Source organism: Sphingomonas sp. RS6 (assembly GCF_054489705.1).
The window spans coordinates 219,165-274,756 of sequence record NZ_JBTMWM010000004.1; the positions used below are offsets into that span (position 1 = coordinate 219,165).

Genomic DNA, 55,592 nt, shown 5'->3' on the forward strand with positions numbered 1-55,592 from the left:
CCCGAACCGTTATCTTCCTTGATCGGCTTCGGCATGAAGGTCGCGGTCTTGCCATACGCCTGGGCGACCTGATGCACGACGTACTTGTAGATCTGCATGCGATCGGCGGTGGTCACCAGCGTGCCGAAGGTCAGGCCCAGCTCGTGCTGCGCGGCGGCGACTTCGTGGTGGTGCTTGTCGCAGGGCAGGCCCATTTCGAGCATGGTCGACACCATCTCGCCGCGGATGTCGACGGCGCTGTCGACCGGCGCGACGGGGAAGTAACCGCCCTTGGCGCGCGGACGGTGGCCAAGGTTGCCGGCTTCATATTCCTTGCCCGAATTGCCGGGCAGCTCGACATCGTCGATCGCGTAATAGCTGGTCGAGTAGCTGTTCTCGAACCGCACGTCGTCGAACATGAAGAATTCGGCTTCGGGGCCGACATAGACGGTGTCGCCGATGCCCAGCGACTTGAGATAGGCTTCCGAACGCTTGGCGGTCGAGCGCGGGTCACGGCTGTAGAGCTCACCGGTCGACGGCTCGACGATGTCGCACACCAGGATCAGCATCGGGGTTGCCGAGAACGGATCGATCCACACCGCGTCCAGATCCGGCTTCAGGATCATGTCGGACTCGTTGATCGCCTTCCAGCCCTCGATCGAGGAGCCGTCGAACATCAGACCGTCGGTCAGCTCGTCTTCACCGACGACGCTGGCCACCATCGTCAGGTGCTGCCACTTGCCCTTGGGATCGGTGAAACGCAGGTCGATCCACTCGATCTCCTGGTCCTTCACCATCTTCAGGATGTCACTGGCCGTATTCGCCATCGTATATGCCCTTTCGCTCTTGTTCGTATGCCCGACGAATCGGGTAATAAAATTGCGCTTGCATCCGCACCATCGGGTGCGCGCTGCGCTGCGTCAAATGGCGCTTTCGTTGCGCTCGCCCGTGCGAATGCGCAGGGCGGTTTCGACGGGAATGACAAAGATCTTGCCGTCGCCGATGCGGCCCGTCTGCGCGGCCGCCGCAATAGCCTCGACGACGCGCTCGGCCAGATCGTCCTCGACGACGACTTCCAGTTTCACCTTGGGCAGAAAATCGACGACATATTCCGCACCGCGATACAGCTCGGTATGTCCTTTCTGTCGACCGAAACCTTTGGCTTCGGTGACGGTGATTCCCGATACGCCGACTTCGTGCAGCGCTTCTTTGACTTCATCGAGCTTGAAGGGCTTGATGATCGCTTCGATCTTTTTCACGTCTTCCCCCAGGGTAAGCGGGTGATCAGCCGCCGCGCGTCCGATTCTCCTCCGTTTAGCAACCAGCGTGCCAGAACGGGAGTGCCGAGGGAACAAGGCGTTTTGCCCATGCCAAATCGTTAAGAATTGCCTATCAAATGGGCAGAGGCGCGGGCGTTGCCCGTTCGCGCGGCACGTTACGCCGCTCGAACCTCCATCAGAAAGCGCTCGACGCCATCCAGCAGCGTGGCGGCGCCCTTGTGCAGCCCATCGGCCATGCCGGCGATCGCCTTGGCGCTCGACGACGCGGTTTCCGACGTCATTCCAATCGCTTCGATATCGTGCCGAACGCTCAGCGTGCCCCCCACGCTTTCGGCAACGTTGCGGGCGATGGCTTGCGTGGCCGATTGCTGCGCCCGCACCGCTTCCTCGATGTCCGACGAAAGCCCGGCGATCGAGACGATCGCGTCCGCGACCTTTTCATGGTTGGCGGTAACCCGGTCCACCGCGCCGCGAATGTCCGCCACCTGCGTGCCGACGCTGTCGGCGGCAAGGCTCACCTGACCGGCAAGCGCCTTCACCTCATTGGCCACCACGGTGAACCCGCGTCCGGCATCGCCTGCGCGGGCAGCCTCGATCGCAGCATTGAGCGCGAGCAGATTCACCTGCGCGGCGATTTCGCCGATCATCGTCGTGACCTTGCCCACCGTGCGCGCGAAGGCGCCGAGGTCGGCCGTGTGGCGGCGGCTGTCTTCCACCAGCGCAACCGCGTTCGCCGCCGTTGTGCGCGCCGTTGCTGTGCTGCGGCCGATGCCTTCGAGCGTCGCCGACAGTGCATCGGTTTCGGCGGCGATCGCCGCGAGATTGTCGTGGCTCTGGGCCACAGCGGCTGCCAGTGCAGTGGCGGACTGGCTGTTGCTCGCCGCCCGCTCGGCGGTGCCGGACGCGCTTTCGCCCAGCGTTTGCGCCAGGCCGGTGAGGCGCGCCGCCAGCGATCCGATCTCGGCCTCGATCCGGTCGCTCGCGGCTTCGATCCGGCAGGCGCGCCGGGTCCGCGCCTCCGCCTCGCGCAGTTGCTGGTGCGCGGCGAGCTGGACGAGACGGCGATTGGTGAGGGTGGCAAAGAGCATGCCACCATGCGTCAGGATCATGCCCTCCTGGCCATCGGCTTCGGCATAGGCATCAAGCAGTGCGGCCGGTGCGGTGTTGATCTCGGCCATCGGGCAGGGGCGGACGAGTGCGCCTAGGCTGCCGCCATAAGCGGGGTTTCGCAGCAGCGCATGGCCGAAGGGGTTCAGGAGCATTCGGCGGACGTCCTTTTCGAATACCGCGCCTTGCGGGAACATCCGGTGATCGAGCACGGGTAGAACGCGCAGCAGCGGATCATCCTGAAAGGCGGCGATGGCAGCGCCGATCGCGGCGTCGCTACGCAGCCAGGGCGGCGACCGCTCGGCCGGGGTGAGCCATTGCAGGAGAAAGCTGGCATCGGGTGTCGACGTGTGAAGCATCGCGTTCCGGCTAATCCGGCGCGGTAAACGCCGCGTTAGGATTTGATGACAGATCCAAGACATCGCCGCCGCGCCAATCCGGGACGGGTTTAGGTGCGGCAAGCGCTACTTTCTGGACGGACGCTGCTTGCAGTGGCAGATGGCTGCGATCATGTCCCCGGGACCGCGGCGCCGTGCGCGCGCGACGCCGCACCGTCCCGCCCAGTCGTTTGAACGAGGATCCTTTCCCAGATGACCGTCGCTACGCGCCAGCCAGCGCTTCTTCCCGAACACCCCGCATTCGCCACCGCCAAGGTGCTGTGGGTCCGCCACTGGAACGAGCATCTGTTCAGCTTCGCGATCGAACGGCCGGCCAGCTTCCGCTTCCGCTCGGGCGAATTCGTGATGATCGGGCTGGAAGGCGAAGGCGGCAAGCCGCTGATGCGCGCCTATTCGGTCGCCAGCCCGTCATGGGCCGAAGAGCTCGAATTCCTGTCGATCAAGGTGCAGGACGGTCCGCTGACCTCAAAGCTGCAGCAGATCGTGCCGGGCGACGACATCTATCTCGGCAAGAAGTCGACCGGCACGCTGGTCGCCGACGCGCTGCTGCCGGGGCGCCGGCTGTTCCTGCTTTCCACCGGCACGGGCCTTGCGCCGTTCCTGAGCGTTGCGCGCGATCCCGAGATCTACGAGCGCTTCGAGCAGGTGGTGACGGTGCACAGCGTCCGCCGGGTCAGCGATCTCGCCTATCATGACGAGCTCGCCGCCAAGCTGGCCGATGATCCGCTGATTGGCGAACAGGCTGCTGCGCAGTTCCATTATGTGCCCACGGTCACGCGCGAGCCGTTCCACACCAGCGATCGGATCGGCAAGCTGATCGAGAATGGCAAGCTGTTCGAAGGCGTGCCGGGCGATCCGGTGCTGAACCCGGAGACCGACCGGGTGATGCTGTGCGGATCGATGGACATGATCCGCGATTTCGCGGCGCTGCTGGAAGGCAAGGGCTTCAAGGAAGGTTCGAACAACGCGCCGGGCGATTTCGTGATCGAACGCGCCTTCGTCGGCTGAGGTGTAGACGTCCCGGTTAGCGTCTCCTCCACCGCGAAGCGGGGGAGGGGGACCGCCGCCGAAGGCGGTGGTGGAGGGGTAACTCCCCTTCCACCACGACAAGCCCCCTCCACCATTTGCTGCGCAAATGGTCCCCCCCCCGGAGCTGCGCTCCGAGGGAGGAAACACTCAGGCGGCGAGCGCCTTCGCCCCGCTGACCGCGCGGATGTCCGCCGCAAGCTGGTCCACCCGCGCCGGATCGGCGTCCCAGGCGAACATGAACCGCGCACCGCCGCCAATGAACGTATAGAAGCGCCAGCCCCGCGCGCGCAGGCCTTCCAGCACCGATTCCGGCGCGCGAACGAATACGCCGTTCGCTTCCACCGGGAACATCAGCTCGATCCCCGGCAGTCCATCGATCTGCCCCGCCAGTTGCTGCGCGCAGGCATTGGCGTGGCGCGCGTTGCGCAGCCAGGCGCCATTCTCCAGCATGCCCACCCAGGGCGCGGCAAGGAAGCGCATCTTCGACGCGAGTTGCCCCGCCTGCTTGCAGCGATAGTCGAAATCCTGTGCCAGTGCACGATCGAAGAACAGCACCGCCTCGCCGACGGCCATGCCGTTCTTGGTGCCGCCAAAGCAGAGCACGTCGACCCCGGCGCGCCAGGTGATGTCCGCCGGATCGCAGCCCAGCGTCGCGCAGGCATGGGCAAAGCGGGCGCCGTCCATGTGCAGCTTCAGGCCCAGTTCGCGGCACACGGCGGAAAGCGCCTTCACCTCGTCGATGCTGTAGACCTGACCCGTTTCTGTCGGCTGGGTGATCGTCACCACACGCGGCTTCGGGAAATGGATGTCGGAACGGCTCGTTGCGACTGCGCGCACCGAATCCGGCGTCAGCTTGCCGTCCTCGCTCTGGGCGACGAGCAGTTTCGATCCGTTCGAGAAAAACTCAGGCGCGCCGCATTCGTCGGTCTCGACATGCGCGGCGGCGGAACAGATCACGCCGTGATAGGACTGGCACAGCGCGGCGAGCGCCAGCGAATTTGCCGCCGTGCCGTTGAACGCGAAAAAGACTTCGCATTCGATGTCGAACAGCGAGCGGAAGGCGTCGGCGGCAGCCTGGGTCCAGCTGTCATCACCATAAGCGGGGGCATGGCTCCGATTGGCCGCCTCCATCGCCGCCCACGCTTCCGGGCAGATTCCGGCATAATTGTCGCTGGCGAATTGCTGAACGTCGGTCATTACGCGGGTCGAACCTCTTTACTGTTGCACAGCAAAAAGCGGGACGACGCGTGCGTGGCTGGAACACCGTGTTGCCGGTCTCGGCCACATCCCTCCAAATATCGTTGGAGGCACCACCTTGCACGGGGCAGGTTGGTGCCGGGCGTCGGCCCGACTCTTGATGCTGGCGCAGCGGATAGCGGAAGTTGCGAGGGGGCGCAAGATTGTTGCGAGGCGTCTTGGCAGTTAGCGGCGCCCGCGTCACCCTTCACCGTCATCCCCTCGGAGGCGGGAATCCATTGGCGCTGAATCGACGGTTCTTGCCCCAGCGCACAGGCGGAAGGATTCCCGCCTTCGCGGGATTGACGAGGATTTGGTGTCGGCCCGACACCTCAGTATGGCGGCTGGTGCAGACCCCTGGGGCTGAGCGTGAAAATCTCGCAGCCGGTTTCGGTGATGCCGATCGAATGTTCGAACTGGGCCGAAAGCGAGCGATCGCGCGTCACCGCCGTCCAGCCATCGTCGAGCAGCTTCACGTCGGGCCGGCCGATGTTAATCATCGGCTCGATCGTGAAGAACATGCCGGGCCGCAATTCCGGGCCGGTGCCCGGACGGCCGACATGTACCACCTCTGGCGCATCGTGGAAGACCTGGCCCAGGCCGTGCCCGCAGAAATCGCGAACGACGCCATAGCGATGCTTTTCGGCATAACGCTGGATCGCGTGGCTGATATCGCCCAGATGGTTGCCGGGCTTTGCCTGTTCGATGCCAAGCATCAGGCATTCATAGGTCACGTCGACCAGCCGGCGTGCCTTGATCGGCACGTCGCCGACCAGGAACATGCGGCTGGTGTCGCCATGCCAGCCGCCGAGCATCGGCGTGACGTCGATATTGACGATGTCACCGTCCTTCAGCGGTCGATCGCCGGGGATGCCGTGGCAGACGACATGATTGATCGAGATGCAGCAGCTGTGCGTATAGCCCCGATAGCCGAGCGTCGCGGGCACACCGCCGCCCGCGATGGTCATCTTGCGGACGATATCGTCGAGTTCCTGCGTCGTGACGCCGGGAACCACGTGCGGCACCAGCGCGTCCAGGATTTCCGCGGCCAGCCTGCCCGCCTTGCGCATCCCCTCAAAGCCTTCCGGGCCATGAAGCTTGATTGCGTGGCTGCGCGCCTGCGGCATATCCGCCGTCACGTTCACATATTCGGTCATGCTTGCGATATAGGCGCCCGAGGCGCAAAGGGCGAGGGGGCTTGGGAGAATTGCGGATGCCGGAATCGGGCGCGGAGTGGCTGGAAGGCGGATGTGCCTGCGGTTCGGCTCGCTACCGGGTGGCGGCCGACCCGATTTTCGTCAACAATTGTTATTGCACGCTTTGCCAGCGACAAACCGGCGCCACCAGCGTCCTCAACCTGTTCATCGAAGGCGAGAAGCTGGAACTTCTGGCGGGCGAGACGACCAGCCATTTCGTCGCAGCAGGATCGGGCGGACCGCACGAGATCGTCCGGTGCGCCGTCTGCGGCACCGCCCTGTGGAGTTTCTATCCGCGGCTCGGCCGGTTAGGCGCCGGGGTGCGTGCCACAACGTTGGACGAACCGGGGCGTATGCGACCGGATGCCGCCATCTACACGGCAAATCGCATGCCGTGGGTGACGTTGCCCGAGGGCATTCCGCAGTTCGAGGAAACCTATGATCCCGCGGCGCTTCTCTCGTCGGATCGGCTGGCGCGATTGCGTGCGCTCGCTGCGCGCCGGAAAGCGGCGATCGACAAATGACCGATCGTGTGTGGACGGCGGCCCTGGTGGTGATCGGCGACGAGATCCTGTCGGGCCGCACTCAGGACAAGAATATCGCGCAGCTTGCCACCTGGCTCAACGTCCAGGGCATCCGGCTGAGCGAAGTGCGGGTAGTGCCCGATCGGCAGGCGGCGATCGTCGAGTCCGTGAACGCGCTGCGCATCCGCAACGATTATCTCTTCACCACCGGCGGCATCGGCCCGACGCATGACGACATCACGGTCGACGCGATCGCGGCGGCGCTGGGCGTGCCGGTGATCGTCCATCCGGCGGCGCGTGCCAGCCTCGAATCCTATTATGCGAACAAGGGCGGATTGACCGAGGCGCGGCTGCGCATGGCGCGCGTGCCCGAGGGCGCCGATCTGATCGTCAACCGCATGTCCGGTGCGCCCGGCATTCGATGGGGCAATATCTTCATCCTGGCCGGGGTGCCGCATATCGCAGCGGGCATGCTCGATGCCCTCACCGGCACGCTGGAAGGCGGCCTGCCACTGGTCTCACGCTCGATCGGCTGCTGGGTGGCGGAAAGCGAGATTGCCGACCTGCTCGTCGACGCCGAGCACGCGCATCCGGGGGTCGCGATCGGCAGCTATCCCTTTTTCCGCGAAGGTCGCGTGGGCGCCAATTTCGTGGTGCGGGCGACGGATCCGGCGCTGGTCGACCGCTGCGTCGCGTTGCTGGCGAGCTGGCTCGAAGCGCGTGGCTTCGCCGTTGTGGTCGGCGGAGTCTAGCCGCGCTCGGGTGCTATCAGCTTGCGGTGGCCGTGACTTCCGCTTCGCTGTCGGACAGCAGCGTGCGCGCGCGCAGCGAGCCGCCATCGGGCCCGGTCAGCGAGAACAGGTATTCGCCCTCGGCCGGTGGCGTGAACTGGATCGCGCCTGCATCGTCGGTCACATATCCGAGGTCGATCATTTCGTCTGGGGCGCCCGTGATCGCCACCACGGCACCGCGAACCGGCCTGCCGTTCGTATCGTGAAACGAAACCTTTGCCATGCGTGCTCCTTCCTAAATTGATGCGGCCCACCACGTGGCACCCGGTAAAGGGTGGTGCCACGCGGTGGGCTCCCGTCAAGCGTCCGACTCGGAAATGCGACGGCCGCCGCGGCGCATCGTCACGCGCCCAGCGCTTTCCACGCCAGCAGGTTATCGAACACCGCCTTCACGATCCGGGTCGCCGAGTTGCCCGAAGCCGCGCCATTGGTGTGAATGCCCACGGCATAACGCTGGTTGTTCTGCAGGATCCAGACCGGCGCGCCGCTCTGCCCGCCCGCGGTGTCGATGTCATAGGTCAGGACGCGGCTGGAGACCGACTTGGCCTTCTGCGCCATGAACCATTGCTGGTTTCCGCCCTTGTCGCCCGGATAGCCGCTGAGATTGAGCATCGCGTTCTTCAGGAACGCATCGTCGCGGGTGGCGAAACCGAAGGTGCCGGTCTGCGCGCCTGGGCGGCTGTTGGCGGGCAGAATGATCGCGCCATAGTCATTCTCGCGCTTCTTGCCCTGCGTCCAGCCCGTCACCGAGCGGAGCGCCGTGCCGACATGGCTGCCAAAGGGTCGGCTGGCGTCGTTCAGCCCGGGGACCACCTCGATCGAGCTGGCCCAACCACCTGCGCCGTGCAGGAACACGCAATGCCCCGCGGTAATCACGGTGCGCGGCGAAATCAACCAGCCGGTGCCGATGAAGCGCTGGCCATTGGCGGCCTGGATCTTCAGCCCGCAAATCGCTCGCCACGGATAGCTGCTGGTCGCCTGGACCCGCACGCGATTGTCCACGCCGATCACGACTTCCTGGCGCATTTGTTCCAGCAGCTCCGGATAGCTGCCGTAGATTGCGTCGAGCGCGGACGTTTCGTCGAATTCGGTGCCGAACGACGCGCCGGTGTTGCCGAGCTCCCAGCCGGTTTCATTGCCGAGCACGCGGATCGCCGTGTTCGACGCTTCGGTGTCGGGCTCCTTGATGTTCTGATCGATCCCGGAGACGACTTCATATTCGGTATCGAACTGGAATGCGGAGCGATTGTCGGACTGGCTGGGTGCCTGATCTGACGTCGGGGGACCGGCATTCGGCTCTTCCGACTGGTCCATCACATTGGCGTTCGGATCCTTCAGCGACTTGGTCATCAATACCTCCATCAACCTCAAAGCAATTCGAGGAACTGCGGATTTGCGACCCTTCCCACCGGTTCTTTATCGTTATGGCCTAAACATCGGCATGATCACCTATTCTTCCGGTCGTTGCACGGCCAGTCGGGATCGCTGCAGCGGCAAGCTGTGGCAATCGCATGTGCATCGGAAGTCGCGATGATGTCTAAAATTTACAATCTAATTCAGTATATATTGATAGCGTTTGATATGCTGCGATGCAAAAAAATCTGGCAAGCGGCGCATCGAGCAGAAACGTTGCGTAACACTATTAGGTATATTCGACGATTTCACGAGTCGTCCATATTCTAATAGCTTATAATATCCGTTTCAATTCGAATCTTCGAGGTGTGGAAGGAGCGCTTTCGTCGCAATCTCGTCACACTCAGCCGATTATTGACAACGTGGCCATGGTTTGACCTGAATTGACAGGCGCATTTTCTATAATCGACTCGGCTTTTTCATGCGAATCCGCCGGCGCCACGCTGTCGTCGATCGATCAGCCCCGTGCGAGCAATGCGCGGGCGCGGCTCACGTCCAGGTCCATCTGCGCGACCAGTGGGTCGAGACTATCGAACTTTGCTTCGGGGCGAAGATAGTCGATCAGTTCGATCTCGATCCGCTGCCCGTAAAGATCGCCCTCGAAATCGAAGAAGAACGTCTCGAGCAGCTCGACCGGTGGATCGAAACTGGGCCGGATGCCGAGATTGGCGACCCCGTCGAGCCGGCGCCCATCGGCCAGCTGCCCGCGGACGGCATAGATGCCATAGGCGGGACGAAGATAGTTGCCGAGCCGCATGTTGGCAGTCGGGTAACCGAGCTGGCGGCCGAGCTTTGCGCCGCCTTCAACCTCGCCGGTGATCGTGAACGGGCGGGTGAGAAGCGCCGCGGCGGCGCGGGGGGCGCCATCCTTCAGAAAGGCGCGGATGCGGCTGGAGGACACGATCGCGCCGTCCAGCGTGACGGCAGGCACCGTTTCCGCCGTGAACCCCAGTTCGGCCCCAAGCGTGGCGAGCACCCGCACATCGCCTTCGCGGCCCTTGCCGAAGGTAAAATCCTCCCCGGTGACGACGCCGGCGGCACGGATCCGATGGGCCAGCAGCTCGGCGAACTGGTGCGCGGTGAGCCGGGCGAGATCGGCATCGAAATGGAAGACCAGCATCGCCGCAGCGCCCGCCGCAGCGAACAGCTGCTCGCGCTGATCGAGCGTCGTCAGGCGAAAGGGGGGCGCATCCGGCTGAAAATGGCGGCGCGGGTGCGGGTCGAATGTGGCGACCAGTGCCGGCCGCCCTGCCGTCCGCGCGCGCTCTACGGCCCGGCCGACAACGGCCTGATGTCCGATATGGAACCCGTCGAAATTGCCCAGCGCGACGATCGCGCCTCGCAAGGAGGGCGGAACCGCCGAGCCGCCGTCCAGCCGCTGCATGCGCCGGCTATAGGCATCGGGCGGGCGGATGCCAATGGGGTGGCAGCGGCTCAGGAATTTGGTCTTGCGGGGATGATGCCGGCGCGCAGCACCCGCAGGACATTGCCGCCCATCACCTTGGTGATCTCCCCCTCCGAGAAGCCCCGATTCACGAGCGCCTGCGTGACCTCGATCAGCTGAGAGGAATCGAAGCCTGTGGTGACGGCGCCGTCAAAATCGGAACCGAGCCCGACATGATCGATGCCGACTAGATCGCGGACATGCGCGATCGCCGACGCGATTGCTGCAGGCGCGGTCGAACAGATCGCGGCATCCCAATAGCCGATGCCGATTACGCCGCCCGTGCGGGCGACGCCGCGAATCTCGTCATTGGTGAGGTTGCGGTTGACTTTGCAGGTGGCCTGCACGCCGCCATGACTGGAAACGACCGGACGGCGGGCCATTGCCAGGATGTCGGCAACGGCGGCGTGGCTGGCATGGGCGATGTCGACGATCATGCCCTTGGCCTCCATCCGGCGAAGCACCTGCCGTCCGAGCGGGGTCAGGCCGCCCTTGGCAATGCCATGCATCGATCCCGCGACCTGATTGTCAAAGAAATGCGCGAAACCCGCCATGCGGAAACCGGCATCGTAGAGTCGATCGAGATTGGCCGGATCGCCCTCAATGTCCTGCAACCCCTCGATCGAAAGCATGCCGCCGACCACCTGCCGGCCCGCTGCGCGATCGACGAGCAGACGATCGAGATCGGCGGGTGTCGCAATCACGCGCAGCCGGCCATCCGAGCGCTCTGCCGCGCGACGAAGTTTCTCGGCGTGCCACAGCGACCGTTGCAGCAACGAGCCCCAGGTGCGGATCGGCTGCAACTGGGCGACCGCGAGCAGCGTGATGTTGTCGCTTTCGTCGCTGTTCGAGTAATAATTCTGGTGCCGGGGCGTCTTGGTGACCGACGAAAACACCTGCAGCGCGACATTCCCGTCGATCAGTCGCTGCAGGTCCACCTGGCCGCGCCCTGCCGGATCGAGCAGATCGCGCCGCCACATCAGCGTATCGGCGTGGAGATCCGCAATCTGCAGCCGCTGATGCAGCGCGCGCGTCTGGGCGGTGACGCGAGGCAGGGGGGCAGGGACCACCCGGTTCATGCTCGAATCGACGATCGTGGGCGCGATACCGAACACTCCGATCGCGGCAACGGCGACGATCCCGGTCGCGATCGCTGCCAGCCGCCGCTTTATCACCGACGTTCCAGCGTCACGAAGCTGTAGGCCGGGCGTTCCCCCTCGGCCGCGTGATCCTCCCGCACGGTTTCGCGCCATACCGCCGGGTCGAAGGCGGGAACGGCTGCGTCGCCGGGCAGGGCCAGATGGACCTCGGTAAGCTCGATCCGGTCCGCGCGGTCGAGGAACAGCGCGAAGATCTCGGCGCCGCCAATGATCGCGACATTCGGCCCGGCCAGCGCGAGCGCGGCATCGGGATCATGAACAACCTCCGCACCATCGGCGCGCCACTGCTGATCGCGGGTCAGGACGATATGGCGACGGCCGGGCAGCGGCGCGGGAAAGGAATCGAACGTCTTGCGACCCATCACCATCGGCCGCCCCACCGTCTGCGCCTTGAAGCGCTTGAGGTCGGCCGGCAGGCGCCAGGGCAGTTGTCCGTCGCGGCCGATCACGCCGTTGTCGGCACGGGCCAGATGGAACGAGATCATATCGCCACCGCCGCCTTGATGTGCGGCTGGGCGACATAGTCGTGGATCACGAAATCCTCATATTCATAGGCGTCGATCGATGGCGCGTGGCGCAGGATTTCGAGTCGCGGCAAGGGGCCCGGTGTGCGGGTCAGCTGTTCTCGCGCCTGATCGAGATGGTTGCTGTAGAGATGGCAGTCGCCGCCGGTCCAGATGAACTCCCCGACGTCCAGCCCCGCCTGCTGCGCCAGCAAATGGGTCAGCAGCGCATAGCTCGCGATGTTGAAGGGGACGCCCAGGAAGATGTCGGCTGAGCGTTGATAAAGCTGGAGGCTGAGTCGGCCGTTCGCGACATGGCACTGGAACAGGCAATGGCACGGCGCCAGCGCCATCGCGCCCAGTTCCCCCGGATTCCATGCGGAAACGACCATCCGGCGCGAGGCGGGGTTGACCTTCAGCGTTTCGATCAGCTCGGCGATCTGGTCGATATGGCGACCGTCGGGCGCCTCCCAGTCGCGCCACTGCTTGCCATAGACGGGGCCGAGATCGCCACTTTCGTCCGCCCATTCGTCCCAGATGCTTACCTTCCGCCCCTGCAACCAGCGAACATTGGTGTCGCCGCGCAGGAACCACAGCAGTTCGATCAGGATCGAGCGGATGTGCAGCTTCTTCGTAGTCAGCAGTGGAAAGCCCTTGGCGAGATCGAAGCGCATCTGATGCCCGAACACGCTGAGCGTGCCGGTGCCGGTACGGTCCATCGTCGCCGCGCCGTGTTCGAGTGCGCGCGCCATGAGGTCGAGATATTGCTGCATGGCGCCACCCTAGCCACAGCCGGCGGGCGAGTCATCCCGGCTTGGTCGGGTCCATTTCGGATGTCCGAAGCCGAGCGGCTTCCGCTTCGGCGCACGACGACGGCATGGCAAGGCGAGGGCGATGCCGAGCCTCGACCAGCCCTTGCGGATCAACGACGCGGCCAGCGCGGCGGCGCTGTTCGCACCGCTGGCTGCGGGCGAATGCGAAGCGGGGGCCATCGCCTATCTGGCGCGCGATTGCCGCTTGCTGGGGTTGCGCCATATCGGCGGCGGCGCGCATGCTTGGATCGACGTGCCGGTGCGCGCAGTCGTCGCCGACGCGCTGAGTTTCGATGCGGCGGCGGTGGTGATGGCGCATCACCATCCGAGCGGCGACGCCACTCCCAGCCGCGCCGATGGCGAAACGACACGAATGCTTGCGCGTGCGCTGGAGCCGCTGGGCATCCGGCTGGTCGATCACCTCGTCCTGACGCGCGCGGGAAGCACCAGCTTTCAGGCGCTCGGGCTGTTGTGAAGCCCCGTTTCGACTATCGCTTCGGCGTGACCCACACGGAGACCGGCGACGCGAACTTGCCCGGCGCCGGCTTGCCGACGTCGACTCGGTCTGCCTTGACGAGTTCGCCCGTCTCGAGCGTGAAGGAGGCCCAGGGCTTGGGCATCCGGCCAAAGCTCATCTTCTGGATCGGCTGGCCGGTGGTGCTGTTCATGATGGTTGCGATGATTGCCATCGCGCAGCCGGTACCGGCGCCGGCCGGCCGATGTCCAGCCTGACCGGCAGGCTATCCACAGCCTTTCCTTGCCTCAATCGCGCGTTCGGATGATCGCGCGGGTCACGTCGCCCATCAGCCGCATCCGCACCGGGATCGGCTGGCGGGTGCTGGCGATCATCACCGCCACCGCGTAGCGATGGCCGTCGGGCGCGACGAGCAGGCCGACATCGTTATACCCGGTCGAAAGGCTGCCCAGATCCTGGCCGGTGCCGGTCTTGTGCGCGAGCGACCAGCCCGGGCGCAATCCGGATTTCAGGCGCAGCGGCCCGGTCTTGCTGGCATGGATGATCGCGATCAGCCGATCGGTCGAGGCACGCCTGAGCAGCTTGCCCTCGGCGAGCAGGGCGATGCCGAGCGTGACGCCATTGGCCGAGGCGCCATCATAGGGGGCAGCAAGATAGCGATCGAGCGCCTTGCGACGCACCTCCGCGCTCAGCGCTGCGCGCGCCTTCAGGAAGCCCCAGCCGCCGGCCCATTCCGGGCGCCAGCTGAGCCCGGCGGTACGCGCCTGAAGCTCGCGCTCGCCGGGGCCGAAGCCGACACCCTCGACGCCCTTTTCCGCAAGCATCCGGCGAATCGCCTTGGGGCCGCCGACCTTCCACAGCAGCACGTCGTTACAGGTGTTGTCGCTGCGGGTGAGGGCGCATTGCAGCAGCCCGCCGACCGTCGTTCGATAGCCGTTCTTGCCGACAAGCGGCCTGATCGGCTGGTGAAACACGGTGAGGTCGGCGCGGGTGACGGTGACGGGCGTGGCCAGCGAAAGGCGCTTGTGATCGATCGCGTCGAACACCGCGATCGCAACCCATAATTTGCTGACGCTCTGTTGCGGCTGGGGGCGATCGCCGTTCCAGGCCACTGTCCAGCCCTGGTCGACATCGCGGACCGAGATCGCCACCTCGCCCTTGAAGCCGGTGCCCAGCGCCTGGACGGCGTTCAGCAGTGCCGCCGGCGGCTCGGCGCGCTTCGCCGCCCGCGCAGGTGCGGGAGCGGGGACCGAAACGGAGGTGGCGGTAGCCGGCGGCGGGGCAAGGGGGCGCACCGGTCGTGGCGGCGGACTGGTATTGCTGACGGTGGCGGGGGGAACGCAAGCCGTGATCGTGGCGCTCAGCGCCAGCATGACAGCTGAACGGGACGCAAACTGGAATTGTGGCAATCGATCCTCCTTTCCCAGTGGCTTACAGGCGAAAGATGAGGAGAAAAGGGCGGACGGATTCGGTTGGTCCTGCGCTTGCGTCGACTGGTCGGCGTCGGGCGAGCACCGCGTAAAACCCGTAAGTGTAATCCACAATAGTGCGGATTTCCCTCGCTTCGTATCGGCGAATACGAACGGGAGGGAAGCGTGCAGCATGATTCAGGAAAGATAGAGGCAGGGGACCGCTCGCCCCGCAGGCACGGCGCGGTGAAGCGCGCCTTCTCGCCGCCGTCTGCGGTCGCCAGACGGCGATAGTCGCCGAACGATCCCCGGACCTGTCAACACCCACCCCTCCCGGATGGCCCGAACGAGGCCGGCCGCTCAGTGGAGCCAAACATGCAAGACGACATTCTCTTACGCAGCGGCGGCTGGTTTCTGGTCGCGGTGGCCGCGATCTTCGCGGCGGTTGCCGCTGCCGATACGCCCTTTGCCATCCATATGGGAATTGCGGCCGCAGCGGCGATCCTGACGGCCTTTGTGACGTTGCGCGGGATCAGCCTGTTGCCGACGCGCGCCGCCGCCGCCCGCGCCGCCGAGCGTTATGAAGACGAAGTCATCCGCTGGGGGCTGATCGCCACGGTGTTCTGGGGCGTGGTCGGTTTTCTGGTGGGCATCGTCATTGCCGCGCAGCTAAGCTTTCCGCTGCTCAACCTGCCGACCGAATATACCACCTTCGGGCGGCTGCGCCCGCTCCACACCTCGGCGGTGATCTTCGCGTTCGGTGGCAATGCGCTGATCGCGACGAGCTTTTATGTCGTCCAGCGCACCTGCCGGGCACGGCTGGCGCTGCCCGGCCTCGCGAAGTTCGTGTTCTGGGGATACCAGCTGTTCATCGTGCTCGCCGCGACCGGCTATATCCTCGGCGTCACCGAAGGTCGCGAATATGCCGAGCCCGAATGGTATGTCGACATCTGGCTGACGATCGTCTGGGTCGCCTACCTCGCCGTGTTCGTCGGCACGATCCTCAAGCGGTCTGAACCGCATATCTACGTCGCCAACTGGTTCTATCTCGGCTTCATCATCACCGTGGCGATGCTGCACATCGTCAATAATCTGTCGCTGCCGGTCTCCTGGGTCGGCTCTAAATCCTATTCGCTCTTCTCGGGCGTGCAGGATGCACTGACGCAGTGGTGGTACGGCCATAATGCCGTGGGCTTCTTCCTCACCGCCGGCTTTCTGGGCATGATGTATTACTTCGTGCCGAAACAGGCGGAACGGCCGATCTACAGCTATCGCCTGTCGATCATCCACTTCTGGTCGCTGATTTTCCTGTATATCTGGGCCGGCCCGCACCATCTTCACTATACTGCGCTGCCCGATTGGGCGCAGACGCTGGGCATGGTCTTTTCGATCATGCTGTGGATGCCGAGCTGGGGCGGCATGATCAACGGCCTGATGACGCTCAACGGCGCGTGGGACAAGGTCCGCACCGATCCGATCATCCGCATGATGGTGTTCGCGCTCGCCTTTTACGGCATGAGCACGTTCGAGGGCCCGATGATGTCGGTGAAGAGCGTCAATTCGCTGTCGCACTACACCAACTGGACGATCGGCCATGTCCATTCGGGCGCGCTCGGCTGGAACGGCATGATCACCTTCGCCGCGATCTATTACATGACGCCGCGTCTGTGGGGCCGCGCCCGGCTCTATTCGCTGCGCATGGTCAACTGGCACTTCTGGTGCGCGACGCTGGGGATCGTTCTCTACGCCTCCGCAATGTGGGTGGCGGGGATCACGCAAGGGCTGATGTGGCGCGAATATGGGGACGACGGCTACCTCGTCTACTCGTTCGCCGAGGTCGTCCAGGCGATGCATCCCTATTACGTGATCCGCGTCGGCGGGGGCCTGCTCTACTTCATCGGCTCGCTGTTCATGGTGTGGAACGTCTGGATGACGATCGCCGGTAAGCTGCGCGACGAGGCGCCGATGACCGACACTCCGTTCGATCCGGCGCGCGACCACCCGCTGCCCGCCCGCGCTCCGGCCGCCGAATAAGGAACGCCAACGATGTTCAACTTCGTCCAAGGCCACAAGAAGATCGAGCGCAACGTGACGCTGCTGGCGGCACTCGCGCTGGTCACCGTCGCGATCGGCGGCATCGTCGAGATCGCGCCGCTGTTCTGGATACAGTCGACGGTGGAAAAGGTGGACGGCGTTCGCCCCTATACCCCGCTCGAGCTGGCCGGCCGGAACATCTATATCCGCGAAGGCTGCTATAACTGCCATAGCCAGATGATCCGGCCGTTCCGTGACGAAACCGAGCGCTACGGCCATTACAGCCTGGCCGCCGAAAGCATGTTCGATCACCCGTTCCAATGGGGATCGGAACGCACGGGGCCGGACCTCGCGCGCGTCGGCAACCGTTATTCGGACGAGTGGCATGTCCAGCACCTGAAGGATCCGCGTGCCGTGGTGCCGGAATCGATCATGCCGCCCTATGCCTTCCTCGCCGACCGCGAGCTGAAGGCGGCGGACATGGCCGCGCACCTCAAGGCGCTGCGCGCCGAAGGCGTCCCCTATACCGACGAGGACGTCGCCAAGGCGGTGCAGGACGTGCAGACGCAAGGGTTTGGCGATGGCGACACGGCCGATCTCGCCCGCCGCTATCCGGGCGCGCAATCGCGCGACTTCGACGGCAATCGCGGCCGGCTGACCGAAATGGATGCGATCGTCGCCTATCTCCAGGGGCTCGGCACCCAGGTCGACTTCGCGGCCGCCGCCGCGCGGGAGAAGGCGAAATGAGCTACGACGCGCTTCGTCATTTCGCGGACAGCTGGGGGCTGATCGTAATGACGTTGGTCTTTTTGACCCTTGCCGCCTGGCCGTTCCTGCCCGGCTCCGCGCGTGGCAATGCCCGCGCCGCCACCAGCATCTTTGAAGACGAGGATCCTATCGATGGCTGAGAACAAGCGCATCGACGAGAAGACCGGCACGAGCACGGTCGGCCATGAATGGGACGGCATCGAGGAACTCGACACGCCGATGCCGCGCTGGTGGTTGTGGATCTTCTATGGAACGATCCTGTTCGCGATCGGCTATTGCATCGCCTATCCGGCATGGCCGCTGCTGAACGGTGCCACGCGCGGCGTGCTCGGTTGGTCGAGCCATGCCGATCTGGACCGCGATCTTGCCGCCGAACGCGATCGCCGCGCCCCGGTGATGCGCGCGCTCGCCGCGACGCCGATCGAGCGGCTGGGCGACAATCCCGCGTTGATGGCCGCAGCGGTGGAAGGTGGCCGTTCGGTGTTCAAGGTGCATTGCGCCGCCTGTCACGGTGCCGGTGCCGCCGGGAGCAAGGGCTATCCCAACCTCAATGACGACGACTGGCTGTGGGGCGGTGACATTGCCGCGATCCAGCAGACGATCGCCCACGGCATCCGCCAGCCGGGTGACGACGCCACCCATATGTCGCAGATGCCGGCCTTTGGGCGCGACCAGATCCTGAAGCCTGCGGATGTCGAAGACGTCGTCTCCTATGTCCGGCTGGTATCGAAGCAGGAGCCGGCCAGCGCCTCGGCGAGCCGCGGCGCGGCGGTGTTCGCGAACAACTGCGCGATGTGCCACGGCGACAACGCACGTGGGAACCGCGCGTTCGGCGCCCCCAATCTCACCGATCACATCTGGCTCTATGGGGGTGATCGTGCGTCGCTGACGGACACCATTACCAATGCGCATGCCGGGATCATGCCGGCTTGGGAAAAGCAGCTCGATCCGCTGGCGATCAAGATGGTTGCCGCCTATGTCCATTCGCTTGGTGGTGGCGAGGCGAACCCGCCGGCGGCGCAGGTCGCCACCGCGCCTGCCGCAGCGCCGCCCCGGTGATCCGACGATGAACGCGCCCTCTGGCCTCAGTCCTTCGTCGCATCTGTTCGAGGCGCGGCGAAAGGTGCTGCCAAAAGCGGTCAAGGGGCCGTTCCGCCGCTTCAAATGGGTGGTGATGGCGCTCACCCTGTTGGTCTATTACGTCACGCCGTGGCTGCGCTGGCATCGCGGCCCGTTCGCGCCCGACCAGGCGGTGCTCGTCGATCTTGCGCATCGCCGCTTCTATTTCTTCTCGATCGAAATCTGGCCGCACGAATTCTATTATGTCGCCGGTTTGCTGGTGATGGCAGCGATCGGCCTGTTCCTCGTCACCTCCGCCGTCGGCCGTGCCTGGTGCGGCTATGCCTGTCCGCAGACGGTGTGGACCGATCTGTTCCAGCATGTCGAGCGGATGATCGACGGCGACCGCAACGCCCAGCTGCGCCTGCTGGCCGCGCCCTGGGGGCCGGGCAAGATCGCGCGGCGCGTGGCGAAGCATGTCAGCTGGATCGTGATCGGCGTGCTCACCGGCGGCGCCTGGATCTTCTATTTCGCCGATGCGCCGACGCTGGCCCGCCAGTTGATGCAGGGACAGGCGCCGCTCGTCGCCTATAGCACGGTCGCGATCCTGGCGGCGACGACCTATGCGCTCGGCGGACTGATGCGCGAACAGGTCTGCCAGTTCATGTGCCCCTGGCCGCGCATCCAGACCGCGATGATGGACGAGCGTTCGCTGACCATCACCTATAAATTCTGGCGCGGCGAGCCGCGCAGCCACGGCCTCAAGCGCAGCAAGGCCGCCGAGGCGCAGCCGGTCGCGCCAATTCCCGCCGGCGACTGTATCGATTGCAACGCCTGTGTCGCGGTGTGCCCGACCGGGATCGACATTCGCGAAGGGCCGCAGATCGGCTGCATCACCTGTGGTCTGTGCATCGACGCCTGTGACGACATGATGATCCGCATCGGCCGTGCGCCCAAGCTGATTGCCTATACCACCGAACTCGATGCCCGCGCCGAACAGGCAGGCGAGGCACCGGCGCCGACCCTCAAGCGCCTGCTGCGCGTGCGAACACTCGTCTATTTCGCAGTCTGGTGCGCGATCGGGCTTGGCATGCTCGCGATGCTGGGCGGCCGCACGCGGCTCGAACTCAGCGTGCTCCAGACGCGCAACCCGCTCTGGGTGCGGCTGAGCGACGGATCGATCCGTAACAGCTATGCGCTCAAGATCCGCAATCTCGAGGCGCGGCCGCGCGACGTGGAGGTCAGCATCGACGGCGTGCCCGGCGTGATCTGGGCCGAGAGCGGCAGCCGGGCGGATGCGGGCAGGAGCGTGCGATTCCGCATCGAGGCCGACAAGGTGGCGAAGGAACATCTGTTCGTTGCCGCCCCCGAGGCGGGGCCGCAGCGCGCGGACCTGCGCTTTACGGTTCGCTCGCTCGATCCGCAGGGCGAGACGGCCGCCACCACCAGCTATTTCGAGCGCCCGGAGAACCGGCCATGACACGTCCTTTCACAGGCTGGCACATGGCCGCCATCCTGATCGGCTTTTTCGGTGTGGTGATCGCGGTCAACCTGGTGATGGCCACGAACGCGGTGCGCACATTCGGCGGCGTCGTGGTCGACAACAGCTATGTCGCCAGCCAGTATTTCAATCGCTGGCTGGCCGAGGGGCGCGAACAGGCGGCGCAGGGCTGGCGGGCGGAGGCGCATGGTACGCCGGACGGCGCGCTTGTGGTGGCATTGCGCGACGCACGCGGCCCGATCCGGCAGGCGATCGTCACCGTCGAGGCCGAGCATCCGCTGGGCCGCGTGCCTGGTCGCAGCATTGCGCTGACGACGCTGGGCGACGGGCGCTATGCCGCGCCGCACGCGCTTTCCGCAGGGCGCTGGCGCGTCCGCATTCATGCGCGCGCGGGGCAGCGCGACGCCGAGTTCGTCCAGGATCTGCGGCTGTGAACGCGCCCGTCACGTTCCGTGCCACCGGCCAAATCGCCGACACCGACCTGGTGGTGGAGGGGCTGCGCTGTGCCGGCTGCATCGCAAAGCTGGAACACGGCCTGCTGGCAATGACCGGCGTGTCCGAAGCGCGCGTCAATTTCACCACCAAGCGGCTCCATGTCGTCCATGACGTGACGCTGGATGCCGACACGCTGATCGCCGGTATCGGCACGCTCGGTTTCGAAGCGCACGCACTGGCCGAAGCCGCCCCCCCCGATCGCGAGAGCAAGCGGCTGGCGCGGGCGCTGGCGGTCGCCGCCTTTGCGGCGATGAACGTCATGCTGTTGTCGGTCTCGGTCTGGTCCGGCGCCGATGGCGCGACACGGGCGATGTTTCACTGGCTGTCGGCGCTGATCGCGCTTCCTGCCATCGCCTATTCGGGGCGCCCCTTCTTCACGAGCGCCTGGCGCGCCCTGCGGCGGGGCCGCACCAACATGGACGTGCCGATCAGCATCGGCATCTCACTTACCTGTGCGATGAGCCTTTACGAAACGGTGGTGCAGGGGCCGCACGCCTATTTCGACGGGGCAGTGATGCTGATCGCCTTTCTGCTCGGCGGGCGCCTGCTCGACAGCGTGATGCGCGAGCGCGCGCAGGACGGCGTGGCGGCATTGCTCCGCAAGCTGCCGGACGAGGTGCGCGTGCTCGGCGATGACGGGCAGATCCGCACCATCGCCGTCGCCGATGTGGCGCCTGGGATGCGCGTGCTCGTCCCCGCCGGGGATCGCATCGGGGTTGACGGGACGGTCGAGGCGGGGATCAGCGATATCGACCGCAGCATCGTCACCGGCGAAAGCGCGCCCGAGCCGGTGACGGTTGGCGGCAGCGTGCTGGCCGGCACGATCAACCTGACCTCGCCGCTCACGGTGCGCGTGACTGCTGCCGCGACCGATACCGTGCTCGCCGACATCGCTCGGCTGATGGAGGCGGCGGGCCAGCACAAATCGCGCTACGTGCGCATCGCCGATCGGGCATCGCGACTCTATGCGCCGGCGGTGCATTCGCTCGCACTGCTGAGCTGCGCCGGCTGGCTGGTTGCCGGTGCGGGCTGGCATCAGGCGCTGCTGATCGCGGTGGCTGTGCTGATCATCACCTGCCCCTGCGCGCTGGGCCTGGCGGTGCCGGTGGCGCAGATCGTGGCGTCGGGCGCGCTGATGCGTCGCGGCGTGCTCGTCCGCGACGGCGCCGCGCTCGAAAAGCTGGCGGCGGTCGATACGGTGCTGCTGGACAAGACCGGCACGGTGACGCTGGGCCAGCTTCGCCCCGTTTCGGGGATGCCGAGCGACGCCGCCCAGCGGCGCGTCCTGCTCGCGCTGGCGCTTGGCACGCGCCATCCGCATGCCCGCGCCATTGCCCGCATGCTCGAAGCCGAGGGTGTTGCCCCCGCGATTCTCAGCGAGCTTCGCGAAGTTGTCGGCAGCGGTGTCGAGGCGATCGTCGACGGGCGTCGGGCCGCGCTTGGCCGGGCGCACTGGGTGTCGCCGGGCGCGAGCCTGCCTGTCGCGAGCGGCGTTCACACCTGCTTTGCCTTCGATACGTCGCCAATCGCCTGCATCGTCTTTGCCGACGCAGTGCGGGCCGATGCGGGGCCTGCGGTGGCGCGACTCAAGGCACTCGGGCTCGACGTGCAGTTCGTTTCCGGGGACGGGGCGGCGGTTGTCCGCGCGCTCGCCGACCGGCTGGGCCTGGCGGCGCGGGCAGAGATGTCACCGGCAGCCAAGCATGACGCGGTGGCGCAACTCGAAGCGGCGGGCCGCCATGTCCTGATGGTGGGCGATGGCGTCAACGACGGCCCGGCGCTTAAATGCGCCTCAGTGGGCATGGCGCCTTCGGCCGCGAGCGATGTCGGACGTCAGGCCGCCGATATCGTGTTCTTCGGCGATCGGCTGATGCCGGTGCCCGTTGCCGTTGCGGCCGGTCGCCGGACGATGGCGGTGGTGCGCCAGAATTTCGTGCTGGCGATCGGCTATAACCTGCTCGCGGTACCGCTCGCGATCGCCGGGCAGGTCACGCCGCTGGTCGCGGCGCTGGCGATGTCGGGCTCGTCGATCCTGGTGGTGGCCAATGCCTTGCGGCTGCGGGGAGCGGCGCGATGAGCATCGTCGCGGTGCTGATCCCGGTGGCGCTGCTGCTGGGCCTGCTCGGCCTCGGCGCCTTTTTCTGGGCCTCGGCGAGCGGGCAGTTCGACGATCTAGACGGGGCCGCGCTCCGCATCCTGATCGAGGATGAGGCGGCTGGCCCAGAGGATCGGCGGTGATCCGGCTGGCCGCCACCGGCATGGCGATTGCGGGGATGCTGGCGGCGGGCATGCCCCGCGCGCTCGTGCCGTCGCCGGGCATTGCCATCGGTCGTTATTGCTCCCCGGACCACCGCTCTCCGCCAGCCCCTGGGAGGGCGCCCGATCGCGACTGCCCCGATGCCTGTCATGCCGTCTGCTCGCGCGGTCTGCGGCACGAGTGCGAAGAGGAATGAGCGGATCGATGCAGGGGGACCGGCGCGCCGGGATGCCTCATTTGTCGGGTCTGCGGTATGCGTAACGCAGGAAATCGAAGGCAGGCAGCGCCTCGTGCTGTTTCAGGTCGAACCAGGCGGCGTTTTCCCAGTTCGAACCCGTTCCCCAGCGCGTCTTGCACTTCGTGGAGACCCAGGCCGGTTCCCAATAGACCACCCCGACGCCGCCGCTCGACACCACCTGCTGGGTAAGGTCGATCAGATAGCGACGCTGGCCGTCCGGGGTCGCCGGATAGCCGGGAATCAGCGTGTCCGGGCCGAGCAGATTGGGCGCGCTGTCGGCGCCGTCATTGGTGAAGGGATAGGCGGTTTCCACCACGATCACCTCCGCCTTATAGCGGTCCTTGGCGGCGGCGATCACCTTGCCGAGCCCGGCGATGCCGAGCTTTGACCATTTCCGGTAATAGCTGATCCCAATCACGTCGTAATCGAGTACCCCGGCCAGCGTTGCCTGATCGAACCAGGGCATCACATTTTCCGGCTGGGCGATGTGCAGCATCACCTTTGGCCGCGTGCCGCTGGCCTTTCCGGCGTCGCGTACCGCCTCGATCCCTGCGTTGAACAGCCGGGCATTGCGTTCCCAATTGATCGGTTCGCCGATCACGCCGCCCATCAGTTCGGGGTTGGTCTCGTTGCCGACCTGCACCATGTCCGGCATCAGGCCCTGCGCGGCGAGCTTGTCCAGGATTTCGCGGGTGTAGCCATATACCGCCTTCACCTGCGCATCGGTGTCCAGCTTGGCCCAGGCCGCCGGCGCGCGCTGCTTCTCGCCGTCCGCCCAGTCGTCCGAATAATGGAAGTCGAGCAGCACCTTCAGCCCCGCCGTATGGGCGCGGCGGATCGTTTTCAGCACGTCGTCGTAATTGCTGTAGCGGGTCCAGTCGGGATTGTTCCACAGCCGGACGCGAACGATGTTGCCGCCCTTCGCCTTCAGCAGTTCGAACGGATCGACCGGCTTGCCGTGATCGCGATAGACCGCGCCGCAATCCTCCATTTCGTTCACATAGCTGAGATCGGCGCCCAGATAGAGCGTGTCGTCCGGCGCCGCCGGCGAACCGGCGGCGAGGGCGGCGGCGGCGAGAAGATGGCCCAGCATCAGAAGCTGTAGCTCACGCCGGCGAGGAAACGGCGACCGAACCGTTCATAACGACCCTGAAGCCGGGTATCGCCATAATAGGTTTCGAACGGCTCGTCGGTCAGGTTGTTCGCCTGGAACAGCAGCTCGACGTCCTTCAGCGGCCCGGTCTGGAATTTGTACGAGGTCTGGAAGTCCAGCACGCCTTCGTCGCGGGTATAAAGGATGCGATCGGTATCGCCCAGCTCGGTCGCATAATTGCTGCGGTAGCGATAGGCGATTCGCGCCTCGAACCCGTGCTTGCTGTAATAAAGCGTGGCGTTGCCGACATGCTTTGACAGGCCGGGCAGCGCCGTGGCGCCGATCGCGTTGTCGCGCTCCTCGACGGTGATGTCGCTGTCGGTATAGGAATAGTTGAGATAGGTGCCGAAGCCGTCGAACGGCGCGGGCAGGAAGGTGAACGCCTTCTGGAAAGCAACTTCAACGCCCTTGATCGTGCCGCCTTCACCGTTGACCGGCTGGGTGAAGGTACCCTGGACAATGTTGCCGCCCGCATCGGTGAAGTTGCGGGTGGTCGTCTGGGTGGCGATGAAGGTGTCGAGATCCTTGTAGAAGCCCGAGATCGTCAGCGCGCTGTCGCGATCGAAATACCATTCGAACGTCAGGTCGAGCTGGTTGGCGCGGAACGGTTCGAGCAGCGGGTTGCCGCCGGTCGCCGATGGCGCGCCGCCGCTTGTGTACACGCCGACGCCCGCGTTGAGATCGTCGAGCGGCGCGCGCGCGATCGCCTTGCTGGCGCCGAAGCGCATTTGCAGCTGGTCGGTCAGCTTGAAATTGAGGTTCAGGTTGGGCAGCCAATCGGTGAAGGCGTTGTCGAACCGCACCGGCGTGGCGGTGGCAACCGCGCCCTGGCCGTCGATCTGGGTGCTGCGCGAGTTGGTGTCGGTATGCACCATGCGGACGCCGGCATTGCCGGTCACCGGGATGCCGAAAAGCGTGCCTTCCAGATCGGCCTGGACATAGGCCGCGACCGTCGACTCCCGTACCTCCCAGCTCGACGACTGGTCATAGAAGCTTTCCTGCGGGTCGAGCGTGCCGAAATAGCGGCTGATCGCGCCCGGAATATCGATCGACAGCGTTTGCGGCACGCCGCCGAAGCCACTGGGGAAGGTGACCACGCCGTTGATCAGGTCGGACGGGATCGCGACGCGGTCGCCCTCGGCGATGAAGCCATATTGGGTGCGCTGGGTGTAATCCTTGGCGCGATCGGTGAAGCGGCCGCCGGCGATGATGCGCCGGACAAAGCCGCTGTCCAGCTCACGCTGCAACTCACCCTTCAGCGTCCAGAGGTGATCGTTGATCAGCGGCGCGCCGCCGCCATTGGTGGGGATCTGAAATTCGGAAATGCGATTGACGTTGGGGTCGGTCAGCGAATGGTTGAAGCTGAAGCTTGCCGCCTGGCCGGGCGTGGTCAGGAAGGTGCCGGTCGAGCCGTAGCGATCCTGGAAGGTGAAGCCGTTCGCGGTCGCCGAAAATTCAGTGCGCAGCGTCAGGAACTGCTGGTTGCGGTGCGTGGTCGAATAGCCCGCGTCGAGGATGCCGGTCCAGCCGTCCTTCGACCATTTGCCGTTCAGCCCGCCGGCATAGAGATCGTCGGTGAAGAAAAAGCTTTCGTTCACGTTGCGCACGTCGAGGCCGTAATCGACGCCGGTGTTGGTGGCGGTGATGCCGGTGACGTTGCCGTCGACGACGGTCGCGTCCGAGAAGCTGTTGCCGAAGGGCAAGCCTTCGGCGCGCAGCCCGCGCTGCGTTTCGGTGAACTTGACATGGCTGTAGAAGAAATCGCCGTTCAGCTCGAACAGGCCGTGGCCCGGATTCCACTGCACCGCCGCGAGCGCGCCGTGGCGGATATCGTCGCCGCCGCGCACCAGCGCCTCATAGCCATAGGGGATATTGTCCTGCGCGCCGCTATTGCCGGCCGCGCCCTTCCCGTCGCCGTTCAGGTCGGCGAAGCTGTTGGTATAGCGGAACACGTTGGTCCGCGCGGTCGCGTTCGCCTGGCGGCGGCCCGAATAGCCGAGCGCAATGCCCAGCGTGTCATCAAAGAACTGATCGACATAGGAGATGCTGCCGATATAGCCCCAGGGCTTGGCATCAGCGATGTCGGGCGCGAGATCGTTGTAACTGGCGCGCAGGTTGATCGCAACCTTGCGTTCGCCGAAATCGAGCGGGCGCACCGTCTGCAGGTTCACCTGGCCCGCGATTGCGCCTTCCACCTGTGATGCGGTGGGCGATTTATAGACGAACGCGCCGTTGAGCAGCTCGGTCGGGTAATCGTCATAGCGGATGTTGCGGTTCGCCTCCGCCGAGACGACCTCGCGGCCGTTGAGCAGCGTATTGACGAGGTTCGGCCCCATGCCGCGGATCGAGATCTGGGTGCCGTTGCCGCGATCGCGGTTGGTGGCGAGGCCGGGCAGGCGGGCGAGCGACTCGGCGATCGACGCTTCGGGCAGCTTGCCGAGATCCTGCGCCGAGAGCGTTTCCTGGACGCGATCGGCGTCGCGCTTCGATTGCAGCGCGGTGCGCAGCGACGCGCGGTAACCCTGGACGATGATTTCGTTCTGATCCCGCTCATCGGCCGCACTGGCCTGTGCCGTTGCGTCCTCCTGCGGCTGTGCATCGGCCTGCGCCCATGCGGGCGCTGCGATCGCGATCGCAAACAGGTTTGCCGCGGCTCTGGCCGCACGGTTGGTCATCATCGGTCCCTCTCCCTAGGATTTGTTAGGGGACCAATAATATGATAAATAAGCTAGATAAAGGGGGAGTCCGCCCGCGCGCGAACATTTCTTGCATGCGTGCCAAAATTGCCGCGGTGCCAGCCTTCAGGTGGCGGACGGCCGTAACCGCGACGCATTCTGCCGCCCGGCTGTGCCTTAAGCGGAAGCGCTTTATTTTGATCTGATCCTCGTCGTCTCCGCAGAGGCGATGTCGTTATCAGGGAGCGGATCGCGCATGCCGTTGCACTTGTGGGCATCACGCAGACTTACGTCTGGGAGGGTGTCGAAACTGCTTCTGCTCGATCCCGTTTCGATCGCGTTTCATACACTAAGGGCGAGGTCGCATGCGCCACGATGGGCGCGAGGCGCAGTGCCTCAGGGAGTTCGGCGGCTTTGTCGTGGGTCTTGGTCCGGCGAATTGTGATCTCGACAAAGCCCAGGTGCAGGCCTCTCGTCGCGAGTTCCTAGTGAGTCCGAATTTAGGCCGTAAACGCACTGGCGCTTGCGCGGGACAATTCCATTAGAACGAAATTGCCCTACATCTCCGTGATTGCCAAGCTCTGCGAGATTTCGTGAGACCGGAAAATGGAGCGGTGAAGGGAAACCAATCAGCTGAAATATACTTCTTAATATAAGTATTTACCGCCCTGCAGCAAAAAGTGAGCTCCGGGGGTCACGCCCCACTCCCCTTTTCGTAAATCGGGTTCGAAGCACAAACGCGATCGCGTTGGGCAACTACGAACGTCGGAGATGTCCCGCGATCGTTCGGCAGCTGGCGACCACGACGCGCCATTCGCCATCGGAGATCAAGTGTCTGCTTCTCCTCAACCTGCCATATTAATTCGGCCACGGCCGATGCGCTTAGATACGAAAGCGTGCCGAGCTTCGTGACGATTTTTGGCGAATTGGTGGGACCGCACCCGGCGGGTACATGGCCGAACGCCACTGCGGCGCAAGTACCGGGCGGTGCGCCGCTTGACGGCCGTTGCCGCGGGAGATGACGATCAATCGCGATCGCCTTTGATGAGCGAAGTCGCAAGTCGGTACAACAGTCACTTGCTCGATAAGATCGCTTCCTGAAAGCCGGTGCTGCTTTGCCAAGCTGGCGCCGTCGTTCGGCGGACAGGCACGAGCTTTTGACTGCGCGACGTCAGATTAGCGGACCAATGGATTGAACAATCACTCGGCTGCGGCAACTGTATACTGAGCCCGCTCTTATCGGGCCCCTCCAAGATGTGCCGCCAGCCGATCGACCATTTCTTCGGGAATGCGCCGCGCGATCACCGGCATCGTCGCCTGCGACTGGCGGGCATCCACTTTCTTGCCGTCGCCGCGCATCTGCCATAGCCGCGCCGCCAGATAGGCAGGCTTCTGGCCCGCCAGCACGGGATAAGGTTTGCCCGGTGCGTGGCAGCTCGCACAAGCGGGCAGCTGGCGATCGGGCAAGCCGCGCGAGACGATGCGCTCGGCTTCGGCGTCGCTGCCCTTCGGCGAGGCCCCCAGGCCCGGCATCGCCGCGAAGCGCCCGGCCAGCGCGGCGGCATCGGCATCGCTGAGCAACGCGGCGGCGTTGGCCATGACGCCGCTGGGCCGGTGCCCGTCACGATAGGCGCGCAGCGCTGCGGCGAGATAGGCGGGGTTCTGCCCGCCGAGCACCGGGATGTCGCCCTGGCCGCGACCGCGCCCGTCGGCGCCGTGGCAGCCGGCACAGGCCTCGAACCGTGGCGCGCCCGCGATCCCCGCGACGCCGCCGGTCAGCCGCGCATAGTCCGCCGGCGTCATCGCGGGCAGGCGGCGGACGAAGGCGACCATGCGGCGGATCTCGTCGGACCGGTCGCGCGCCGGCCAGGCGGGCATGCCGCTGAACTTCACGCCATGATCGATGATCCAGTAAAGTTCGCGGTCGCTCCATTCTCCGGCCGTGCGGGCAAGGTCGGGCGCGGCCGGCGTCGCGGCCTGGAACACCGCACGCGGCCGCATGCCTGGCGCGCCGTGGCACGCGGCGCAGCTCGCGGCGAAATGGCCGGCGGCGCTGACCAGCCCGGTCGGGTCGGCGGCGGCCTTCGGACTTTCCAGCGCGCTGCGCGTGCCCACCGAGTTGCGCATCACCCAGTGCAGGAACCAGTTGGTGATCGGCCAGTGCCCGCTCGATGCAGCGACGTTGACCGCCCCCGACCAGCCGACCGCCAGCGCCAGCGCGAGGATGCCGGCCAGCGCCAGCACCACGCGCTTACAGGTGATCCGGATCGTCATGCCCGCGCCTCCCGCCGCAGCAGCGTGCCGAGCAAGCCCAGCCCGCCGAGGAAATAGGCCGCGCCGCCGATCAGCAGCATCACCGCACCCGAGAGCTGTTGATCGGCGAGCGGTGCAAGCCCCCAGGGCGCCCGATGCGCCATGGCCGGGTAGAGTAGGCGCGGTGCCAGGCCGATTAGCGCGCCGAGCAGTGTCATGTGCATCGAGGTGAGCAACAGCGCCCCGATCCCCATCGCTCGCGCCCCCGGCGCCAGCGCCGCGCTCCACAGCAGCACGCCGGCGGCGAGGAAACTCACCTGTTCGAGCGCGAGCAGCAGCGGCGCATGGGCGGCGGCGGCGCGCAGCGCGGGCAGGTGCCAGCTCCACACCACCGCCAGCTCCACCACGCTCATCGCCAGCGGCGTCACCACGCGCGGCAGTCGCAGCGCCGGATCCGCGCGCGTGCCGGCGATGCCGATCGCCACGCAGGGCGCTGCTACCGCCACCGCGAGCATGTGCGCGGCCATATGGCCGGTCATGCCCTGTCCCGCCACGATCCAGCCAGCGCCGAGCAGCGCGGCCGCCAGCGCGAGCGGCACGGCCCTCACCGGCAGTCCCGCAGGAACAGCACCGGCACGGCGGTGAAGATCACCCCCACCAGGCTTAACCCGGCGAGCAGCAGCGTCGCATAGGCAAGGAAGCGCAGCCGATCGATATCGGTGCTCGCCTCGTGCGGCGGGTGGTCGCCGGGCGTGCGCGATTGCACCCAGGCGATCCAGCCCGAGGCGACGATCACCAGCAGCGCCGCGATCGTCCCGCCCCAGAAGACTGCCGGTGCATCGACATAGCGGCCGGTCTTGGCGCAGCGCACCGCCGCCCACAGATAGGAAAACAGGAAATGCGCCGCCCAGCTGGTCGGCGGCACGATCAGCGTCCAGAGCGTGACGCGCAGCGCACGGATCCGTTGTCGCAGCGGCGAGGTCATAGCAGCTCCGGGAACAGGCCCAGCGTCGTCCAGGCGACGAGCGCGGTGAACAGCAGGAAATGCTGGTAGAGCGTGACGTTGCGAATGTCGGCGTCATGCGTCGGCGTCGCCCGTCCGGCCAGGCTGCGGGCCAGCGCATAGAGCTGGCCGATCACCCCCACCGCCGCATGGGCGACCGTCCAGCCGGCCAGCGTCCAGACGATCGCGGGGTAGCTGTGCAGCTTCGGGTCGAGCGCGGAGAGCCAGGGGCCGGCAAGCCCGGCGAAGATCGCCGCCAGCCCTGTCAGCGCGGCTGCACCGAGCAACAGCCGCGCCGCGCCCACCGCGCCGCTAGCGTTGGTCTCCCGCGCCGCCAGCGTCGCCGCCCAACTCAGCGCCATCAGCGCCAGCGCCACCATCGGCCAGAACACACCCGGGCCGGACATGCCCGGCGGCGGGAAATGCGGATGGACGGTCCAGAAGAAATAATAGCCGAACACCAGGCCCGAAAACGCGGTGGCGTCGGCCATCATGGTGATGAACATCGCCCACCAGCCCGGCGCCAGCGGGCCCGAGACGTAGAGCGGCAGTTCGATGCCATGGCCGATCGGCTTGCACGGCTTTTCGGGAATTTCCGCCGTGTGCCACAGCCAGAACAGCACCATGCCCAGCGTGACCACGCCGGCCACCAGCGCGGCCCAATAGAGATGATAGGTGGTAAGGATGAACACGCCGCCCAGCGCCACCGCCGTCGCCATCGGCACGAACGAGGGCGTCGCCAGCCGCATCACCGCGATCGGCCGCGCATCGAGCACCGAAGTGATCAGCGATTCGCGCCGCCGCTCCTCCGCATCGGGCAGGAAGAAGCGGCCCTCGTCCACCTTCTTCACGAAATCGGGCTGGTCCCAGATCGGATAGCGTGTCTCGATCAGCGGAATCGACCGGATGCCCCAATGCTCGCCCTTGGGCGTCGCCAGCCATTCGAGCGTGCCGGCGTTCCACGGGTTGCGCGGCGCCAGCGGCCGCCAGGGCGAACGCAGCAGGTCGATCACGATCAGCAGCACGCCGGAGGCGAACAGGAACGCGCCGATCGTCGAGGCGAGGTTGAGCCCGCCCAGCCCCAGCTCGGCGGGATAGGTGAACACCCGGCGCGGCATCCCCATCAGGCCGGAAAGGTGCATCGGGAAGAAGGTGAGGTTGGCGCCGGCGAACAGGATCCAGAAGGCGGTGCGGCCGATCCTGTCGCTCAGCTGCTTCCCGGTCACCAGCGGCCAGTAATAATAGAGGCCCGCGAACAGCGGCATCAGCGTGCCGCCGATCAGCACATAATGGAGGTGCGCGACGACGAAATAGGTATCGTGCGCCTGCCAGTCGAACGGCACGATCGCCACCATCACGCCGGTCAGCCCGCCGATCACGAAGATGGCGAGGCTGCCGGTGGCATAGAGCAAGGGCGTCGAGAAGATCACCCGCCCCGCCGCCAGCGTCGCGATGAAGGCGAAGATCTGGATGCCGGTGGGAATCACCACCGCCTGGCTGGCCGCCGAGAAGAAGGCGAGGCTGATCTTGGGCAGCCCGGTCGCGAACATATGGTGCACCCACAGCCCGAAGCTGAGGAACGCAGTGCCCACCGCCGCCAGCACGATATAGGGATAGCCGAGCAGGTGCCGCTGGGCGAAGGTGGGAATCAGCATCGCGAACAGCGCGATCGAGGGCAGGAAGATCACATAGACTTCGGGATGCCCGAAGATCCAGAACAGGTGCTGCCACAGCAGCGGATCGCCGCCGCGGGCGGCATCGAAGAACGGCCAGCCGAGCAGCCGCTCCATTTCGAACAGCAGGTCGCCGGCGATCAGCGGCGGAAAGGCGAACAGGATCATCACCGCGACGACCAGGATGTACCAGGCATAAAGCGGCATCAGGTTCAGCCGCATGCCCGGCGGTCGGCACTTGAGCACGCCGACGATCAGTTCCACCGCCGCCGCGACGGACGAGACTTCGATGAACGACAGGCCGAGCATCCAGATATCGGCGCCCAGACCCGACAGATCGGTGCGGGTGGTGAGCGGCGGGTACATGAACCAGCCGCCATCGGGCGCGGCGTTGAAGAAGATCGAGCCGAGCACGAACACGCCGCCGATCAGGAAGCTCCAATAGCCGAAGGCGGAGAGGCGCGGGAACGGCAGGTCGCGCGCGCCGAGCAACTGCGGCAGCAGGATGATCGAGACCGCCTCGAACATCGGCACCGCGAACAGGAACATCATCGCCGAGCCGTGCAGCGTGAACAGCTGGTTGAAGGTGTTGGCGGAGACGAGGTCGTTCTCGGGCACCGCCAGCTGGGTGCGCATGATCAGCGCGAGCACGCCGGCGAACAGCATGAAGGCGAACGCCGTCGCCGTGTACCAGGGGCCGACCGAATCGTTGTTGGTGTCGCTCCAGCGCAGGAAAATGCCCTTGGGCGGCGCCCATACGGCGCGCAGCCGCGCTTCCTGTGCCCGGCGCAGTTCCGGATCGTCTTGCGCGTGCAGGCTCATTGCAAGCTTCCCAGATAGCGCGCGATCGCGCGGGCCTCGGTTTCGGGCAAGTGCGGATAGGCCGGCATGCGCGCACCCGGCTTCACGCTGGACGGCGCGCGAATAAAGCGGAGCCGCGCCGCCTCGCTATTGGGCAGCGTGCCCGCGCCGACCGTCGTGCGGCGGGCGAGATGGGTCAGGTCCGGGCCTATCGTGCCGGTGGCGCCGGTGCCGCGGATCGTGTGGCAACCGCCACAGCCATGGCGCAGGAACAGGCCCGCCCCGGGCCCGGCACTTGCAGGCGCCGGCCCCCGTTCCGAAGCCAGCCAGCGGTCGAAATCCTCGGGCGCCATCGCCACCACGTCGAACGCCATCAGGGCATGGGAGAGGCCGCAGAACTCCGCACATTGGCCACGGAAACGCCCCGCCCGCGTGGCGCGCACCGGCAGTTCGTTGATCCGCCCTGGGATCATGTCCATCTTGCCGGCCAGGCCGGGGATCCAGAAGCTGTGGACCACATCGCCGCCCGCCAGCCGGAACAACACGGTGCGGCCGACCGGAACGCGGATCTCGTTCGCGCTCGTCACGGCTGCGCCCCCCGCCGGCCGATAGGCGACGCGCCACCAGAATTGCTCGCCGGTCACATCGATCCGCAGATCGGCGGGAGCAACCGGGCGGGGCCGCATATAGGGAAGCGCGAACAGGAGCAGCGCCGCCAGCGACAGCGCCGGCACCAGCCCGCCCGCGATCAGGATCAGCCGCTCGCCGGCGCGCAGGCTGAGCGCCCCCGGCCGCGCCCGCACCGCCCACGCCATCAATGCGGCAACCGCGGCGGCGACAATCACGCCGCCCGCCACCATTACCAGGGTGATGTGGTTGATGCCCGCCGCTTCCTCGCCGAAAGCGCCGAAAACCGATTGGCGGCGGTTACAGCCTGCCGACGCCATCGCCCAGAGGACGATCGCCAGCCTTCTTCGCCTGCTGGTCCCGGCTTGCATGCCGGCGACCTACCCCACGGGCCCCCAGCGCGTCCACCAAATGCCTAAATTTTCTTGTAATTATTTTTTGCCCCCGCCCCTGTGCGACGTGTTCCACCGGTTGAAGAGGAGCTTCGCTATGGGCTGCTCAGTGTTTGTTCTTCGGCTATAGGAGAGGCAAGGTGAAACGGTGGAGCCACGAGATTTTCTCGATGGCTCGCAACGGTTCACCCTACAAGTATCGCCAGCTTCGCTGGCGTTTGCGGTGCCGTTTGCCTCTTGGGCGAACAGCATTCGCCTATTTCTTGAGAGCATTCAGCCATTCGGCGATGGCGGATTCCCGCGACCCCATGCAGCGATTGCTGCTCCGGGTGTTCCACTTTGCGGTAGAGGGTGGAACGGGTCTGGCCGGTGCGCGTCGGTGTAACAGCAAGGGCGGAGGCGGCGAAGACCGCCTCCGCCGTAGGTTATTGGGCAAAAAGCGGTTTGCCTTCGCCCATGTAGCGGGCATATTCTTGGGCGTACCGCGTTGTAGCGCGCTCCTGGTCGGCCGCTTGCGCAGACTTCGCCAGTTTCGGGTACCAAGTGCCCTCTTCGGAATAGATGTGATGGAGCACCGCCCCTCGGATGTGCTCGAGCTTGTCGTGATAATCTTGGCTCGAGGGATCAAGCCGCTCAAGTAGGCCAAGCTCCATTTTGGCGGCCGACTGTTCTTGATAGGCAAGTTCGGCGTGACCAACCTGATGATCGGCGGCCAGAGCGGGATAGACCGAAACTTCTTCGGCAATGGAATGCGCGGTAAGGAGCAACGCCAGCTGCTTCTGCTCTGTCAGGCGGGTGTCCGGCGCAGCGCTGCGCAAGCGCTCGAACTGGGCTTCGATCTCCCGGTGGTGGCCGAGGATCCGCGATAGCCAGTCGCCGGGCCTCGCCAGGGCTTCGGCCTTCGCAGTCGCTTCGAGACGATCCTGCTCAGTTTCTGGCGGCGAGATGGCAGCAATGGCTTGGTCGAGTATTGACATGAGAGTGCTCCAGTTTTGGGTCGCTTGCGGTTAAGCGGCTGCATTTCCGCCATGTTCCAGTTGCGATTCACAATCACGTGTCGCAGAGTGTTGCTTGGCGTGTTGGGGGCTGGGTCGGCGCGAGCGTGGGACTGGCCGAGATGGCTGAGCGCTTGCTGCAGGTTGCAATCGGACGGGGTCAGCGATTCAGGCCCCAGATCGAAAGCAGCTTGGTCTATGGGCTATGTGCCAAGCCGCGGAGATCGACGCCCACGTCGACCTTTCGCGCCCCAGCCTGTCGCTTGCCGCGACTGTTGCTGAGCAGACCGACGGTACAGCGATGTTGCCCGCCTCTGGTGCTCATCGAGATTGTCGAAGATCGCCGAGCCGGCGTAGTATCAGGGGGTATGCGGCCCAACCGTGAAAGTCTCAGCCGAAAGTTGCGAACTACTGGCGCTTGCCATGCCGCGTCAGCTTGTTGCTTCGTTTTCAAAAAGCCGGACATTGCCAGACCGCCACGTCAGCACACGCGCCTCTCGAAGCGATTTCAAGGTCCGATTTACATGGACGGTGAGGCCCAGAATGTCGCCAAGTAATTCTTGGGTGATAGGCGAGCGAAAGCAGTTCGGTTGCGCCATGCCGGCCAGCAGCAAGCGGTCCCGCATCTCCAGCATCCAGTCACTGACGCGCTCGAACGCGCTCATCCGTCCGAGCCGTACCACCTGCCGGTATAGGTACGATTGATCAAGCTCCGCGGCATTTGCGTACATTTTCATGAAATCAGGATCTTCGGGCGCGGGACATAATACCACCTCGTCTACCGCAGCAACGCTGGTGGCGATCGGCAAGTCGCGCGTCGCCATTGCACATACTACGTCGCCCGGCAGGTAGAAGCCGATAATCTGCCTTCGCCCATCCCTCAAGCATTTGGATCGCGCCAACCAACCATCCAAGACGAAAAACCGGTGGCGTGCGGACGTTGTGGCATGTCCGTCGTCAGAACATTTGGCGCAGATTGCGGCTTAGATTAGCGGAGTGCGGGCCTCGTCTGGGGGTTGATGTTAGGCGGCGATCTTACGGTGTTGCAAGCGCCGATGTTCGATGGTCTGTCGCTTGATCCTTTCACGCTGTTTGATGATGGCAGGTGCCCTGCCGAAGTAATGCTAGATAAAGGGGGCGCCCGTCCGCGTGCGAACATTTCTTCCAGGCGTGCCAAAATTGCCGCGGTGCCAGACTTCCGGTGACGCACGCCATCGTTGCTCGGGGCGTGCCCCGAGCAACGATGCGGACGGTGTCTCATTTCAGCGCCAACCTTTGGTTGCGGGGGATTTGCGCCCCGACCGTGCGTTAACGGAGGCGCTTTGTCTCGATCTGGACCGCCACGTTTCGACACAGGCCGCAGTCGCCGCCGACGAACATCCGGCCAGCGGCCTCGTCACCCAGCAACTGCCAGTCCAGCCAGTTCAACGCAATCTTAGCAGCTTCCCCGCCATTGGGTTGCATGAAGGTGCCGCCATGGCCGACGGTCAGATTGACGATCGCTGCCGGCACCGCGTCGATCTGCGCGTAATCGTCCATGCCATTCGGATAGGCGACGTCCGACGGGCCGCCCATCACGTAGAGGACGGGCGTATGCAGGGCGTTCAGCATCGACTTGTCGACGGTGAGCCCAACGATCGGATTTTCGCCGTTCTTGAAGATGCCGCTGTTGTGGATGATGACGGCACCTACACGTGGGTCAGCGGCGGCGATGATCGCCTGGAGTCCGCCGCAGCTATGGCCGGACACCGCGACTCTCGACGTGTCGATTTTTCCATGAAGCGGGTTGGTCGCGTCCCGGTCTGCCGCGATCGCCTGATCGAGTCCGGCCAGGACGTCGCCAGCGGTTGTGGCGACCTGCGGGATCACCTTGCCTGGCGGCAACGGCGCGGCGGGGCGCGCAGGTGGCGCGACGGGGGCGCCTGGGCCGCTGCGGATCGTACCTGCCGCGACGACGAGATAGCCATGCGACGCGATCTCCTCCAGATGCAGCCGGGCGCTCGCGCCGTCGTCAGAACAGCCCCCATTGCCCCATAGCAGGATCGGCAGCTTGCGCGCACCAAGCGCATCAAGGTTCCGCGGGCGATAGATTGTGTGACCGGGGAAGGCGGGATCGGCGAGCTTGACCGAGGGATAGCGGCCCGATCCCGGCGTATCGGGGATCTGCGCATTGCGCTGCATTTCGGCTTCGGGACCGGAAGCGGCCGGCCCCGGTGCGGTCTGCGCCGATGCGCCGAACGCACTGGATACAAGCGCCAGCGTTGCCAGCGCGCCTGTCAGAACAGCTTTTCTCATGGGACTCTCTCCACCCTCATTTCGCAAGGATGGTTCACCCGCCGCTGCCGTGCAAGCCCTTTCATTTGCTGTTTACGCGCTTTCGCGTGCAATCACCTTGAAGCGGACGTCGATCGAGCGATGCGTCAGCGGGCGATTTTCCGCCCGGTCTTTCAGGACGCGCATCACTTCGCGGGCGATGAAGCGTCCATCGATATCCACGGACGTGATCGTCGGCCGCATATCCCCGGCGAGGCGCAGATTGCCGAAGCCGATCACGGCAAGCCGCCCCGGCACCGGTACGCCTGCGCTCTGCGCCTCGACGATGAGTCCCTGTGCAATCCAGTCGGAGCCGCAGATGACGACGTCCGGCTGCGCGGGGAGTTCCGCCAGCTCGCGAAAGGCCAGCCTCCCCTGGCCGAAATGACTGGGTGCGGGGACCTGCGTTACGGTAGCGCCCGGGTTGCCGGCAGCGGTCCAGAACGATTCGAACCCCGCCGCCCGCTCGAGCGCTCTCGGGGTCTGCGGCACCACGAGATGTGGCCGCCGATAACCCCGGTCCATCACGAATTGGCCGATGCCACGGCCAACTTCATGATGCGAAAAGCCAATGGCGATATCGATCGGATCGCTGGGCAAGGCCCAGGTCTCGATGACGGTCGCCCGCTGCCGCCTCAGCTTTTGGCGCGTATTCTCATCCGTGACCAGGCCGGTCAGGATGATGGCATCAACTCTGCGGGACAGGGCTGCATCGATCTGGCGAGTGAGCAGTTCGTTGTCGGCACCGGTGATGGACAGCATCACGCTGTTGCCGTCCCCTGCCAGTTCGTTGACCATCGCCTCGACCGTATCGTTGAAGATCGATTGCGCGATTTCCGGGACAAGCACGCTGATGAGCCGCGACCGGCTCGACGCGAGCGCGCCGGCGTTCAGGTTCGGCAGATAGCCGGTCTCCTCGATGGCCTTGCGGATGCGCTGGCCGGTCGCGGGTGCAACCATCACGGGATTGTTGAGAAACCGCGATACCGTGGCGGGCGAAACGCCAGCCAGTTCAGCGACTTCATCAAGCCGGGGCGCGCGGGGGGATGTCATCGTGACGCTATGCCGCAAGGTGAGCGCCAAAAAAAGCTATGCAAGCGCTTGCATTGGGAATATCGAGACGAGCGATGTCTCGCCGGCTGTCATGCGCGCAAGTGCAGCAGCCGGGCGGAGGATTGGCCGGGAGGCGCGGACGCCGAATGCAATGGTGCCGCCGATTAGGAGGGTAGGCGAATGAAAGGCATGCGAACGGATGGACTGAAGGCGCTGCTCGCTGGCGTGGCGACGGGGGCGCTCGTGCTCGCGGCTGGGGCGCAGGCGCAAACGCAGGCTGCAGGTCAGGATGGTGGTTCGGCTGTCGAGGATCTGGTGTCCGATGACCAGGAACAGGCGATCGTCGTCACCGGCTCTCGCATTCGCGGGGTCAATGCCACCGGCTCCAACGTCATCGCGATCGACGAAGTACGAATCGCCCAGGAGCCCGTCTCGTCGGCCGCCGATTTGCTGCGCCGCGTGCCCCAGGTCGTCTCGCTTGGCGCAAATCCGGCTGGCGGCAGCGCGCAGAACGGCGCAGCCAACGTCACGCGCAGCGCGGGCATCAACCTGCGCGGCCTGGGCAACACCGCCACGCTGCTGCTCTATGATGGCAAGCGCCTTCCGGCACAGGGCACGCAAGGACAGGTCATCGACCCGTCGGTGATCCCGACGATTGCAATCCAGCGCGTCGAGGTCGTCGCGGACGGCGCTTCGGCAATCTATGGCTCCGATGCAGTGGCGGGCGTCGTCAATTTCCTGCCGCGCCGCAATTTCAGCGGCGTCGAACTGCGCGGCCGTGCCGGCGTCACCGGCGATGGTGGGTATAACGAGCAGCAGCTCAGCGGCATCATCGGCCATCGCTGGGAGGGCGGCTGGGGGGTCGTCGCGGCCGAATATACCCGCAACAGCGCCCTGCTCGGTTCCGATTTGCCCTTTTACCAGAACGACAACCGGTCACGGGGGGGCCGTGATTTGCGAACGTCCTTTTGCAATCCGGGGACGATCTCGGTCGGCGGAAACAGTTACGCGATCCCGGCTGGCGGGGTTACTGCCGGCAATGCCGATGCGCTGATTGCCGGCACGTCGAACAAATGCTTCTACGGTGATGCCGCATCGGTGTTTCCGAGCCAGCAACGGGTCAGCGTCTCGACCTCCTGGTCGCAGCGGCTGAGTGGATCGGTGCGCCTGTTCGCCGACGGATTCTACTCGTACCGCGACGGCATCTCTACCAGCGTGCCGGAGATCACCGCGAACGTACCGAGCACGAATCCGTTCTTCGTCAGCCCCGTGCCGGGTGCGAGCGGTGTCAGTGTCACCTACTCGCCTTATCTTGAAAGCGGCGCGATCCGAAATCCGTTTCATGCATATTCTTGGAACGTGTCCGGCGGGGTGGAAGCCGATCTGTTCGGCGATATCCAGGCTACGGCCTATTATGCGCACGGCGAATCGAAGGACGTTGCGGACAATCGGCGCGGTGTGAACGGCGGCGCGGTGGCTGCCGCCCTGGCAGACACCAACCCGGCAACCGCGCTCAACGTTTTTGGCGAGGCCAACAATCCGGCGACGCTGGCGTCGATCCTGGATAATTACTTCGTCATCCGTGGCGACAGCCGCCTGGACGTGGCGAACCTTCAGTTCAGCGGATCGCTGCTCGCAATGCCGGGCGGCAGGCTGCGTTTTGCCATCGGTGGCGAATATCGCCGCGAATATACGTTCACCGACCTGACAGTGGGCAGCAGCGCCGCTCAGGCCCATATCGGCGATTCGGGTGCGCGCACGGTGAAGGCGCTGTTCGGCGAGTTGTTCGTGCCGATTTTCGGTGCCGAGAATTCGCAGGCCGGCTTGCGCGAATTCTCGCTTTCGCTTGCTGCCCGGCATGAACAATATAGCGACTTCGGATCGACGACGAACCCGAAGATCGGCATCGTCTATCGACCCGTCGAAGATATCCGGTTCCGTGCCAGCTATGGACGTTCGTTCCGCGCGCCGAGCTTCACCGAAGTGTCGCAGCGCGCCGGCGGCGCGGGGCTTTACGCCCAGACGCTGCCGAGTGCCAACGGCGCCCTTACCGGGATCGCCATCGGCGGGGGCAATCCCGATCTGGACCCGGAAACCGCCAAGACCTGGTCCGCCGGCGTGCAGATCCAGCCCTCGTTCTTGCCCGGTTTTTCGATCGAGAGCACCTATTTCAACATCCTCTATCGCAACCAGATCCAGGCCCTGTTTGGCAATCAGAGCCTGCTGACCGATCCAATCTATGCCGCTTATGTTACGCTCGATCCCACGCCGGCTCAGGTTGCCGCGCTCACCGGGTCCGGGTTGCCGATCAACGGTACGCTGCCGAGCGATCCCGCGTTCATCGTCGATGGTCGACGCCAGAATCTGGGCGCGGCCAAGGTCAGCGGCATCGATTTTCAGGCAAGCTATGCCTGGGAATGGGCGGGATGGAAGCTCAGTTCGGGCGTGGCAGGCACCTATTTCACGCGATATGACTTCCAGTCTGTTCCGGGTGGTGCTTACAGCGACGTTCTCGGCACGATCAACTTCCCGCAGCAATTCCGATTGCAGGGCGACCTCGGCGTCGAGCGGGGAGGGTTTACTGCGCGCCTGACGCTCAATCACCTGTCGGGATACAGCAATACCGCCATCAGCCCGGCGCAGCATGTCAGCGCCTATGACACGGTAGACGCCTATATCGGCACGAAGGTCGGCGATCGTCTCACGCTGGCGCTCCAGGCGCGCAATCTGTTCAACCGTTATCCGCCGTTCGTCGACATCAGCGGCGGCTATGATCCTCAGTCGGCCAATCCGCTGCCGCGCATGCTGATCGCCTCCGCAGGCGTCAGTTTCTGACAAGCCGGTCCCTTTGCAGAAACGAGCGCATATGACTTCCGATTTCGACCCCCTCGTATCCGAAACGTTCGACAGCCCCTATGCCGACTATGCGAGGTTGCGGGGGCAGTGTCCGGTCGCGCACAGCGATGCTTGGGGCGGATTCTGGGCGCTCACCCGCCATGAGGACGTCGCCAGGGCAGCGGCGGAGGCGACGACGTTCGTCACGTCCGTCCAGAACGTCGTGCCCAAGGTCGCCTTTACCGGTCGGCGGCCGCCGCTGCACCTCGACCCGCCGGAGCATACGCCCTATCGCCGGGCGCTGGCGCCGCTGTTCACCGAACGGAAGGTGGCGGCGCTGGCCCCCGCCATCCGTTCAATCTCCCGCGATCTGCTGGGCGCGATGGTGGCAAAGGGCGGCGGCGATGTCGTCGCCGAATTCTCGTCGCACCTTTCCATCGCCACCTTCGCGCACTGGATGAACCTGGATCGCAGCTCGATCGGCCGGCTGACAGAGATCGGCAGGCGCTATAACCTCGCGGTGCAGGCCAACGACGTCGCAGCCACCCAGGAGGCGAGCGCGATCCTGTACGACATGGCCCGCGCGATCGTAGCGGAGCGGCGTGCGGCACCCATGGCCGCAGACAACGATGCGACGACTGCACTGCTGTCCGCCCGCGTCGATGGCGAGCCACTGCCCGACGAGATGATCGTCGGAACGATCCGCCAGGTGCTGGTCGTCGGCATCATCGCACCGAGCGTGGTGATCGGATCGATGACCGTGCATCTCTGCCGCGATCGTGCGCTGCAGGCCCGCTTGCGGGCCGACCCTTCGCTGGTGCCAGCAGCGGTGGAGGAGTTTCTGCGGCTTTACACGCCTTATCGCGGCTTTGCCCGGACGCCCGTGCGCGACGTCGAACTGGGTGGCCGCACGATTCCGGCGGGGGAGGCGGTGGCGCTGGTCTATGCCTCGGCCAATCGCGACGGGGCGGTGTTCGACGATGCCGACACATTCCGGCTCGACCGCCCGAACATGAAGGAATCGCTGGCGTTCGGCCGCGGGGCACACAGCTGTGTCGGCGCGGCGCTGGCGCGGCTGGAACTGCAGGTCGCACTTGACGAACTGCTATGCGCCGCGCCGGGCTTTCGCCTGGCGGGCGAACCGGTGCAGACGCGGATGCCGGAAATCGGCGCGCGCTCTGTCCCGATCGAATTTGAAGGGGTTGGCTGATGGTGCGGCGGGAATTTCGCTTCGAAGGTTATGTCCTGCTCTATCTGCTCGTCTACCTTCCCAACATCGTGGTGACGAAGCTGATCACCAGCATTCCGCACCAGACGCTCGGGCGGCCTTTGACCGGGCTCGAGACGTTGCCGGCGACGCTGATGATCAGTACGGTCATCACCTATCTGTTCATCTGGCTGTCGGGCTGGCACCGCGACGCGCATTCGATCGAGGTCGCGGCCGTGCGTGTGCCCGCGCCGACGCGCTACACCTTCCTCTCTGGCGTGGGCACGGCGCTGGTGCTGTTCACCGTGCCATTGTCGTTTACGTTTAAGGGCGTAAGCATCCCGTTCATCCAGCTGCTGATGCGCGGCGACATCCTGTTGATCGCGCCGGTGGTCGATCTGCTGTTCGGCCGTCGTGTGCGGTGGTGGAGTTGGGTCGCGCTAGCGATGGTGCTGGCGGCGCTGATCGTCACGCTGCGGGATCGCGGCAGTCTCGGCCTGCCGCCCTTGGCGATTCTGACGGTGCTGCTCTACACTGGCGGCTATTTCCTGCGGCTCGCGATCATGACGAAGGTATCGAAGGGGCAGGGCCGGGCGTCGGTTCGCAAATATTTCGTGGAGGAAAAGGTCGTCGCCATGCCGCTGTCGGTGTTGCTGCTGGCGCTGATCTCCGCGTCAGGTTTCGGCAGTCAGGCCGGCGAACTGCAATTCGGATTTCTAGGCGTGTGGACCGATCCGGTGCTGCTGCCGCTGATCTTCATTGCCGTGACGATGACGGCCGTCGCCGTCCTGTCGATCCTGATCCTGCTCGATCCGCGCGAAAACAGCTATTGCGTGCCGATGGAGCGGGCCGCCGGGCTGCTGGCCGGGATTATGGCTGCGTTCGTACTCGCCTGGATCTGGGGACTGCCCGCACCACGGCCTGCCGAACTGGCTGGCGCCGTCATCCTGATCGGTGCGGTGGTCCTGCTGTCGCTCGCGCCGCGCCTGTCGCAGCGGCGAGCGGCGGCACGCGCCGAGGCGATCTGAATTATCGAAGGGAAAGGGGGCCATGAAGCGCAAAATCCTGCTTTGCCTCGGCGCATCGTTGTTGCTGACGGCGCAGACCGCCCCACCCGCCGGCGTGCTCGACGCGCAGCTACAAGGCGGCGGCCACTGGACGGCGGAGGTGCCGGCGAAATGGAACGGCACGCTCCTCCTGTGGAGCCGGGGCTATTCCCCGGTCGCCGATGGTGCGGAAGCGGCGCCGAAAGCTTATCGGGCGGCGCTGCTCGCGGCAGGCTATGCGCTGGCCGGCTCCGATTATGGCGCCGGCGGATGGGCGCTGGCCGAGGCGATCCCGGCGCAGCGGGCGACCATCGCCGCCTTTGCGGCGCGATATGGAAAGCCCAGACGCGTCATTGGATGGGGGTTTTCGATGGGCGGGCTGGTCACGACTGCGCTGGCCGAACAGCGGCCCAGCGCGCTTGACGGCGCCATCTCCTTCTGTTCGTCCATGGGCGGCGCGATCGGCATGATGAACATGGCGCTCGACGGCGCGTTCGTGTTTCGAACGCTGGTTGCGCCCGATGCGAACATCGAACTGACCAATGTCGATGATGATCGGGCAAATGGCGCGAGGGTGCAGCGCGCGGTCGAGGCGGCGATGGCGACGCCGGAGGGGCGGGCGCGGATCGCCCTGGCGGCGGTGCTGGCCGGGTTGCCCGGCTGGACGACGCACGATGCCCCGCAGCCGGCGCCCGACGATTTCGAAGCGCAAGTGCGCGAAATGGCGAAGACCTTTGCGATGGGGGTGTTCCTGCCAAGGCAGGATCAGGAGCGTCGGGCGGGCGGGGCGTTTTCGTGGAACAACGGGATCGACTATCGAAGCCAGCTTGCCCTCAGCCACCGTCGAGACCTTATCGAAGCCCTATATCGCCGCGCAGGCATATCCCTTGCCGACGATCTCGATCGGCTTGCGAAGGCGAAGCGCGTCTCAGCCCGCCCCGCTGCCGTCGCCTATATGAAGTCGCACTACACGCCGAGCGCGAAGCCGACGGTGCCGCTGCTGGCGGTTCAGGCCATTGGCGACGGCTTGACCTCGCCATCGCTGCAACAGGGCTATGCGGCAGCCGCACGGAGCCATGATGTCCGCAGCCTCTGGACGCGAAGTGCCGGCCATTGCGCGTTCGATCCTTCGGTAGTCACCGCAGCCGTCGAGCAGATGGTCGTGCGGCTCGAGACGCGTCGCTGGCCCGATCCTGGATCGACCTTTGTCGATTATACCCCACCCCCGATGCTGCGGCCCTGTTTTCGCGGCAAGTCTTGCCGATGAATCGTCGAAACGAGCGCGCTAATCGCTGATAGTAGCCTCGGCTTCCCGCAGCGAACGCCCGCGGGTCGTCCTCCCGTGGAGGAAGGTCTGCGCCGCCACCGCCCCCGGCCGTGAATAACAGAGGACTTTGAGGCTTACGAAGCTCTGTTGGATCTCGTGAAATCGGAGATTGGAGCGGGTGAAGGGAATCGAACCCTCGTCGTAAGCTTGGGAAGCTTCTGCTCTACCATTGAGCTACACCCGCGAAGCGTCGACGTTGTGGAACCATCGTCGGCCGCCAACCCAGAGCGGCGCAGGTTTCGCAACAGGCCGCTGGTTGCGGGGAAATAGCGGCGCCTTGGGCTGCTGGCAATGGTCTAGTTTCGGCGGACGGCGCACCGCGTCCGACCGATCGATTCTGACGATCATCGGCCGCTCGAATTACGCCCAGGACGCCACAGATACGACCCCAGCGACAAGGATTACCGATAGCGCGGCGGCGATGGATTCGCGTTTGGAATGGCTGTTCCACTCCCAGAAACGGTAGCCGGCAAAGACGGGCATGTTGCGTCGCAGCCCGTCGCCAAAACGCTCGATCCATTGATATTCGCGCTGCGTGATCTCGCGCGTGACGCAAACCGCGATCGCGCAGAAGGCGCCGAGCCAAAGCCCGGGCGCAAAGTCGATGCCGAACAGGCGGGCGAGCAGGACAGTGGCAAGCTGGAGCAGGAGAGCAAGCGGCAAGTGCGCGAACATGGGGTTCAGAACGCACGCTTTGCCGCCAGGTTCAGCTTATGGGGGGGGCGAGGCGCCGTCCCGGCGATCGAAAAGCCGGGTTTCCATCCTGATCGGGCATAGGCGCTGCGCCAATCCCCCAAACGGCCGGTTGGCGAGGATCACCGCGGACGATAAGGCCGTTCCTTTGGGAGACCGGGTGCGACGCGCGAATGACGACGCCGCGCGTCCCGAATCGCATGAGGAGCGCGCGTTGGAGACGTTCGACATTCTGATCGTGGGCAGCGGCCATGGCGGGGCGCAGGCGGCGATTGCGCTCCGGCAGGCGGGGTTCGGCGGCACGCTGGCGATGGTCGGCGAGGAGCCGGAACTACCCTATGAACGGCCGCCGCTCTCCAAGGACTATCTGAAGGGCGAAAAGACCTTCGAGCGTATCCTGATCCGCGCGCCCGGCTTTTGGGAAGAACGCCAGGTGACGATGCTGCGCGAGCGTCGCATCGTCGCCGTCGACCCCGCCGCGCGCATCGTCACCGACGCCGCCGGCGCGACGATCGGTTACGGATCGCTGATCTGGGCGGCGGGCGGCAGTGCGCGGCAGCTGGCGTGCAGCGGGCATGACCTTGCCGGCGTTCACACCATCCGCACGCGCCAGGATGTCGATCGGCTCCTCGCCGAGCTGGCAGATGCGCACCGCATCGTCGTGATCGGCGGCGGCTATATCGGGCTGGAGGCTGCGGCGGCGCTGACGGCGCAGGGCAAGCAGGTGCTGCTGCTCGAGGCGATGAACCGCGTGCTCGCGCGCGTGGCCGGCGAGCCGCTGTCGCGCTTCTACGAAGCCGAACATCGCGCGCATGGCGTCGAGATCCGCACCGGGGCGCGGGTCGATTGCCTGGAGGCGCGCGCCGGCCGTGTCTCCGGCGTGCGGCTGGACGACGGCGATGTCCTTCCGGCGGATATGGTGATCGTCGGGATCGGCATCGTCCCCGAAGTCGCACCGCTGATCGAGGCGGGCGCCGCGGGCGGCAATGGCGTGCGGGTCGATGCACAGTGCCGCACCAGCCTGCCGGACGTCTATGCGATCGGCGACTGCGCGCTTCACGCCAACCGCTTCGCCGACGGCGCGGAAATCCGGCTCGAATCGGTGCAGAACGCCAATGACCAGGCGAATGTGGTGGCCAGGTGCTTGACCGGCCAGCGTGCGGACTATGACGCGGTGCCCTGGTTCTGGTCGAACCAATATGATCTGAAGCTGCAGACGGTGGGACTGTCGGCCGGGCACGACGCCACCGTGCTGCGCGGCGATCCGGCGAGCCGGTCCTTTTCGGTGATCTATCTGCGGCAGGGGCGGGTGATCGCGCTCGATTGCGTCAATTCGGTCCGCGATTACGTGCAGGGGCGGCGGCTGGTGGCCGAGGGCATGACGATCGATCCCGCGCTGCTCGCCGATCCTGCGGTGGTGCTAAAGTCGCTTTAGCCTCTGGCCATGACGCGGTGGAGCGGGCACGCTGCGGCGAAAGGTCGGCGCGAACGCGGGCGAATGGAGAGGCAGAATGAGCGAGACACCGCCGGTATTGCTGGACCGCGAAGGGGATGTCGCCGTCATCCGGCTCAACCGGCCGGATCGGCTCAACGCGCTGACGCCCGATATGCTGGACCTGCTGGCGGCAACGCTGGCGCGCGCGGCCGATGATGGCGCGCGCGCGGTGTTGCTGACCGGCGAGGGACGGGCATTCTGCGCCGGCGCGGACCTGACCGCGGGAACCGGCACGCGCGATTCGGGCGATACGCTGCGGCGGCACTATAACCCGGTGATCGAGACGATGGCTGCGCTGCCGATCCCGGTGGTCAGCGCGATCAACGGCGCAGCGGCGGGCGCGGGCGTGTCGATTGCGTTGGGGGGCGACATCACGATCATGGCGAAATCGGCCTATCTGCTGCTCGCCTTCGCCAACATCGGGCTTGTGCCCGATGCGGGGGCGACGTGGCTGATCGGCAAGGCGGCGGGCCGCGCGAAGCTCCTCGAAATGGCGTTGCTTGGCGAGCGGCTGCCGGCCGAGGCGGCGCTGGATGCGGGCCTCGTCACGCGGGTGGCGGACAATGCGGCGCTGATCGACGAAGCAGGAGCGGTCGCGCGGCGGCTGGCCGCGATGCCGACGGTGGCGCTGGGGCTGATCCGCAAGCAGGTGACGGCCGCGCTGGCGTCGACGCTGTCCGAGACGATGGAGATCGAGGCCGCGCATCAGAGCATCGCGTCGCAAAGCGAGGATTGTCGGGAGGCGATCGCGGCGTTCGTGGTGAAGCGGACGCCGGTGTTCCGGGGGCGCTGACCGCCGCAAACCGGCGCTTGGTGCGATTTTGCCGTCCGTGCGTTGGGCGAGGCATGCACACCCTCTGGTTCATTACCAATCCCTCTTCCGGCACCACATCGCGCGCGAAATGCGAGGCGCTGGAGGCGGTATTTGACGAACGCGGCCTGGTGTTGGCCGGCCGCACCGAGTTTCCTGCCGACGCCTTGCCCAATGGCAGCGCGCTGGATGCGGCCGGCGTCGACACCGTCGTGCTGTTCGCAGGCGACGGGACCATCAATGCCGCGCTGAGCGCGCTCGCCGAATGGCCCGGTGCCTTTCTCATCCTGCCCGGTGGCACGATGAACCTGCTCGCCAAGGCGCTGCATGCGAGCACCGATCCGCACGCGATCATCCATGCCGCGCATGGTTGTGATCGACGCGTCGCGCTTCCCTATGTCGAGGCGGAAGGCAAACGGGCGTTCGTCGGGCTGATCCTTGGCCCGGGCGCGAGCTGGTTCCGCGCACGCGAGGCGGTCCGGCAGGGTGCATTGCGGCGGCTGTTCGCGGCCGCGCGCGGCGCGTGGCGCCGGACCTTCGGGGCGGGCGGGGTCCGCATCGTCGGGGTGCGCGGCCTGCGCAGCCGCTATCAGGCGGTGTTCGTCAATCCCGCTGCCAGGGGTCTGTCGGTCGCCGCGGTGGATGCGCGGGACTGGCGCACGATCGCCGAACTCGGCTGGGAATGGGTGACCGGCGACTGGGTGGCGGCGCGTGCGGTGACGACTGTCGAGGCGAAGTCGCTGCGGCTCCAGCGGGGGCGGCCGGCGCTGGCCCTGTTCGACGGCGAACCCGCCATGCTCGACGGCGGGACGACCATCCGCATTGGGCGAAGCCTGGAAACGTTCATCGCCACCCGGCCGGAGGTCACCGCATGATCAGGCTGTTTCACGTAAGCGACGTGCATTTCGGGCGGGAGGATGCAGCGGCGATCGAATGGTTCGATTCGGCCGTCCGCGAGGAGCGCCCTGACGCCCTGATCATGACCGGCGATCTGACGATGCGCGCGCGCGCCGCCGAGTTCTCCGCCGCCTCGCGCTGGCTGGAGAGCCTGGGCGTGCCGGTCACGGTGGAAGTGGGGAACCACGATCTGCCCTATTTCAACCTGTGGGCGCGGTTCTTCACGCCCTATAAGCGCTACCGTGCGCTCGAACGGATGATCGAGCGCCCGCTCGACATTCACGGCGTGGCGGTGGTGCCGCTGAAGACCACGGCGCGGTTCCAGTTCCGGTTCAACTGGTCGAAGGGCAATGTGAGTACCCGCGCGCTCCAGAAGTCGCTCGCCCTTGCGGAGGCCGTGCCCGGCGGTGATCTGGTGTTCGTGGCGGCGCATCATCCGCTGATCGAGGCGGGGACGCGCGCGACTTCGGCGACGCATGGCGGCGAGCGGGCGCTGGCCGCGCTCGCCAAGGCCGGTGCTCATGCTGTGCTCACCGGCCATGTCCATGATCCCTTCGACGTCGAGCACCGCGTGGGCGACAGCACCGTACGGCTGATCGGGGCGGGCACGCTGTCTGAGCGCACCCGCGATCATCCGCCTTCGTTCAACGAGATCATCATCGAAGACGGGCGCTTTTCCACCCGCGCGCGCTTTCTGGGGCAGAACAGCGTCGCGCTCTAGCCCCGCCGTCAGCTGCGGAAGAGCGGCAGGGGGCCGCGGCCGCCACTGCTCCATGTCGACCAGTTGGGGAAGACGCTGGGGAGGTCGGCGGCGGGCACGCCGTGCCACTTCGCGATCGCGCCCAGATATTCCTCCTGCGCGATGCCCGGAATGAACCGCCCCTGCGCCGTGATGTCGTCATTGCCGCCAAGAACGGGATCGGGATAGCGGCCGAAAATGCCGCCGCGCGCGACATCGCCGCCCATGACGAGGTGGTTGTTCCCCCAGGCGTGGTCGGTGCCGTTCTGCGCATTGCCCAGATAGGTGCGACCGAAATCGCTCATCGTGAAGGTGGTGACGTTGGCGGCCACGCCCAGGCCCTTCATCGCCCGGTGGAACGCGGCCATCGCCAGGGCGAGATCGCCCAGCAGCGTCGCATGCTGGCCCAGCGTCGGATTGCCGCCCTGAACCTGATTGGCATGATGGTCATAGCCGCCCTGGCTGACGAAGAAGGACTGGCGGCTGTGGCCCAGCGTCCCGCGCGCCTCGATCATCCGCGCTGCCCCGGCCAGTTGGTCCGCGATGTCGCTGGTCAGCGCCGCGCCCGTCGCGGGATCGACGAAATAGGCGTCTACGCTGCTACTGCCGGACAATATCGAATTGGCGGTCGCCGCCTGTTCGTAGCTGGCGGTCAGCGTCGCGGCGACATTGTCCATCACCGGATCGCCATTGGTGCCGTTGGCGACGGCGGCCACCGCCGCTTCCTTGGCGCCGCCGCTGCCGCTCCAGCCGAGCCGCGGCGGCAGGCCGGATGGCGGCAGCACGAACGGGGTTGTCCGCCGGCCGATGGTGGCGAGCGTCGAGCCGGACAGCGAAACCAGCGACGGCAGGCGCCCGGCCGCCATGCCATCGGCGATGCGCCCCATGAATCCGTCGCGGCTCGCCTCGCGCGCGCGCAGGCCCTGCCAGTGGTCCTGTTCGTCCGAATGGCTCATCAGGTTGGTCGGGCGCAGATCGGGCCGGGCGAGATAGGTTGACTTGCTGAGCGGTGCGAACAGCGTGCCGGCATTGAGCACCAGCGACAGCGCACCTTCGTCCCAGATCGGCCGGAGCGCGGCCATCGCCGGATGCAGCGCATAAGCCGTGTTGGTGAGCGGCGTCAGCGCGGCGCGCGGCAGGCCGACGCTGCCCCGCGCGGCCAGATAGGCGGCGTGGCGGCTGTCGGTGGGGACCACCATGTTCCAGCCGTCATTGCCGCCGAACAGGAAGATGCCGACCATCGCCCGATATCCGCCGCTGGGGGCGGCGAGCGCGGCCGAGCGGCCGAACTGGCCAAGGGCTGCCAGGGCGCCGGTACCGGCGGTGAGGCGAACGAAGTCGCGACGCGAGAGTGTCATGGATCGGATTTCCTCAACGATCGACCAGGAACATCGGGCTGGTGCCGGCGATATAGAGAAGCAGTTGCGCCCGCTTGCGCGCCTGGGCCTTGGGATCGGCGTCGGTGATCGCAAGCGCCGCTTTCTTCATCGCGGCGCGCTGGTCCTTGACGAGCGTGCGGCCGAACATCAGGCGATCGATCGCCTCGATCATCGCGTCGATGTTGTTGCCATAGGCTTCCCAGGTCGCCCAGACCGGCTTCGATCCGGAAGCGGGGCCAAGGCCCGTCGGCGGCTTGAACTCGGCACGCGACCCATCGCCTGCCACCGTCCAGTTCTGCACGAAATTGTGCAGGCGCAGCGTCGTGGAGCTGTTGAGCAGCTTGGATGCGGGGCTGAGCAGCGTCGCGCTGCCCGGCAGCGGATAGTCGATCGGATAGAAGTTGAACACGGAGGGCGCCCGCATCACCGGCTGCCCCAGGCTCGCATCCCGGTTGATAAAGGCATAGCCATCGGTCGTGAAGCCGATCGCACGCGCCAGCCCCGTCATCACCAGCACCGGCTCCTTGAGTTTGCCCGGCGTGCCGACCGGCGGGGTGCGCGCCTCGCTGTCGGTCAGGATCGCGCGGACCACCGCCTTCAGGTCGCCGCGAACGCCTTTGCCGTTATTGGCGAACACCGCCGCGACCCGGCCGACATAGGCGGGGCTGGGATTGGGCGTGACGAGATGGGCGATCAGGTGGCGCGCGACGAACGGCGCAGTCGAGGGGTTATTGAACGCCGCGCTGATGACGGCGTCGACGCTCGCCTGGGGGGAGGCGCCGCCGGGAACGACGGTGCCGAGAAAGCGCTTCTCGCCGCTGTCATACCGCGCCGGAACCGGGACCATCGGCTTCGCATAGTCGCGCGCGCGGCCATCGGTTATCGGTGCGCCGCCGACCCGCGCATAGGTCCACCCGGTAAGCGCGCGGGAGACGCCGCGAATGTCGTCGGGCCCATAATTGGGGATCGCCGCGCCGGTCGAATCGCGCTTGATCGTGCCGTCCATGTTCAACTGGTTCGGCCCCATCGAAAACAGCTGGAGCAGTTCGCGCGCATAGTTTTCCGACGGTGCGGCGGCGCTGCTGTCCGCCATGTCGAGATAGCTGCCCATATAGCCGTTCAGCGTCGCCGCAGAGAGGATGGTGCGGAAATTGCCGAACGCATTGGTCAGGAAAATCTGGTTGAGCGCTGCGAGGCCCGCCGCCGACCGGACATCCTGTTCGGACGCGACGATCATCTGACCGAGCGCGAACGCCACGCGCTGGCGAAGCTGATCAGGCGCGCTGATCGCGTCCGCGTAGAACCGCATTGCGACAAGGGTGCGGCTGAAGTGACGCAGGCTGCAATTGGAATCGCCGCTGGGGCAGACGTCGCTGCGGACGCCCTTCGCCAGATCGGCATAGGTGCTGCCGCCGGCCGCGAACTGCTCGTTCAGCCAACCGTCGACGCCTAGCTTCTCGATCCGAGCGACCAGCGCCGTCGTCGGGCCGAAGCTAGCCTGCTTGGCGAGGCGAACAGCGTCGTCCCCCGCGGTTGTAGGCGCGACCGCCATGCTGGTCGACATCGTGACGATGCCTTGCGCGCTCGCCGTTGCGTCCGCACCGGCGACGCTGCCGTCGCCGCCGTCACATCCGGCAAGCATGGTCGAAGCGGCGATCGTCGCGCCGAACGCGACCGCCCTGAACGTCGCGCCGAACGCGACAGCCCTGAATATCCGTGTCAAAGCGATTTCCCCACCGGCGCGTTTGCCGCGCTGCAACGAACCCATAGAAGCAGCGAAGCATCAGGGAAATGGCGGTGGACCTGCGTCCGATGACGTCAAAGTGCTTGGAGTCCAGCAAACGTAGGGATCGAAACGCTATAGAAACAAAAATTGGCGCGACCGGTCGTTCAAAAATTGCGGCCTATGTCTGAAGCATTCTTCCAGCGGGGTGGCCGCAAGCAACTGGTCAGCGCGAAGAAGCCCGCAAGAAAAAGGGCGGCCCGTTGCCGGACCGCCCCTTGTTCGCTGCAATTGCCGAGGCTTAGCGCTTCGAGAACTGGAAGCTGCGGCGGGCCTTCGCCTTGCCGTACTTCTTGCGCTCGACGCTGCGGCTGTCGCGGGTCAGGAAGCCTGCAGCCTTCACCGGGGCGCGCAGCACCGGCTCATATTTGGTCAGTGCCTGCGAGATGCCGTGCTTGACGGCGCCCGCCTGACCCGAAAGGCCACCGCCCTTGACGGTGCAGATCACGTCATACTGGCCCTCACGCTCGGCGACACCGAACGGCTGGTTGATGACGAGACGCAGCGTCGGACGCGCGAAATAGGTTTCCTGATCGCGACCGTTGATCGTGATCTTGCCGGTGCCCGGCTTCAGCCACACGCGGGCCACGGCGTCCTTGCGGCGACCGGTAGCATAGGCGCGGCCATATTTGTCCAGCTCCTGCGCACGCAGCGGCGTGGTCGGCGCGGCCGGCTCGACGCGAGCGGCTTCGCTCTGTCCTTCGGCTGCAGCGGGGGCCTGGGTGGCGGCGGGAGCGGCGGCCTGCGGGTTCAGCGCGGCGCCGAGATCGGAAAGCGACTGGCGGTTGTCAGACATTATGCACCCACCTTGTTCTTGCGGCTCATGCCGGCGATGTCGAGCGGCTGGGGGTTCTGGGCTTCGTGCGGATGCTCCGAACCCGAGAAGATGCGGAGGTTGCGCATCTGCTGACGGCCGAGCGGGCCGCGCGGGATCATGCGCTCAACGGCCTTCTCCAGCACGCGCTCCGGGAAGCGGCCTTCGAGAACCTTGGCAGCGGTGACGCCCTTGATGCCGCCCGCATAGCCGGTGTGCTTGTAGTACACCTTCTGCGCCAGCTTCTTGCCGGTGAAGCGGATCTTGTCCGCGTTGATGACGATGACATTGTCACCGCAATCGACATGCGGGGTGAAGCTGGTCTTGTGCTTGCCGCGAAGCACGTTGGCGATCACCACCGCCGCACGACCGACGACGAGCCCTTCGGCGTCGACGATGTGCCACTTCTTTTCCACCTCGGCCGGCTTGGCCGACTTGGTGGTCTTCATCAGCGCCTTCATGGCCTGTGACCTTTCGCGTATGAAATGCAGACGCGCCGCCGTTGCCGGCAGCGCGGTTGGTTGCTCTCTGATGATTTGGTTGCCGAAAGTCAAGCAAAAGCGCGTGTCAGCGGACGGGTAAAATAATACCTGTCTTCTAGGGGCGGGCGATCGAGGCCATGCGCGACACCCGTATCGTCGTGGTTCGCGTGGCGGTTTCGGTGCCAAGCCGGGTATGTGTCGTCTCGCTGGCAAAGCGGATCAGCCCGGTTGCGGGATCGAATTGTCGTTCGCGCTTGATCTCCACGGTCGCGCCGGCGCCGCTAGGTGCTGACGACGCCTGTGTCGTGCTTTTCACCATGCCGTCTGCGGTGGTCTCCAGCGTTCGCGTGCCCGTCATCGCAATCTCGCCGCCGCCAAGCGGCGAGCGCGCGGTGAAGCGGATCTCGGTACCACCCAGCGGTTGGCCGGCATCCTCCGCCGCCAGCGAGGCGATTAGCGAGGCGAGCAGGGATCGCTGCGTCTCTGCGGGCAACGCGCGCAACGCCGTCGTGATCGCGCTGCTCCGCGCATCCGTGGCGTTTCCGCCGACGCCGCTGCACAGTTTGTCCCACACCGCCGCCTGCGCGTCGATCGCGATCACCGCGCCCGTCGCGTCGAGGTGAAAGACGATCGGCGTGCCGATCAGCGCGGCAAAGCCGGCCTGGTAGATCGCACCTGCCGGGCCTGCCGCGGCTTCGCCCGTCGCCGCGATCAGCGTCACCTCGGCGCGATAGCCGGCCTCTTCGCGGCCATAGCGGACGCGGCGTTCGAGGCGGAATTGAAGCGGCGTCGTGCCGTTGTCGACCCGTTCGGTGACGACGAGCAGCGGTGTGTCGAGCGGCGGCGCGAACATGGCGGCGGCGGGCTGCATCAGCATGGCCGCGAACGCCCACATCAGGCGGTCTCGCCTTGGATCCAGCGCGCGACGGCTTCGCCGGCTTCCGCCGGCCAGCTTTCGATCACCGGCAGCTCATAGCTGTGCAGCGCGGCCAGCCGTTCGCGCAGGCGGCGTGCCAGCGCCGGGCGAGTCTTGAACAGCGCCGGTACCTCCTCGGCGCGCTCGATCGCTTCCTGCCAGCGGAAGATCGACGTGCAGGTCGGCAGGATGTTCACACAGGCGGCCAGCCGTTCCGCGAGAATGGTCTGGGCGACCTGCTCCGCTTCGTCGCGGCTCCCGAAGGTGACGTACAGCAGCGCGAGGTCGTTCACCGGGATCGTCCGAGCGTATGGGCGCCCCAGACGGTGGCGCAGACGAGCAGCGCGCCGGTCAGTTGATGGGCAGCAGCGAGCGCGATGTTCATGCCGCTCATCACCGTCGCGATCCCGAGTAGGATCTGCGTGCCGAATGCCGTGTGGATGGCCAGCGATGCGGGACGCGAATGGGCGGCACGCGCCTTGCGGGCGAGGACGACCAGCACCGCCACGACCACCCACGCCCACCAGCGGTGGATGAAATGGACGATCGCCGGATCGTACAGCGCCGCATGCAGCGGGCCTTCGCCGAGCTGGCTGACGCCAGGGAAGAACTGGCCGTTCATCAGTGGCCACTGGTTGGTGACGAGGCCGGCGTCGAGCCCGGCCACGAGCGCACCATAATAAAGCTGGACGGCCAGGACGAGCAGCGCGACGATACCCCAGCCTGCCAGACGCGCCGGACGCGACGCTGCGCTGGTGGCGAGCATCCGCAGGTCCAGCGCGGTCCAGATGATGCCGCCCAGCGTGAACAGCGCCGTCATCAGATGCGCGGCAAGCCAGAAATGGCTCACCGAGGTGCGGGTGTGGCTGAGGCCGGACTTGACCATCCACCAGCCGAACGCGCCCTGGAGCCCGCCGAGCGCCAGCAGCGCGACGAGCCGCCATCCATAGCCCTGGGGAATGCGCCGCCGGACCGCGAACCAGATGAGCGGCGCCGCAAAGGCCAGCCCGATCAGCCGCCCGAGCAGCCGGTGGACATATTCCCAGAAGAAGATCGCCTTGAACCCGGCGAGCGTCATGCCCTGGTTGAGCTGCTGATATTGGCCGATCTGCTTGTAGTGAT

At 65.8% G+C, this 55,592-nt stretch carries 53 protein-coding genes, 1 tRNA gene, 1 pseudogene and 1 riboswitch (2 of these 56 cut by a window edge); of the genes and pseudogenes, 21 read left to right on the plus strand and 34 right to left on the minus strand.

Annotated elements, in window-relative coordinates; translation table 11 throughout:
* The 3 genes from glnA to ACX40Y_RS10360 form a co-directional block, all read right to left on the minus strand.
* On the minus strand, positions 1–806 hold the 5' portion of the coding sequence (glnA, locus tag ACX40Y_RS10350; RefSeq protein WP_459119471.1) for a type I glutamate--ammonia ligase. 607 nt of this gene lie to the left of the window's left edge; 806 of the gene's 1,413 nt are visible here — the first part of the coding sequence; its start codon is at positions 804–806; its stop codon lies beyond the left edge, outside the window.
* 93 nt (positions 807–899) lie between these two features.
* Complete coding sequence (locus tag ACX40Y_RS10355) at positions 900–1,238, minus strand: P-II family nitrogen regulator (RefSeq protein WP_459119472.1); 339 nt, start codon at positions 1,236–1,238, stop codon at positions 900–902.
* 176 nt (positions 1,239–1,414) lie between these two features.
* Positions 1,415–2,725 carry a methyl-accepting chemotaxis protein gene (locus ACX40Y_RS10360; RefSeq protein WP_459119473.1) on the minus strand — a complete coding sequence of 437 codons (1,311 nt, stop codon included), beginning with the start codon at positions 2,723–2,725 and terminating at the stop codon, positions 1,415–1,417.
* 231 nt (positions 2,726–2,956) lie between these two features.
* On the opposite strand from ACX40Y_RS10360, the gene ACX40Y_RS10365 reads away from it, so the two are divergent.
* The gene (locus tag ACX40Y_RS10365) at positions 2,957–3,772 is read left to right on the plus strand and encodes a ferredoxin--NADP reductase (protein ID WP_459119474.1); all 816 of its coding nucleotides are present in this window, start codon (positions 2,957–2,959) and stop codon (positions 3,770–3,772) included.
* A gap of 168 nt (positions 3,773–3,940) precedes the next feature.
* On the opposite strand, the gene ACX40Y_RS10370 is transcribed toward ACX40Y_RS10365, so the two are convergent.
* Together ACX40Y_RS10370 and map are read right to left on the minus strand one after the other, a co-directional pair.
* Positions 3,941–4,990: a threonine aldolase family protein gene (locus tag ACX40Y_RS10370; protein ID WP_459119475.1), complete on the minus strand. Its 1,050-nt coding sequence runs from the start codon at positions 4,988–4,990 to the stop codon at positions 3,941–3,943.
* A 57-nt stretch (positions 4,991–5,047) separates the two neighbouring features.
* Positions 5,048–5,159, minus strand: a riboswitch (SAM-I-IV-variant riboswitch).
* A gap of 202 nt (positions 5,160–5,361) precedes the next feature.
* Positions 5,362–6,186 carry a type I methionyl aminopeptidase gene (map, locus tag ACX40Y_RS10375; protein WP_459119476.1) on the minus strand — a complete coding sequence of 275 codons (825 nt, stop codon included), beginning with the start codon at positions 6,184–6,186 and terminating at the stop codon, positions 5,362–5,364.
* Between the two features lie 56 nt (positions 6,187–6,242).
* Here map and ACX40Y_RS10380 point away from each other — a divergent pair, with 56 nt between their 5' ends.
* Together ACX40Y_RS10380 and ACX40Y_RS10385 are read left to right on the plus strand one after the other, a co-directional pair.
* A complete protein-coding gene (locus ACX40Y_RS10380) occupies positions 6,243–6,749 on the plus strand; it encodes a GFA family protein (protein ID WP_459119477.1) in 507 nt (168 codons plus the stop codon).
* Complete coding sequence (locus ACX40Y_RS10385; RefSeq protein ID WP_459119478.1) at positions 6,746–7,501, plus strand: competence/damage-inducible protein A; 756 nt, start codon at positions 6,746–6,748, stop codon at positions 7,499–7,501. Before ACX40Y_RS10380 ends, ACX40Y_RS10385 begins: the two co-directional genes overlap by 4 nt.
* Before the next feature lie 16 nt (positions 7,502–7,517).
* On the opposite strand, the gene ACX40Y_RS10390 is transcribed toward ACX40Y_RS10385, so the two are convergent.
* The 6 genes from ACX40Y_RS10390 to ACX40Y_RS10415 form a co-directional block, all read right to left on the minus strand.
* The gene (locus tag ACX40Y_RS10390) at positions 7,518–7,763 is read right to left on the minus strand and encodes a hypothetical protein (protein WP_459119479.1); all 246 of its coding nucleotides are present in this window, start codon (positions 7,761–7,763) and stop codon (positions 7,518–7,520) included.
* Between the two features lie 119 nt (positions 7,764–7,882).
* Positions 7,883–8,890: a trypsin-like serine peptidase gene (locus ACX40Y_RS10395; protein ID WP_459119480.1), complete on the minus strand. Its 1,008-nt coding sequence runs from the start codon at positions 8,888–8,890 to the stop codon at positions 7,883–7,885.
* 520 nt (positions 8,891–9,410) lie between these two features.
* Positions 9,411–10,337, minus strand: a complete 927-nt coding sequence (locus ACX40Y_RS10400; protein WP_459119481.1) for a bifunctional riboflavin kinase/FAD synthetase — start codon at positions 10,335–10,337, stop codon at positions 9,411–9,413.
* 50 nt (positions 10,338–10,387) lie between these two features.
* Entirely contained in the window at positions 10,388–11,569 is a 1,182-nt protein-coding gene (locus ACX40Y_RS10405; RefSeq protein ID WP_459119557.1) for a dipeptidase, read from the minus strand.
* Entirely contained in the window at positions 11,569–12,042 is a 474-nt protein-coding gene (locus ACX40Y_RS10410) for a dihydrofolate reductase (RefSeq protein WP_459119482.1), read from the minus strand. Before ACX40Y_RS10410 ends, ACX40Y_RS10405 begins: the two co-directional genes overlap by 1 nt.
* Entirely contained in the window at positions 12,039–12,833 is a 795-nt protein-coding gene (locus ACX40Y_RS10415; RefSeq protein ID WP_459119483.1) for a thymidylate synthase, read from the minus strand. The genes ACX40Y_RS10410 and ACX40Y_RS10415 overlap by 4 nt, the downstream gene beginning before the upstream one ends.
* 121 nt (positions 12,834–12,954) lie before the next feature.
* Between ACX40Y_RS10415 and ACX40Y_RS10420 the strand changes: the two genes are divergently transcribed.
* Positions 12,955–13,347, plus strand: coding sequence for a JAB domain-containing protein (locus ACX40Y_RS10420; RefSeq protein ID WP_459119484.1), 393 nt, complete (start codon positions 12,955–12,957; stop codon positions 13,345–13,347).
* Between the two features lie 13 nt (positions 13,348–13,360).
* Here ACX40Y_RS10420 and ACX40Y_RS10425 read toward each other — a convergent pair whose 3' ends face one another.
* Positions 13,361–13,561 carry a hypothetical protein gene (locus ACX40Y_RS10425; RefSeq protein ID WP_459119485.1) on the minus strand — a complete coding sequence of 67 codons (201 nt, stop codon included), beginning with the start codon at positions 13,559–13,561 and terminating at the stop codon, positions 13,361–13,363.
* Between the two features lie 73 nt (positions 13,562–13,634).
* Entirely contained in the window at positions 13,635–14,720 is a 1,086-nt protein-coding gene (locus tag ACX40Y_RS10430; RefSeq protein ID WP_459119486.1) for a serine hydrolase, read from the minus strand.
* Between the two features lie 411 nt (positions 14,721–15,131).
* Here ACX40Y_RS10430 and ccoN point away from each other — a divergent pair, with 411 nt between their 5' ends.
* Genes ccoN through ccoS form a run of 8 tightly spaced genes read left to right on the plus strand, consistent with a single transcriptional unit; the run spans position 15,132 to position 22,851 of the window.
* On the plus strand, positions 15,132–16,790 hold the full coding sequence (gene ccoN, locus ACX40Y_RS10435; protein WP_459119487.1) for a cytochrome-c oxidase, cbb3-type subunit I: 1,659 nt from the start codon (positions 15,132–15,134) through the stop codon (positions 16,788–16,790).
* A 12-nt stretch (positions 16,791–16,802) separates the two neighbouring features.
* The gene (ccoO, locus tag ACX40Y_RS10440) at positions 16,803–17,537 is read left to right on the plus strand and encodes a cytochrome-c oxidase, cbb3-type subunit II (RefSeq protein WP_459119488.1); all 735 of its coding nucleotides are present in this window, start codon (positions 16,803–16,805) and stop codon (positions 17,535–17,537) included.
* Complete coding sequence (locus ACX40Y_RS10445; RefSeq protein ID WP_459119489.1) at positions 17,534–17,698, plus strand: cbb3-type cytochrome c oxidase subunit 3; 165 nt, start codon at positions 17,534–17,536, stop codon at positions 17,696–17,698. The genes ccoO and ACX40Y_RS10445 overlap by 4 nt, the downstream gene beginning before the upstream one ends.
* Positions 17,691–18,617 (plus strand): cytochrome-c oxidase, cbb3-type subunit III, encoded by a 927-nt coding sequence (ccoP, locus tag ACX40Y_RS10450; protein ID WP_459119490.1) that lies wholly within the window; start codon positions 17,691–17,693, stop codon positions 18,615–18,617. Before ACX40Y_RS10445 ends, ccoP begins: the two co-directional genes overlap by 8 nt.
* A gap of 7 nt (positions 18,618–18,624) precedes the next feature.
* Positions 18,625–20,097 carry a cytochrome c oxidase accessory protein CcoG gene (gene ccoG, locus ACX40Y_RS10455; protein WP_459119491.1) on the plus strand — a complete coding sequence of 491 codons (1,473 nt, stop codon included), beginning with the start codon at positions 18,625–18,627 and terminating at the stop codon, positions 20,095–20,097.
* Entirely contained in the window at positions 20,094–20,552 is a 459-nt protein-coding gene (locus ACX40Y_RS10460; protein WP_459119492.1) for a FixH family protein, read from the plus strand. The genes ccoG and ACX40Y_RS10460 overlap by 4 nt, the downstream gene beginning before the upstream one ends.
* Positions 20,549–22,690, plus strand: coding sequence for a heavy metal translocating P-type ATPase (locus ACX40Y_RS10465; protein WP_459119493.1), 2,142 nt, complete (start codon positions 20,549–20,551; stop codon positions 22,688–22,690). Before ACX40Y_RS10460 ends, ACX40Y_RS10465 begins: the two co-directional genes overlap by 4 nt.
* Entirely contained in the window at positions 22,687–22,851 is a 165-nt protein-coding gene (gene ccoS, locus ACX40Y_RS10470) for a cbb3-type cytochrome oxidase assembly protein CcoS (protein WP_459119494.1), read from the plus strand. Before ACX40Y_RS10465 ends, ccoS begins: the two co-directional genes overlap by 4 nt.
* Positions 22,852–23,103: 252 nt before the next feature.
* Here ccoS and ACX40Y_RS10475 read toward each other — a convergent pair whose 3' ends face one another.
* The 12 genes and pseudogenes from ACX40Y_RS10475 to ACX40Y_RS10530 form a co-directional block, all read right to left on the minus strand.
* Positions 23,104–24,201, minus strand: a complete 1,098-nt coding sequence (locus tag ACX40Y_RS10475; RefSeq protein WP_459119495.1) for a glycoside hydrolase family 53 protein — start codon at positions 24,199–24,201, stop codon at positions 23,104–23,106.
* Positions 24,201–26,936 carry a TonB-dependent receptor gene (locus ACX40Y_RS10480; protein WP_459119496.1) on the minus strand — a complete coding sequence of 912 codons (2,736 nt, stop codon included), beginning with the start codon at positions 26,934–26,936 and terminating at the stop codon, positions 24,201–24,203. Before ACX40Y_RS10480 ends, ACX40Y_RS10475 begins: the two co-directional genes overlap by 1 nt.
* Before the next feature lie 1,236 nt (positions 26,937–28,172).
* Positions 28,173–29,210, minus strand: coding sequence for a c-type cytochrome (locus ACX40Y_RS10485; RefSeq protein ID WP_459119497.1), 1,038 nt, complete (start codon positions 29,208–29,210; stop codon positions 28,173–28,175).
* A complete protein-coding gene (locus tag ACX40Y_RS10490) occupies positions 29,207–29,797 on the minus strand; it encodes a cytochrome c oxidase assembly protein (RefSeq protein ID WP_459119498.1) in 591 nt (196 codons plus the stop codon). The genes ACX40Y_RS10485 and ACX40Y_RS10490 overlap by 4 nt, the downstream gene beginning before the upstream one ends.
* On the minus strand, positions 29,794–30,174 hold the full coding sequence (locus ACX40Y_RS10495) for a hypothetical protein (protein ID WP_459119499.1): 381 nt from the start codon (positions 30,172–30,174) through the stop codon (positions 29,794–29,796). The genes ACX40Y_RS10490 and ACX40Y_RS10495 overlap by 4 nt, the downstream gene beginning before the upstream one ends.
* A complete protein-coding gene (locus ACX40Y_RS10500) occupies positions 30,171–32,687 on the minus strand; it encodes a cbb3-type cytochrome c oxidase subunit I (RefSeq protein WP_459119500.1) in 2,517 nt (838 codons plus the stop codon). Before ACX40Y_RS10500 ends, ACX40Y_RS10495 begins: the two co-directional genes overlap by 4 nt.
* On the minus strand, positions 32,684–33,664 hold the full coding sequence (locus ACX40Y_RS10505) for a c-type cytochrome (protein WP_459119501.1): 981 nt from the start codon (positions 33,662–33,664) through the stop codon (positions 32,684–32,686). The genes ACX40Y_RS10500 and ACX40Y_RS10505 overlap by 4 nt, the downstream gene beginning before the upstream one ends.
* 446 nt (positions 33,665–34,110) lie before the next feature.
* Entirely contained in the window at positions 34,111–34,662 is a 552-nt protein-coding gene (locus ACX40Y_RS10510) for a hemerythrin domain-containing protein (protein ID WP_459119502.1), read from the minus strand.
* Positions 34,663–35,111: 449 nt separating this feature from the next.
* Positions 35,112–35,657, minus strand: coding sequence for a Crp/Fnr family transcriptional regulator (locus ACX40Y_RS10515; protein ID WP_459119558.1), 546 nt, complete (start codon positions 35,655–35,657; stop codon positions 35,112–35,114).
* Between the two features lie 45 nt (positions 35,658–35,702).
* Positions 35,703–35,801 (minus strand): annotated as a pseudogene (locus tag ACX40Y_RS10520) (PEP/pyruvate-binding domain-containing protein); the annotation flags it as partial.
* A 187-nt stretch (positions 35,802–35,988) separates the two neighbouring features.
* Positions 35,989–36,975: an alpha/beta hydrolase gene (locus ACX40Y_RS10525; RefSeq protein WP_459119503.1), complete on the minus strand. Its 987-nt coding sequence runs from the start codon at positions 36,973–36,975 to the stop codon at positions 35,989–35,991.
* A 72-nt stretch (positions 36,976–37,047) separates the two neighbouring features.
* Positions 37,048–38,076, minus strand: a complete 1,029-nt coding sequence (locus tag ACX40Y_RS10530; protein WP_459119504.1) for a LacI family DNA-binding transcriptional regulator — start codon at positions 38,074–38,076, stop codon at positions 37,048–37,050.
* 159 nt (positions 38,077–38,235) lie between these two features.
* On the opposite strand from ACX40Y_RS10530, the gene ACX40Y_RS10535 reads away from it, so the two are divergent.
* From ACX40Y_RS10535 to ACX40Y_RS10550, 4 genes are read left to right on the plus strand one after another with little or no spacing between them, the layout of a single operon-like run.
* A complete protein-coding gene (locus ACX40Y_RS10535) occupies positions 38,236–40,881 on the plus strand; it encodes a TonB-dependent receptor domain-containing protein (protein ID WP_459119505.1) in 2,646 nt (881 codons plus the stop codon).
* Between the two features lie 31 nt (positions 40,882–40,912).
* Positions 40,913–42,091, plus strand: a complete 1,179-nt coding sequence (locus tag ACX40Y_RS10540) for a cytochrome P450 (protein ID WP_459119506.1) — start codon at positions 40,913–40,915, stop codon at positions 42,089–42,091.
* Complete coding sequence (locus ACX40Y_RS10545) at positions 42,091–43,116, plus strand: hypothetical protein (protein WP_459119507.1); 1,026 nt, start codon at positions 42,091–42,093, stop codon at positions 43,114–43,116. Before ACX40Y_RS10540 ends, ACX40Y_RS10545 begins: the two co-directional genes overlap by 1 nt.
* A 22-nt stretch (positions 43,117–43,138) precedes the next feature.
* A complete protein-coding gene (locus ACX40Y_RS10550; RefSeq protein WP_459119508.1) occupies positions 43,139–44,401 on the plus strand; it encodes an alpha/beta fold hydrolase in 1,263 nt (420 codons plus the stop codon).
* Positions 44,402–44,571: 170 nt separating this feature from the next.
* Here ACX40Y_RS10550 and ACX40Y_RS10555 read toward each other — a convergent pair.
* Together ACX40Y_RS10555 and ACX40Y_RS10560 are read right to left on the minus strand one after the other, a co-directional pair.
* Positions 44,572–44,645, minus strand: a tRNA-Gly gene (locus tag ACX40Y_RS10555).
* A gap of 176 nt (positions 44,646–44,821) precedes the next feature.
* Entirely contained in the window at positions 44,822–45,124 is a 303-nt protein-coding gene (locus ACX40Y_RS10560) for a hypothetical protein (protein ID WP_459119509.1), read from the minus strand.
* Between the two features lie 244 nt (positions 45,125–45,368).
* Here ACX40Y_RS10560 and ACX40Y_RS10565 point away from each other — a divergent pair, with 244 nt between their 5' ends.
* The 4 genes from ACX40Y_RS10565 (at position 45,369) to ACX40Y_RS10580 (ending at position 49,078) form a co-directional block, all read left to right on the plus strand.
* Positions 45,369–46,589 carry an NAD(P)/FAD-dependent oxidoreductase gene (locus ACX40Y_RS10565; RefSeq protein WP_459119559.1) on the plus strand — a complete coding sequence of 407 codons (1,221 nt, stop codon included), beginning with the start codon at positions 45,369–45,371 and terminating at the stop codon, positions 46,587–46,589.
* A gap of 76 nt (positions 46,590–46,665) precedes the next feature.
* On the plus strand, positions 46,666–47,442 hold the full coding sequence (locus ACX40Y_RS10570; protein ID WP_459119510.1) for an enoyl-CoA hydratase-related protein: 777 nt from the start codon (positions 46,666–46,668) through the stop codon (positions 47,440–47,442).
* A gap of 53 nt (positions 47,443–47,495) precedes the next feature.
* Positions 47,496–48,335, plus strand: coding sequence for a diacylglycerol/lipid kinase family protein (locus tag ACX40Y_RS10575; RefSeq protein WP_459119511.1), 840 nt, complete (start codon positions 47,496–47,498; stop codon positions 48,333–48,335).
* The gene (locus tag ACX40Y_RS10580) at positions 48,332–49,078 is read left to right on the plus strand and encodes a metallophosphoesterase family protein (RefSeq protein ID WP_459119512.1); all 747 of its coding nucleotides are present in this window, start codon (positions 48,332–48,334) and stop codon (positions 49,076–49,078) included. Before ACX40Y_RS10575 ends, ACX40Y_RS10580 begins: the two co-directional genes overlap by 4 nt.
* A gap of 8 nt (positions 49,079–49,086) precedes the next feature.
* Here the strand turns inward: ACX40Y_RS10580 and ACX40Y_RS10585 are convergent, their stop codons facing one another.
* Together ACX40Y_RS10585 and ACX40Y_RS10590 are read right to left on the minus strand one after the other, a co-directional pair.
* A complete protein-coding gene (locus ACX40Y_RS10585) occupies positions 49,087–50,454 on the minus strand; it encodes a DUF1501 domain-containing protein (protein ID WP_459119513.1) in 1,368 nt (455 codons plus the stop codon).
* A gap of 13 nt (positions 50,455–50,467) precedes the next feature.
* Positions 50,468–52,039, minus strand: a complete 1,572-nt coding sequence (locus ACX40Y_RS10590; RefSeq protein WP_459119514.1) for a DUF1800 domain-containing protein — start codon at positions 52,037–52,039, stop codon at positions 50,468–50,470.
* On the opposite strand from ACX40Y_RS10590, the gene ACX40Y_RS10595 reads away from it, so the two are divergent.
* Positions 52,026–52,322: a hypothetical protein gene (locus tag ACX40Y_RS10595; protein ID WP_459119515.1), complete on the plus strand. Its 297-nt coding sequence runs from the start codon at positions 52,026–52,028 to the stop codon at positions 52,320–52,322. The two genes, ACX40Y_RS10590 and ACX40Y_RS10595, sit on opposite strands and share 14 nt — an antisense overlap.
* Positions 52,323–52,499: 177 nt before the next feature.
* Here the strand turns inward: ACX40Y_RS10595 and rpsI are convergent, their stop codons facing one another.
* The 5 genes from rpsI to ACX40Y_RS10620 form a co-directional block, all read right to left on the minus strand.
* On the minus strand, positions 52,500–53,054 hold the full coding sequence (gene rpsI, locus ACX40Y_RS10600; RefSeq protein WP_459119516.1) for a 30S ribosomal protein S9: 555 nt from the start codon (positions 53,052–53,054) through the stop codon (positions 52,500–52,502).
* The gene (gene rplM, locus ACX40Y_RS10605; protein WP_459119517.1) at positions 53,054–53,533 is read right to left on the minus strand and encodes a 50S ribosomal protein L13; all 480 of its coding nucleotides are present in this window, start codon (positions 53,531–53,533) and stop codon (positions 53,054–53,056) included. Before rplM ends, rpsI begins: the two co-directional genes overlap by 1 nt.
* 136 nt (positions 53,534–53,669) lie before the next feature.
* A complete protein-coding gene (locus tag ACX40Y_RS10610; protein WP_459119518.1) occupies positions 53,670–54,449 on the minus strand; it encodes a hypothetical protein in 780 nt (259 codons plus the stop codon).
* Positions 54,449–54,763 carry a divalent-cation tolerance protein CutA gene (gene cutA / locus ACX40Y_RS10615; protein ID WP_459119519.1) on the minus strand — a complete coding sequence of 105 codons (315 nt, stop codon included), beginning with the start codon at positions 54,761–54,763 and terminating at the stop codon, positions 54,449–54,451. Before cutA ends, ACX40Y_RS10610 begins: the two co-directional genes overlap by 1 nt.
* Positions 54,760–55,592: the 3' portion of a COX15/CtaA family protein gene (locus ACX40Y_RS10620; protein ID WP_459119520.1), read on the minus strand. The gene runs 196 nt beyond the window's last position; the window shows 833 of its 1,029 coding nt (coding positions 197–1,029); its start codon lies beyond the right edge, outside the window; the stop codon is at positions 54,760–54,762. The genes cutA and ACX40Y_RS10620 overlap by 4 nt, the downstream gene beginning before the upstream one ends.

What these genes read in the sequence shown, in the direction of transcription:
- ACX40Y_RS10570 (WP_459119510.1), top strand. Translation starts at nt 46,666, where the DNA reads ATGAGCGAGACACCGCCGGTATTGCTGGACCGCGAAGGGGATGTCGCC.
- ACX40Y_RS10585 (WP_459119513.1), bottom strand. Translation starts at nt 50,454, where the DNA reads ATGACACTCTCGCGTCGCGACTTCGTTCGCCTCACCGCCGGTACCGGC.
- ACX40Y_RS10500 (WP_459119500.1), bottom strand. Translation starts at nt 32,687, where the DNA reads ATGAGCCTGCACGCGCAAGACGATCCGGAACTGCGCCGGGCACAGGAA.
- ACX40Y_RS10385 (WP_459119478.1), top strand. Translation starts at nt 6,746, where the DNA reads ATGACCGATCGTGTGTGGACGGCGGCCCTGGTGGTGATCGGCGACGAG.
- ACX40Y_RS10525 (WP_459119503.1), bottom strand. Translation starts at nt 36,975, where the DNA reads ATGAGAAAAGCTGTTCTGACAGGCGCGCTGGCAACGCTGGCGCTTGTA.
- ACX40Y_RS10365 (WP_459119474.1), top strand. Translation starts at nt 2,957, where the DNA reads ATGACCGTCGCTACGCGCCAGCCAGCGCTTCTTCCCGAACACCCCGCA.
- ACX40Y_RS10400 (WP_459119481.1), bottom strand. Translation starts at nt 10,337, where the DNA reads ATGCAGCGGCTGGACGGCGGCTCGGCGGTTCCGCCCTCCTTGCGAGGC.
- ACX40Y_RS10550 (WP_459119508.1), top strand. Translation starts at nt 43,139, where the DNA reads ATGAAGCGCAAAATCCTGCTTTGCCTCGGCGCATCGTTGTTGCTGACG.
- ACX40Y_RS10460 (WP_459119492.1), top strand. Translation starts at nt 20,094, where the DNA reads ATGACACGTCCTTTCACAGGCTGGCACATGGCCGCCATCCTGATCGGC.
- ccoP (WP_459119490.1), top strand. Translation starts at nt 17,691, where the DNA reads ATGGCTGAGAACAAGCGCATCGACGAGAAGACCGGCACGAGCACGGTC.
- ACX40Y_RS10505 (WP_459119501.1), bottom strand. Translation starts at nt 33,664, where the DNA reads ATGCAAGCCGGGACCAGCAGGCGAAGAAGGCTGGCGATCGTCCTCTGG.
- ACX40Y_RS10475 (WP_459119495.1), bottom strand. Translation starts at nt 24,201, where the DNA reads ATGCTGGGCCATCTTCTCGCCGCCGCCGCCCTCGCCGCCGGTTCGCCG.
- ACX40Y_RS10445 (WP_459119489.1), top strand. Translation starts at nt 17,534, where the DNA reads ATGAGCTACGACGCGCTTCGTCATTTCGCGGACAGCTGGGGGCTGATC.
- ACX40Y_RS10425 (WP_459119485.1), bottom strand. Translation starts at nt 13,561, where the DNA reads ATGGCAATCATCGCAACCATCATGAACAGCACCACCGGCCAGCCGATC.
- ACX40Y_RS10380 (WP_459119477.1), top strand. Translation starts at nt 6,243, where the DNA reads ATGCCGGAATCGGGCGCGGAGTGGCTGGAAGGCGGATGTGCCTGCGGT.
- ACX40Y_RS10545 (WP_459119507.1), top strand. Translation starts at nt 42,091, where the DNA reads ATGGTGCGGCGGGAATTTCGCTTCGAAGGTTATGTCCTGCTCTATCTG.
- ACX40Y_RS10540 (WP_459119506.1), top strand. Translation starts at nt 40,913, where the DNA reads ATGACTTCCGATTTCGACCCCCTCGTATCCGAAACGTTCGACAGCCCC.
- ACX40Y_RS10390 (WP_459119479.1), bottom strand. Translation starts at nt 7,763, where the DNA reads ATGGCAAAGGTTTCGTTTCACGATACGAACGGCAGGCCGGTTCGCGGT.
- rpsI (WP_459119516.1), bottom strand. Translation starts at nt 53,054, where the DNA reads ATGTCTGACAACCGCCAGTCGCTTTCCGATCTCGGCGCCGCGCTGAAC.
- ACX40Y_RS10480 (WP_459119496.1), bottom strand. Translation starts at nt 26,936, where the DNA reads ATGACCAACCGTGCGGCCAGAGCCGCGGCAAACCTGTTTGCGATCGCG.
- ACX40Y_RS10420 (WP_459119484.1), top strand. Translation starts at nt 12,955, where the DNA reads ATGCCGAGCCTCGACCAGCCCTTGCGGATCAACGACGCGGCCAGCGCG.
- ACX40Y_RS10370 (WP_459119475.1), bottom strand. Translation starts at nt 4,990, where the DNA reads ATGACCGACGTTCAGCAATTCGCCAGCGACAATTATGCCGGAATCTGC.
- ACX40Y_RS10610 (WP_459119518.1), bottom strand. Translation starts at nt 54,449, where the DNA reads ATGTGGGCGTTCGCGGCCATGCTGATGCAGCCCGCCGCCGCCATGTTC.
- ACX40Y_RS10535 (WP_459119505.1), top strand. Translation starts at nt 38,236, where the DNA reads ATGCGAACGGATGGACTGAAGGCGCTGCTCGCTGGCGTGGCGACGGGG.
- ACX40Y_RS10485 (WP_459119497.1), bottom strand. Translation starts at nt 29,210, where the DNA reads ATGACGATCCGGATCACCTGTAAGCGCGTGGTGCTGGCGCTGGCCGGC.
- ccoN (WP_459119487.1), top strand. Translation starts at nt 15,132, where the DNA reads ATGCAAGACGACATTCTCTTACGCAGCGGCGGCTGGTTTCTGGTCGCG.
- ACX40Y_RS10360 (WP_459119473.1), bottom strand. Translation starts at nt 2,725, where the DNA reads ATGCTTCACACGTCGACACCCGATGCCAGCTTTCTCCTGCAATGGCTC.
- ACX40Y_RS10510 (WP_459119502.1), bottom strand. Translation starts at nt 34,662, where the DNA reads ATGTCAATACTCGACCAAGCCATTGCTGCCATCTCGCCGCCAGAAACT.
- ACX40Y_RS10415 (WP_459119483.1), bottom strand. Translation starts at nt 12,833, where the DNA reads ATGCAGCAATATCTCGACCTCATGGCGCGCGCACTCGAACACGGCGCG.
- ACX40Y_RS10430 (WP_459119486.1), bottom strand. Translation starts at nt 14,720, where the DNA reads ATGCTGGCGCTGAGCGCCACGATCACGGCTTGCGTTCCCCCCGCCACC.
- ccoS (WP_459119494.1), top strand. Translation starts at nt 22,687, where the DNA reads ATGAGCATCGTCGCGGTGCTGATCCCGGTGGCGCTGCTGCTGGGCCTG.
- ACX40Y_RS10395 (WP_459119480.1), bottom strand. Translation starts at nt 8,890, where the DNA reads ATGACCAAGTCGCTGAAGGATCCGAACGCCAATGTGATGGACCAGTCG.
- rplM (WP_459119517.1), bottom strand. Translation starts at nt 53,533, where the DNA reads ATGAAGGCGCTGATGAAGACCACCAAGTCGGCCAAGCCGGCCGAGGTG.
- ACX40Y_RS10410 (WP_459119482.1), bottom strand. Translation starts at nt 12,042, where the DNA reads ATGATCTCGTTCCATCTGGCCCGTGCCGACAACGGCGTGATCGGCCGC.
- ACX40Y_RS10580 (WP_459119512.1), top strand. Translation starts at nt 48,332, where the DNA reads ATGATCAGGCTGTTTCACGTAAGCGACGTGCATTTCGGGCGGGAGGAT.
- ACX40Y_RS10575 (WP_459119511.1), top strand. Translation starts at nt 47,496, where the DNA reads ATGCACACCCTCTGGTTCATTACCAATCCCTCTTCCGGCACCACATCG.
- ccoG (WP_459119491.1), top strand. Translation starts at nt 18,625, where the DNA reads ATGAACGCGCCCTCTGGCCTCAGTCCTTCGTCGCATCTGTTCGAGGCG.
- ccoO (WP_459119488.1), top strand. Translation starts at nt 16,803, where the DNA reads ATGTTCAACTTCGTCCAAGGCCACAAGAAGATCGAGCGCAACGTGACG.
- ACX40Y_RS10590 (WP_459119514.1), bottom strand. Translation starts at nt 52,039, where the DNA reads ATGTCGACCAGCATGGCGGTCGCGCCTACAACCGCGGGGGACGACGCT.
- map (WP_459119476.1), bottom strand. Translation starts at nt 6,186, where the DNA reads ATGACCGAATATGTGAACGTGACGGCGGATATGCCGCAGGCGCGCAGC.
- ACX40Y_RS10495 (WP_459119499.1), bottom strand. Translation starts at nt 30,174, where the DNA reads ATGACCTCGCCGCTGCGACAACGGATCCGTGCGCTGCGCGTCACGCTC.
- ACX40Y_RS10595 (WP_459119515.1), top strand. Translation starts at nt 52,026, where the DNA reads ATGCTGGTCGACATCGTGACGATGCCTTGCGCGCTCGCCGTTGCGTCC.